The 56,748-nt window shown below is 73.7% G+C and carries 53 protein-coding genes (1 of these 53 only partly in view); 30 read left to right on the top strand and 23 right to left on the bottom strand.

All coding sequences use genetic code 11. The features are described from left to right. Positions 1–54: 54 nt before the first annotated feature. The 8 genes from pknB to QWJ41_RS10635 all read left to right on the top strand — a co-directional run bounded on the left by pknB (position 55) and on the right by QWJ41_RS10635 (position 10,285). Positions 55–2,124, top strand: coding sequence for a Stk1 family PASTA domain-containing Ser/Thr kinase (pknB, locus tag QWJ41_RS10670; RefSeq protein ID WP_302708042.1), 2,070 nt, complete (start codon positions 55–57; stop codon positions 2,122–2,124). A gap of 124 nt (positions 2,125–2,248) precedes the next feature. Further along, complete coding sequence (locus tag QWJ41_RS10665; RefSeq protein WP_302708040.1) at positions 2,249–3,289, top strand: sensor histidine kinase; 1,041 nt, start codon at positions 2,249–2,251, stop codon at positions 3,287–3,289. A 58-nt stretch (positions 3,290–3,347) separates the two neighbouring features. Continuing rightward, complete coding sequence (locus QWJ41_RS10660; RefSeq protein ID WP_302708038.1) at positions 3,348–4,271, top strand: deoxyribonuclease IV; 924 nt, start codon at positions 3,348–3,350, stop codon at positions 4,269–4,271. After that, on the top strand, positions 4,268–5,248 hold the full coding sequence (locus QWJ41_RS10655; RefSeq protein ID WP_302708036.1) for a DMT family transporter: 981 nt from the start codon (positions 4,268–4,270) through the stop codon (positions 5,246–5,248). Before QWJ41_RS10660 ends, QWJ41_RS10655 begins: the two co-directional genes overlap by 4 nt. A gap of 72 nt (positions 5,249–5,320) precedes the next feature. Beyond that, the gene (aroF, locus tag QWJ41_RS10650; RefSeq protein WP_302708034.1) at positions 5,321–6,370 is read left to right on the top strand and encodes a 3-deoxy-7-phosphoheptulonate synthase; all 1,050 of its coding nucleotides are present in this window, start codon (positions 5,321–5,323) and stop codon (positions 6,368–6,370) included. Between the two features lie 70 nt (positions 6,371–6,440). Further along, positions 6,441–7,373: a zinc ribbon domain-containing protein gene (locus QWJ41_RS10645; protein ID WP_302708032.1), complete on the top strand. Its 933-nt coding sequence runs from the start codon at positions 6,441–6,443 to the stop codon at positions 7,371–7,373. A 118-nt stretch (positions 7,374–7,491) separates the two neighbouring features. Next, entirely contained in the window at positions 7,492–8,604 is a 1,113-nt protein-coding gene (locus tag QWJ41_RS10640; RefSeq protein ID WP_302708031.1) for a flavin-containing monooxygenase, read from the top strand. A gap of 34 nt (positions 8,605–8,638) precedes the next feature. Further along, entirely contained in the window at positions 8,639–10,285 is a 1,647-nt protein-coding gene (locus tag QWJ41_RS10635; protein WP_302708029.1) for a LuxR family transcriptional regulator, read from the top strand. Here the strand turns inward: QWJ41_RS10635 and QWJ41_RS10630 are convergent. The 3 genes from QWJ41_RS10630 to QWJ41_RS10620 form a co-directional block, all read right to left on the bottom strand. Then, the gene (locus QWJ41_RS10630) at positions 10,272–11,276 is read right to left on the bottom strand and encodes a threonine aldolase family protein (protein WP_302708027.1); all 1,005 of its coding nucleotides are present in this window, start codon (positions 11,274–11,276) and stop codon (positions 10,272–10,274) included. The two genes, QWJ41_RS10635 and QWJ41_RS10630, sit on opposite strands and share 14 nt — an antisense overlap. 130 nt (positions 11,277–11,406) lie before the next feature. Further along, positions 11,407–12,756 carry a class II 3-deoxy-7-phosphoheptulonate synthase gene (locus QWJ41_RS10625; RefSeq protein ID WP_302708025.1) on the bottom strand — a complete coding sequence of 450 codons (1,350 nt, stop codon included), beginning with the start codon at positions 12,754–12,756 and terminating at the stop codon, positions 11,407–11,409. Positions 12,757–12,863: 107 nt separating this feature from the next. Next, positions 12,864–14,321, bottom strand: a complete 1,458-nt coding sequence (locus QWJ41_RS10620) for an APC family permease (protein ID WP_302708023.1) — start codon at positions 14,319–14,321, stop codon at positions 12,864–12,866. Positions 14,322–14,517: 196 nt separating this feature from the next. Between QWJ41_RS10620 and QWJ41_RS10615 the strand changes: the two genes are divergently transcribed. Both QWJ41_RS10615 and QWJ41_RS10610 read left to right on the top strand, forming a co-directional pair. Continuing rightward, the gene (locus QWJ41_RS10615) at positions 14,518–15,078 is read left to right on the top strand and encodes a TetR/AcrR family transcriptional regulator (protein ID WP_302708022.1); all 561 of its coding nucleotides are present in this window, start codon (positions 14,518–14,520) and stop codon (positions 15,076–15,078) included. Beyond that, a complete protein-coding gene (locus QWJ41_RS10610) occupies positions 15,075–16,622 on the top strand; it encodes an MFS transporter (RefSeq protein WP_302708021.1) in 1,548 nt (515 codons plus the stop codon). The genes QWJ41_RS10615 and QWJ41_RS10610 overlap by 4 nt, the downstream gene beginning before the upstream one ends. A gap of 42 nt (positions 16,623–16,664) precedes the next feature. Here QWJ41_RS10610 and QWJ41_RS10605 read toward each other — a convergent pair whose 3' ends face one another. Together QWJ41_RS10605 and QWJ41_RS10600 are read right to left on the bottom strand one after the other, a co-directional pair. Then, entirely contained in the window at positions 16,665–17,693 is a 1,029-nt protein-coding gene (locus QWJ41_RS10605) for a 6-phosphofructokinase (RefSeq protein WP_302708019.1), read from the bottom strand. Between the two features lie 24 nt (positions 17,694–17,717). Next, positions 17,718–18,962: an MFS transporter gene (locus tag QWJ41_RS10600; RefSeq protein ID WP_302708060.1), complete on the bottom strand. Its 1,245-nt coding sequence runs from the start codon at positions 18,960–18,962 to the stop codon at positions 17,718–17,720. 74 nt (positions 18,963–19,036) lie between these two features. Between QWJ41_RS10600 and QWJ41_RS10595 the strand changes: the two genes are divergently transcribed. Continuing rightward, on the top strand, positions 19,037–19,858 hold the full coding sequence (locus QWJ41_RS10595; protein ID WP_302708017.1) for a DUF1028 domain-containing protein: 822 nt from the start codon (positions 19,037–19,039) through the stop codon (positions 19,856–19,858). After that, a complete protein-coding gene (locus QWJ41_RS10590; RefSeq protein WP_302708015.1) occupies positions 19,855–20,958 on the top strand; it encodes an FGGY family carbohydrate kinase in 1,104 nt (367 codons plus the stop codon). Before QWJ41_RS10595 ends, QWJ41_RS10590 begins: the two co-directional genes overlap by 4 nt. 234 nt (positions 20,959–21,192) lie before the next feature. On the opposite strand, the gene QWJ41_RS10585 is transcribed toward QWJ41_RS10590, so the two are convergent. From QWJ41_RS10585 to QWJ41_RS10565, 5 genes are all read right to left on the bottom strand, one after another. Continuing rightward, entirely contained in the window at positions 21,193–22,104 is a 912-nt protein-coding gene (locus QWJ41_RS10585; protein WP_302708014.1) for a hypothetical protein, read from the bottom strand. After that, positions 22,097–22,798, bottom strand: coding sequence for a response regulator (locus QWJ41_RS10580; protein ID WP_302708013.1), 702 nt, complete (start codon positions 22,796–22,798; stop codon positions 22,097–22,099). The genes QWJ41_RS10585 and QWJ41_RS10580 overlap by 8 nt, the downstream gene beginning before the upstream one ends. Before the next feature lie 10 nt (positions 22,799–22,808). After that, entirely contained in the window at positions 22,809–23,384 is a 576-nt protein-coding gene (locus QWJ41_RS10575) for a flavin reductase family protein (RefSeq protein WP_302708011.1), read from the bottom strand. After that, positions 23,381–24,520 (bottom strand): MacS family sensor histidine kinase, encoded by a 1,140-nt coding sequence (macS, locus tag QWJ41_RS10570; RefSeq protein WP_302708009.1) that lies wholly within the window; start codon positions 24,518–24,520, stop codon positions 23,381–23,383. Before macS ends, QWJ41_RS10575 begins: the two co-directional genes overlap by 4 nt. 68 nt (positions 24,521–24,588) lie before the next feature. Continuing rightward, a complete protein-coding gene (locus QWJ41_RS10565; protein WP_302708058.1) occupies positions 24,589–25,320 on the bottom strand; it encodes a lysophospholipid acyltransferase family protein in 732 nt (243 codons plus the stop codon). An 83-nt stretch (positions 25,321–25,403) separates the two neighbouring features. On the opposite strand from QWJ41_RS10565, the gene QWJ41_RS10560 reads away from it, so the two are divergent. Continuing rightward, a complete protein-coding gene (locus QWJ41_RS10560; protein ID WP_302708007.1) occupies positions 25,404–26,198 on the top strand; it encodes an alpha/beta hydrolase in 795 nt (264 codons plus the stop codon). A 23-nt stretch (positions 26,199–26,221) separates the two neighbouring features. Next, entirely contained in the window at positions 26,222–26,668 is a 447-nt protein-coding gene (locus QWJ41_RS10555) for a hypothetical protein (RefSeq protein WP_302708006.1), read from the top strand. A 16-nt stretch (positions 26,669–26,684) separates the two neighbouring features. Here QWJ41_RS10555 and QWJ41_RS10550 read toward each other — a convergent pair whose 3' ends face one another. Genes QWJ41_RS10550 through QWJ41_RS10530 form a run of 5 tightly spaced genes read right to left on the bottom strand, consistent with a single transcriptional unit; the run spans position 26,685 to position 30,833 of the window. After that, positions 26,685–27,683, bottom strand: a complete 999-nt coding sequence (locus tag QWJ41_RS10550; RefSeq protein ID WP_302708005.1) for an ROK family protein — start codon at positions 27,681–27,683, stop codon at positions 26,685–26,687. Between the two features lie 7 nt (positions 27,684–27,690). Further along, positions 27,691–28,632, bottom strand: coding sequence for an ROK family glucokinase (locus QWJ41_RS10545; RefSeq protein ID WP_302708004.1), 942 nt, complete (start codon positions 28,630–28,632; stop codon positions 27,691–27,693). Further along, complete coding sequence (locus QWJ41_RS10540) at positions 28,629–29,156, bottom strand: hypothetical protein (protein ID WP_302708003.1); 528 nt, start codon at positions 29,154–29,156, stop codon at positions 28,629–28,631. Before QWJ41_RS10540 ends, QWJ41_RS10545 begins: the two co-directional genes overlap by 4 nt. Continuing rightward, positions 29,153–30,370 carry an ArsA family ATPase gene (locus tag QWJ41_RS10535; protein WP_302708001.1) on the bottom strand — a complete coding sequence of 406 codons (1,218 nt, stop codon included), beginning with the start codon at positions 30,368–30,370 and terminating at the stop codon, positions 29,153–29,155. Before QWJ41_RS10535 ends, QWJ41_RS10540 begins: the two co-directional genes overlap by 4 nt. A gap of 13 nt (positions 30,371–30,383) precedes the next feature. Further along, positions 30,384–30,833 (bottom strand): SRPBCC family protein, encoded by a 450-nt coding sequence (locus QWJ41_RS10530; protein WP_302707999.1) that lies wholly within the window; start codon positions 30,831–30,833, stop codon positions 30,384–30,386. A gap of 204 nt (positions 30,834–31,037) precedes the next feature. Here QWJ41_RS10530 and QWJ41_RS10525 point away from each other — a divergent pair, with 204 nt between their 5' ends. The 9 genes from QWJ41_RS10525 (at position 31,038) to QWJ41_RS10485 (ending at position 41,966) form a co-directional block, all read left to right on the top strand. Then, the gene (locus QWJ41_RS10525; protein ID WP_302707997.1) at positions 31,038–32,843 is read left to right on the top strand and encodes an AMP-dependent synthetase/ligase; all 1,806 of its coding nucleotides are present in this window, start codon (positions 31,038–31,040) and stop codon (positions 32,841–32,843) included. A 192-nt stretch (positions 32,844–33,035) separates the two neighbouring features. Then, complete coding sequence (cpaB, locus tag QWJ41_RS10520; protein WP_302707996.1) at positions 33,036–33,782, top strand: Flp pilus assembly protein CpaB; 747 nt, start codon at positions 33,036–33,038, stop codon at positions 33,780–33,782. Positions 33,783–33,844: 62 nt separating this feature from the next. Then, positions 33,845–35,065: a CpaE/TadZ family protein gene (locus tag QWJ41_RS10515; protein WP_302707994.1), complete on the top strand. Its 1,221-nt coding sequence runs from the start codon at positions 33,845–33,847 to the stop codon at positions 35,063–35,065. Continuing rightward, positions 35,062–36,504: a TadA family conjugal transfer-associated ATPase gene (locus tag QWJ41_RS10510; protein ID WP_302707992.1), complete on the top strand. Its 1,443-nt coding sequence runs from the start codon at positions 35,062–35,064 to the stop codon at positions 36,502–36,504. The genes QWJ41_RS10515 and QWJ41_RS10510 overlap by 4 nt, the downstream gene beginning before the upstream one ends. Further along, positions 36,504–38,432, top strand: a complete 1,929-nt coding sequence (locus QWJ41_RS10505; protein WP_302707991.1) for a type II secretion system F family protein — start codon at positions 36,504–36,506, stop codon at positions 38,430–38,432. Before QWJ41_RS10510 ends, QWJ41_RS10505 begins: the two co-directional genes overlap by 1 nt. A gap of 1 nt (position 38,433) precedes the next feature. After that, the gene (locus QWJ41_RS10500) at positions 38,434–39,357 is read left to right on the top strand and encodes a type II secretion system F family protein (RefSeq protein WP_302707990.1); all 924 of its coding nucleotides are present in this window, start codon (positions 38,434–38,436) and stop codon (positions 39,355–39,357) included. 7 nt (positions 39,358–39,364) lie between these two features. After that, positions 39,365–40,975 carry a sensor histidine kinase gene (locus tag QWJ41_RS10495; protein WP_302707988.1) on the top strand — a complete coding sequence of 537 codons (1,611 nt, stop codon included), beginning with the start codon at positions 39,365–39,367 and terminating at the stop codon, positions 40,973–40,975. After that, positions 40,972–41,625, top strand: coding sequence for a response regulator transcription factor (locus QWJ41_RS10490; protein ID WP_302707986.1), 654 nt, complete (start codon positions 40,972–40,974; stop codon positions 41,623–41,625). Before QWJ41_RS10495 ends, QWJ41_RS10490 begins: the two co-directional genes overlap by 4 nt. 146 nt (positions 41,626–41,771) lie before the next feature. Beyond that, positions 41,772–41,966, top strand: a complete 195-nt coding sequence (locus tag QWJ41_RS10485) for a Flp family type IVb pilin (RefSeq protein WP_302707984.1) — start codon at positions 41,772–41,774, stop codon at positions 41,964–41,966. A gap of 4 nt (positions 41,967–41,970) precedes the next feature. Here the strand turns inward: QWJ41_RS10485 and QWJ41_RS10480 are convergent, their stop codons facing one another. The 5 genes from QWJ41_RS10480 to QWJ41_RS10460 all read right to left on the bottom strand — a co-directional run bounded on the left by QWJ41_RS10480 (position 41,971) and on the right by QWJ41_RS10460 (position 47,435). Next, the gene (locus QWJ41_RS10480; RefSeq protein WP_302707982.1) at positions 41,971–43,167 is read right to left on the bottom strand and encodes a M48 family metalloprotease; all 1,197 of its coding nucleotides are present in this window, start codon (positions 43,165–43,167) and stop codon (positions 41,971–41,973) included. Beyond that, entirely contained in the window at positions 43,164–44,432 is a 1,269-nt protein-coding gene (locus QWJ41_RS10475; protein ID WP_302707980.1) for a hypothetical protein, read from the bottom strand. Before QWJ41_RS10475 ends, QWJ41_RS10480 begins: the two co-directional genes overlap by 4 nt. A 50-nt stretch (positions 44,433–44,482) precedes the next feature. Further along, entirely contained in the window at positions 44,483–45,493 is a 1,011-nt protein-coding gene (locus QWJ41_RS10470) for a C40 family peptidase (protein WP_302707979.1), read from the bottom strand. 303 nt (positions 45,494–45,796) lie between these two features. After that, positions 45,797–46,003: a hypothetical protein gene (locus QWJ41_RS10465; RefSeq protein WP_193670430.1), complete on the bottom strand. Its 207-nt coding sequence runs from the start codon at positions 46,001–46,003 to the stop codon at positions 45,797–45,799. Positions 46,004–46,109: 106 nt separating this feature from the next. Further along, a complete protein-coding gene (locus tag QWJ41_RS10460; protein WP_302707976.1) occupies positions 46,110–47,435 on the bottom strand; it encodes an NYN domain-containing protein in 1,326 nt (441 codons plus the stop codon). 103 nt (positions 47,436–47,538) lie between these two features. Here QWJ41_RS10460 and QWJ41_RS10455 point away from each other — a divergent pair, with 103 nt between their 5' ends. The 3 genes from QWJ41_RS10455 to QWJ41_RS10445 are packed head-to-tail and all read left to right on the top strand — an operon-like array spanning position 47,539 to position 50,279. Next, on the top strand, positions 47,539–49,329 hold the full coding sequence (locus QWJ41_RS10455) for a DEDD exonuclease domain-containing protein (RefSeq protein WP_302707974.1): 1,791 nt from the start codon (positions 47,539–47,541) through the stop codon (positions 49,327–49,329). Positions 49,330–49,347: 18 nt separating this feature from the next. Continuing rightward, entirely contained in the window at positions 49,348–49,626 is a 279-nt protein-coding gene (locus tag QWJ41_RS10450) for an Lrp/AsnC family transcriptional regulator (protein ID WP_193670433.1), read from the top strand. Between the two features lie 8 nt (positions 49,627–49,634). Next, positions 49,635–50,279 carry a hypothetical protein gene (locus QWJ41_RS10445; RefSeq protein WP_302707972.1) on the top strand — a complete coding sequence of 215 codons (645 nt, stop codon included), beginning with the start codon at positions 49,635–49,637 and terminating at the stop codon, positions 50,277–50,279. A gap of 220 nt (positions 50,280–50,499) precedes the next feature. Here QWJ41_RS10445 and trpD read toward each other — a convergent pair whose 3' ends face one another. Genes trpD through QWJ41_RS10430 form a run of 3 tightly spaced genes read right to left on the bottom strand, consistent with a single transcriptional unit; the run spans position 50,500 to position 52,881 of the window. After that, positions 50,500–51,522, bottom strand: a complete 1,023-nt coding sequence (gene trpD / locus QWJ41_RS10440; RefSeq protein WP_302707970.1) for an anthranilate phosphoribosyltransferase — start codon at positions 51,520–51,522, stop codon at positions 50,500–50,502. Positions 51,523–51,524: 2 nt separating this feature from the next. Continuing rightward, positions 51,525–51,947 (bottom strand): Rv3143 family two-component system response regulator, encoded by a 423-nt coding sequence (locus QWJ41_RS10435; protein WP_302707968.1) that lies wholly within the window; start codon positions 51,945–51,947, stop codon positions 51,525–51,527. Positions 51,948–51,957: 10 nt separating this feature from the next. After that, complete coding sequence (locus QWJ41_RS10430) at positions 51,958–52,881, bottom strand: cytochrome c oxidase assembly protein (RefSeq protein WP_302708056.1); 924 nt, start codon at positions 52,879–52,881, stop codon at positions 51,958–51,960. A gap of 124 nt (positions 52,882–53,005) precedes the next feature. Here QWJ41_RS10430 and ctaE point away from each other — a divergent pair, with 124 nt between their 5' ends. The 4 genes in view from ctaE to qcrB are tightly spaced (at most 37 nt apart) and all read left to right on the top strand, a layout consistent with a single transcriptional unit that may run on beyond the window. Next, a complete protein-coding gene (gene ctaE, locus QWJ41_RS10425; RefSeq protein ID WP_439117317.1) occupies positions 53,006–53,644 on the top strand; it encodes an aa3-type cytochrome oxidase subunit III in 639 nt (212 codons plus the stop codon). 37 nt (positions 53,645–53,681) lie between these two features. Beyond that, positions 53,682–54,551, top strand: coding sequence for a cytochrome bc1 complex diheme cytochrome c subunit (gene qcrC, locus QWJ41_RS10420; RefSeq protein ID WP_302707966.1), 870 nt, complete (start codon positions 53,682–53,684; stop codon positions 54,549–54,551). Then, a complete protein-coding gene (gene qcrA, locus QWJ41_RS10415) occupies positions 54,548–55,663 on the top strand; it encodes a cytochrome bc1 complex Rieske iron-sulfur subunit (protein ID WP_193670438.1) in 1,116 nt (371 codons plus the stop codon). Before qcrC ends, qcrA begins: the two co-directional genes overlap by 4 nt. 2 nt (positions 55,664–55,665) lie before the next feature. Then, positions 55,666–56,748: the 5' portion of a cytochrome bc1 complex cytochrome b subunit gene (gene qcrB, locus QWJ41_RS10410; protein ID WP_302707962.1), read on the top strand. Its footprint extends 660 nt past the window's final position; 1,083 of the gene's 1,743 nt are visible here — the first part of the coding sequence; its start codon is at positions 55,666–55,668; its stop codon lies off the right edge, out of view.

The raw sequence follows: 56,748 nt of genomic DNA, 5'->3' as shown, positions 1-56,748 counted from the left end.
CGCCTACGATGGAGCGGCCGGAACCTTCCCCGTCCGGCCCCGCAGGAGGTCGCTGTGCCGCCAGACCGGCAGCCGCACGAGGTCGTCCGGCCTGCCCGCCAGGGCACGTCCGGTGGCTCCGCCGACCCCATGACCGGCCGGCTGCTCGACGGCCGCTACCGCATCGGGTCGCGCATCGCGCGCGGCGGCATGGCCAGCGTCTACGAGGCCACCGACCTGCGCCTGGACCGCGTGGTGGCCGTCAAGGTGATGCACGTCGGCCTCGGCGACGACGAGGAGTTCGCCGCGCGCTTCGTGCGCGAGGCGCGGGCCGCGGCCCGGCTCTCGCACCCCAACGTGGTGGCCGTCTTCGACCAGGGCGACGACGACGGCACGGTCTTCCTGGCCATGGAGCTCATCGCCGGCCACACGCTGCGCGACGTCATCGTCAAGGAGGCGCCGATGTCGCCGGCCCGGGCGCTGGCGCTCGTCGAGCCGGTCGTCTCCGCGCTGGCCGCGGCGCACCGCTCGGGCATCGTGCACCGCGACGTGAAGCCCGAGAACGTGCTGATCGCCGACGACGGCCGGGTCAAGGTCGCCGACTTCGGCCTGGCCAAGGCCGTGGGCACCGACACCCAGCACACCGCGACCGGCGGCGTGCTGATCGGCACCGTCTCCTACCTGGCCCCCGAGCTGGTCTCGCAGGGCATCAGCGACGCCCGCGCCGACGTCTACGCCGTGGGCGTGCTGCTCTACGAGCTGCTCACCGGCGCCAAGCCGCACGAGGGCGAGAGCCCGATCCAGGTCGCCTACAAGCACGTGCACGAGGACGTCTCCCCGCCCTCGCTGCTGGAGCCCGGCCTCCCCGGGTACGTCGACGCGCTGGTCGCCCGGGCCACCGCGCGCGACCGCGGGCTGCGCCCCGCCGACGCCGGCGTGCTGCTGCACCACGTACACCGCGTGGCGCACGCGCTCGCGGAGGGCGTGCGCGAGGACCCCGAGCTCACCCAGGACCTGGCGCCGCTGCTGCTGCACCCCGACACCGGCGTGCCCGTCGTCGAGGAGCCCGTCCGCGAGGACACCGGCACGACGGGCCCGGTGCCCGCGGGTGCCGACCACGAGCCGACGTCGCTGCTGCGCGCCGGCGTGCCGGCGGCGGCGTCCGCGTCGGCCGGCCCGTCCGCGCCCCGGGCGAACGGCCAGGACCGGGCTGCCGCGGCGGCACCGGCCCCGCCGTCCCGACCCGGCCGGCGGGGCCGGCGCTGGCGCGGACCGCTGCTGGTGCTGCTCGCCGTGGTGATCGCCACGACCCTCGGCCTGGGCGCCTGGTGGTACGGCTGGGCCCGCTACTCGACCGTGCCCAGCGTCCTGGAGCAGGGCCGCGCCTCGGCGGTCGCCGAGCTCGAGGACGCCGGTTTCGACGTCGTCGTCGGCGAGGCCGTCTACAGCAACCGGGTGCCCGAGGGCCGGGTGGTCAGCGCCGACCCTGGCGCCGGCAGCCGGGCCCTGACGGGCGACGAGGTCACGATCGTGCTGAGCCTGGGGGTCGAGCTGTACCCCGTGCCCGAGATGGCCGGACGCACCCTCGAGGAGGCCGAGGCCGCCCTGGCCGAGGTGGACCTCGAGCTCGGACGGGTGCGCGAGAAGTTCTCCGAGTCGGTGCCCGACGACCAGGTGGTGCGCAGCACCCCGGTCGCCGGCAAGGAGCTGCGTCCCGGCGCGGCCGTCGACCTCGTGGTCAGCAAGGGCCGGCGCCCGATCAACGTCGGCGACTGGGTCGGGGAGCCGGCCGACGAGGCGCAGCGCACGCTCGAGCGCAAGGGCCTGGTCGTCCAGCGCAACGAGGACGTCTTCTCCGACAGCGTGCCCGCCGGTGACGTGGTCTCCCAGGAGCCGGGCAGCGGCACGTTGTTCAAGGGCGACACCGTCACCCTCACCGTCTCGAAGGGCCCCGAGCTGGTCGAGGTGCCCGGCGTGAAGGCCCAGGGCGTCGATGCCGCGCGGGCCGAGCTGGAGTCGCTCGGCTTCGTCGTGCGCGTGGAGAACATCTCCGACTACCTCGGCCTGGGTTTCGTCTTCCGCACCGACCCCGGGGCCGGCGAGATGGTCCCCAAGGGCTCGACGATCACGCTCTACCTCATCTAGTCACTTCTGACCATGCCCAGGTAGCCCCGGTGGGTCATTTTACTTTGACCGATCGGGTAGCACACTCGATGTCGCGGGCTCGGGGTCCGCAACCCCTGGGGAGGGGCAGCACGAGGGGGCGACGATGCGTCGACACGGGAGAGCGAGCACCGCAGCGGGCACCGGGGGGTGGCACGACACGCACACGGTGGTCGCGGTCGGTGGGGTGGCTGCGGCCGTGGCGGTGTCGGTGGGCCTCCTGCCCGAGGCACTGGGCCGTGACCCGCGCCTCGTCGACCCCCTCGTGCTGGGGAGCACCCTGCTGCTGGTGCTGGCCGTCGGTCTGCTCGTGCACGGCGCGGCCGCCCGGATGCTCCGTCTGGTCGACGAGCAGCGTGCCGAGCTCGAGGCGGCCCTCGTCGAGACGGCCAGCGCCGGGGCCCGGCGCGAGGCGCGGGCCGAGGAGGTCGAGCACGACACCCGCAGCGCGCTGGGGGCGCTGCGGTCGGCGCTGTCGACCCTCGACCGGTACGCCGACGAGCTCGACCGCGACCTGGCCCACCGGCTGCAGTCGGCGGCGCTGCGCGAGGTCGACCACCTCGAGCAGCTGCTGCGGCAGCGGGGCTCCGACCAGGGCTCCGACCGGTGCTCCGACTGGGTCGCCTTCGACGTGCGCGAGGTGGTGCGCGACGTCGCCCTGACCCGCCAGGTCGCCGGTCTGCGGGTGCGCACCGACGAGGTCGCCGGACGGGCGCTCGGCTCGCCGGGCGACCTGTCGACGGTGCTGGGCAACCTGCTGGTCAACGCCATGCGGCACGCGCCGGGCGCCGAGGTGCGGGTGTCCACCAGCGTGGTCGGCGACGTCCTCGAGCTGCGGGTCCACGACGACGGCCCCGGCATCAGCCCCGCGCTGGCTCCGACGGTCTTCGAGCGGGGCGTGCACGGCGGGCACGTGCTCAGCACCGGGCTCGGCCTGCACATCTCGCGCGAGCTGGCGCGCGACATGGGAGGCGAGCTGCACCTCGAGCCGACGCCCGTGGGGTGCTGCTTCGTGCTCACCCTGGTGCGGGCCGGAGACGAGTCCGCCCAGCCCACCACCCGGCCCGCCGCAGGGAAGGCCGTGGCCGGGCCCGTGGACCACGCTCCGCAGCGCACCGAGGACGGCCACCCCCTGCACACCGTGTGAGGCCCGGCACGTCGGCGCCGATTGGCAGCGCCCCCGCCGCGCTCCCTAGCGTGCTCGCGTGAGCACCCTCGACGCCGCTGCGCTCGCGCGGCGCAACCCCGTCGGCACCCACGTCCTGGTCGGCAAGGGCCTGGCGGCCGGGGCCCTGGCCGACGCCGAGCGGCTGGGCTGCGAGACCCTGCAGGTCTTCGTGGGCAACCCGCGCGGCTGGGCGCTGAGCCCGGGCCGCCCGGCCGACGACGAGGCCTTCCGCACCGCGACGGCCGAGCGCGGCATCCGCACGTTCATCCACTCCCCCTACCTGGTCAACCTCGGCTCGCCGACGCCGAGCACCTACGACAACAGCGTCGCCGTCGTGGCCCACAACCTGCGCCGCGCCGCCGAGATCGGCGCCGAGGGGGTCGTGGTGCACACCGGCTCGTACGTCGAGCCGCAGGGCGACCCGGCCGGTGCCGCCGAGCGCCACGCGGCAGCCCTGGGCCAGGTGCGCGAGGGGCTGCTGCCGCTGCTGGAGACCCTGGGCGACGACGCCCCCTGGCTGCTGCTCGAGCCGACCGCGGGCCAGGGCCGCTCGCTGTGCGCCGGCGTCGAGGACCTGGCGGCGTACCTCGACGCGCTCGACCACCACCCGCGCGCCGGGATCTGCCTCGACACCTGCCACGTCTTCGCGGCCGGTGCCCCGCTCGACGAGCCGGGCGGGGCCACGGCCACCCTCGACCGTCTCGTCGAGATCGGCGGGCCGGGCCGGCTGCGGCTGGTGCACGCCAACGACTCCAAGGACGTGCGCGGCGCCTTCAAGGACCGCCACGAGCGGATCGGCGAGGGCCACGTCGGCACCGCCGCGTTCAACGAGCTCTTCGCCCACCCGGCGACCGAGGGGGTGCCGTTCGTGCTCGAGACGCCCGGCTCGCGCGACGACGACAACGCCGACATCCCCCTGCTCAAGCGCCTGCGCGCCGAGGCCCACGGCGTGGCACGGTGACCACAGGCACCACGACGGGCACCGGCACGGGCAACGGGACGGCGACCGTCGGGCGTCGTACCTCGGTGCTGGCGACCCTCGCGCTGCTGGCGATGACCGCCAGCTGGGGCAGCACCTTCTTCCTGATCAAGGACCTGCTCGAGCGGGTGCCCACCCTCGACTTCCTGGCGGTGCGCTTCGCCGTGGCGACGGTGGCGATGGTGGTGGTGGCCCCGCGCGCCCTGTCGCGGCTCAGCGCCCGCTCGCGGCGCCACGCCGCGGTGCTCGGCCTCGTCTACGGCCTGGCCCAGATCCTGCAGACCGCCGGGCTGGCGCACACCCCGGCCAGCGTGTCGGGCTTCATCACCGGCATGTACGTCGTCGTCACCCCGCTGCTGGCCGCCGTGCTGCTGCGCACCCGCATCGGGCGCACCACGTGGGCGGCGGTGGCCCTGGCCACAGCGGGCCTGGCGGTGCTGAGCCTCGACGGGTTCTCGGTCGGCTACGGCGAGGCGATCACCTTCGTCTCCGCGCTCCTCTACGCGCTGCACATCGTGGGCCTGGGGGCCTGGTCGGACGCGCGCCAGGCGCTGGGGATGGCGATCCTGCAGATCGGGGTGATCGCGCTGGTCTGCACCCTGGCCACCGCCCCCGACGGCATCGTGCTGCCGAGCAGCCGTGCCGACTGGGCGTCGGTGGTCTACATGGCACTGGTCGCCGGCGCGCTGGCGATGCTGGCCCAGACCTGGGCACAGGCGCACCTGCCGCCCACCCGCACGGCGCTGATCATGAGCATGGAGCCCGTCTTCGCGGCCACGTTCGCGGTGTGGCTGGGCGGCGAGGCGACGACCGCCCGGATGCTGGGCGGTGGCCTGATGGTGCTCACCGCGATGCTGGTCGTCGAGCTGCGCCCACCGCGCAGCCAGCACCCGCCCGGCCCACGTCCCAGCCCCGACGACGGTCCGATCGAGGGCCAGGTCACCCACCTGGCGGTGTAGCCGGCACGTGACGCGGGTCTCGCGGACTGGAAGCCCGGCGCCGGGCCCCGCACCCGCGCCTACCCTCCTCCCATGGTCGTCGTCATGTCCCCCGACGCCACCGACGAGGACGTCGCCCGGGTCGTCGAGAGGGTCGAGGGCGTCGGCGGCGAGGCGTTCGTCAGCAAGGGCGTGCTGCGCACGATCATCGGGCTGGTCGGCGACATCGAGTCCTTCCACCACCTCAACCTGCGCACCCTGCGCGGCGTCGCCGACGTGCACCGCATCTCCGACCCCTACAAGCTGGTCAGCCGCCAGCACCACCCGCACCGCTCGACGGTCTGGGTCGGCCCGCCCGGACGCCAGGTCCCGATCGGCCCCGACACCTTCACGTTCCTGGCCGGGCCGTGCGCCGTCGAGACGCCGGCCCAGACCCTCGAGGCGGCGCAGATGGCCGCCTCCGCGGGCGCCACGATCCTGCGCGGCGGAGCCTTCAAGCCGCGCACGTCGCCGTACGCCTTCCAGGGCCTGGGGGTGCGCGGCCTCGAGATCCTCGCCGACGTCCGCGAGGCCACCGGGATGCCCGTGGTCACCGAGGTCGTCGACGCCCGCGACGTGGCCGTGGTCGCCGAGCACGCCGACATGCTGCAGGTCGGCACCCGCAACATGGCCAACTTCGGGCTGCTGCAGGCCGTCGGCGACGCCGGCAAGCCGGTGCTGCTCAAGCGCGGCATGACCGCGACGATCGAGGAGTGGCTGATGGCGGCCGAGTACGTCGCCCAGCGCGGCAACCTCGACATCGTGCTGTGCGAGCGGGGCATCCGCACCTTCGAGCCGGCCACCCGCAACACCCTGGACATCTCCGCGGTGCCGGTGGTGCAGGCCACCAGCCACCTGCCGGTGATCACCGACCCCTCGCACGCCGCCGGGCGCAAGGACCTGGTGGTGCCGCTGTCGCGGGCCTCCATCGCGGCCGGCGCCGACGGCGTCATCGTCGACGTGCACCCCGACCCCGAGACCGCGCTCTGCGACGGCCCGCAGGCGCTGCTGGGCACCGAGCTGCGCGAGCTCGCGTCGGCGGTGCGCCGCCTGCCGCCGGTGCTGGGCCGCATCGACGCGTCGGAGCGGATCCGCACCACCTGAGCGGCCTGGGGTCGCTGGCTAGGCTGGGTCGCGCCGCACGGGAGGGGCCCGCGGCACCCTGGGGAGGGACGTGACGGCGTACTGCACCGCCTGCGGAGCCGCCCTGCTCGACGTGGGGCGCTACTGCACGAGCTGCGGGCACCGCCGGGCCGACGCCCCCGAGGTGGAGGCGCCGCCGCCTGCCGGACAGCAGCCGGGCCCGGCGCGCTACCCGCTCTACGTCGACCCCGAGCCCACGCCCGAGCCCACGCACGAGCCCACGCACGAGCCCACGCACCGGTCCGCGCACCCGCCGCCCGGCTCGTGGCACCAGCCGACCGAGACGGCTCTGCCGCCCGTGCCCGCGGCTCCCCCGCCGCCACCCGCCCCCGCAGCCCGGCCCCGGCGCCGGGGTCCGCTCCTGGCGCTGGTCCTGCTGCTCGTGGCCCTGCTCGCCGTCGGCGGCGCCGCCTGGCTGGGCGGCCGCGACGGTGGCCCCACGGCGGCCGCGCCCGAGGCCGGCGGGGACGCCGAGCCCCGCTCGCTGCTCGACCTGGCCGAGGCCTTCGCACCCGCCCAGGACGACGACAGCGTCGACATCGCCACCGGCGAGACCACGACGTACGCCCCGGCGAACCTGCTCGACGACGACCCCGCCACCGCCTGGCGGGTGGCCGGCGCAGCGGTCGGCACCGAGCTGGTGCTCCGCTTCGACTCCCCGGTCACGCTGACCTCGGTCGGGCTGGTCAACGGCTACGCGAAGACGTCGGTCGCCGACGGCACCACCTACGACCTCTACACCGGCGGACGCCGGGTCACCGCCGTGACCTGGCTGCTCGGCGACGCTCCCCCGGTGCGCCAGGAGCTGTCGCAGACCCGTGAGCCGCAGGTCATCGACGTCGGCGCCGTCACCACCGACACGGTGCGCCTGCGCGTCGAGTCGGTCACCGAGCCCGGCTCGGGCCCGGCGGCGCGCGACACCACCGCGATCAGCGACGTGGTGCTCGAGGGGCTCCGCGAGTGACGCGTCCGCTCGATGGACAGATGCACCCATCGAGCGTCCGGCGGATGGGTGGTCCGACCGATGCAGGACGCCCGCGAGGACTCGTAGCGTCGGGACTCCTCACACATCGGGAGCAGCCATGACCAGCAACCAGATCGAGACGGTGATCATCGGCGCCGGCCAGTCCGGCCTCGCCACCGCCTACCACCTCCAGCAGCGAGGGCACCGCTGCGTCGTCCTCGATGCCGCCGAGCGCGTGGGCGACGGCTGGCGACACCAGTGGGACTCGCTGCGGCTCTACTCGGCCGCCCAGTACGACGGACTCCCCGGCCTGCCCTTCCCCGCACCGCGGTGGTCCTACCCCACCAAGGACCAGGTGGCCGACTACCTGGAGTCCTACGCGCGGATCTTCGACCTCCCCGTCCGGCTGCGCACCCGCGTGCTGGCGGTCGAGCCCGACGGCGAGGGCTACGCGGTGACCACCGACGCCGGCGAGCACCACTGCGACAACGTGGTCGTGGCCACCGGCACCTTCGGACGCACGCCGTTCCGTCCCGCGATCGCCGACCGGCTGGACCCCCGGATCCTCCAGCTGCACTCCAGCGAGTACCGGCGTCCCAGCCAGCTCCGGGCGGGGCCGGTGCTGGTGGTCGGCGCCAGCCACTCGGGCAGCGACATCGCGTACGAGGTCGCCGAGGACCATCCGACGATCCTGGCCGGACGTGACTGCGGGCAGATCCCGCCCCGTCTGGACTCTCGCGCCATGCACGTGCTCTTCCCGTTGCTGCTGCGGGTGTGGAACCACCTGCTGAACCGGCGTACGCCGATGGGCCGCAAGGCGATGGAGCACGTGCGTCACCACGGCGGGCCGATGCTGCGGGTCAAGCGAGCCGATCTCGCAGCGAGGGGCGTCGAACGGGTGACCTCGCGCGTCGAGGAGGTCCACGACGGCCTGCCCGTGGTCGACGCGACGCCTCGCGAGGTCAGCAACGTCGTCTGGGCGACCGGCTTCGAGCAAGCCTTCGGCTGGATACACCTGCCGGTGATCGGCGAGGACGGATGGCCGCGCGAGGTGCGCGGGGTCTGCCCGGACGCGCCGGGGCTCTTCTTCTGCGGCCTGTCCTTCCAGTTCTCCTTCACCTCGATGCTGCTGGCCGGTGTCGACCGCGACACCGCCTACGTCGCCTCGCGGGTCGCAGCCCGCGACGACGCACTGGCGCACAGCCGCGCAGGGGTCGCCGACGCCGCCTGACCGGTCGTACCCTCGAGAAGGAGGGGTGCCACCGATGGCAGTGACCGGTCTCGAGCAGGCTCGCGCCGCCTACGCGCGCGGCGACTGGGTCACGGCCTTCACGGGGTGGTCGACCGTCGAGCCCACGACCCTGTCGTCCCAGGAGCTCGACGACCTGGCGACCGCCGCCGGACTGCTCGGGCGCCACGTCGAGTGCGTCGCGGCCCTCCAGCACGCCTTCACGCGGGCGCAAGGAGCCGGGGACCTGCCGCACGCCGTGCGCCGGGCGTTCCGCCTGGCTATGACCACCGCGACCCACGGACAGCAGGCCCTCTCGGCCGGGTGGGCAGCGCGCGCCGAGGAGCTCGTCGCGGGCCTCGACGACGACGCGGTCGAGCGCGGCTGGGTGGCCCTGCTGAGGATGTTCGCAGCGCTGGGCGCCGGAGCCGTTCCCGAGGCGGCAGCCTGCGCCGACCGCGCCGCCGCTGCCGGACGCCTGCACCACGACCAGGACCTGCTCGCCATGGCGACCTGCGCCCGAGGCCGGATCGCCATGTACACCGGTCGTGTCCCGCTGGGCCTGGCACTACTCGACGAGGCGATGGTGCGTGTCGTGGCCGAGGAGACCTCACCCGTCTTCGCGGGGCACGTCTACTGCACCGCCATCGAGGGCTGCCAGGAGGTCGGCGACGTGGCTCGCATGGCGGAGTGGACCGCGGCCCTGGAGCAGTGGTGTGCGCGGCAGCCGGGCCTGTTGGCCTTCACCGGGCAGTGTGCGGTGCACCGGGGCCAGCTGATGCGCCTGCGTGGGGACTGGTCCGGGGCGCTCGAGGAGCTCGCGCTGGCGGCGCGCCGCTACGAGCAGGAGCACTCCCCCGACGCCATCGGGCTGGCGGCCTACGAGGCCGGCGAGGTGCGCCGGCTGCGGGGTGAGCACGCCGCCGCGGAGGCAGCCTACGAGCGCGCCGCCGACCACGGCCACGAGCCGCAGCCGGGACTGGCCCTGCTGTGGGTGTCGCTGGGCCGCACCGCTGCGGCCCGCTCGGCCGTGGAACGGCTGCTGGACGAGACGTCGGGCCCGGTGCAGCGCGCACGGCTGCTGCCGTCTGCCGTCGAGGTCCTGCTGGCCTGCGACGAGCAGCCGACGGCCGACGAGCTGGTCGACGAGCTCGACGCTCTCGCCGCCGACTTCGGCTGTGCGGGTCTGCTGGCCGCGGCGGCCGCCGCCCACGGCGCCACCGAGCTGGCCCGCGGCGACCCCGCTGGGGCGCTGCCCTACCTGCGCAAGGCACGCTCGGCCTGGGCCGGCCTGGGCTGCTCCTACGAGGTGGCGCGCGTGCGGGTCCGGCTGGCGCAGGCGCTGGACTCGATGGGCGACCAGGCAACGGCGCGCGCCGAGCTCGAGGCGGCGCGGCGCACCTTCGCCGAGCTCGGGGCGGCCCCGGCACTCCGGGAGGTCGACCGGTTGCTGGGCCCGGGCGTGCTCCCCGCCGGACTGACCGCCCGCGAGGTGGAGGTGCTGCGGCTGGTGGCGGCCGGCCAGAGCAACGCCCGGATCGCGAGCTCGCTCGTGCTCAGCGAGAAGACGGTGGCCCGGCACCTGAGCAACATCTTCGCCAAGCTCGACGTGTCCTCACGCACCGCCGCGGCCGCCTTCGCCTTCGAGCACGAGCTGGTGCAGGAGTCGCCTACGCGGACGTGAGCAGCTTGCCCAGCACCACGGCCGCGCGCTCGGCCGCGTCGCGGTCGACGCCGAGGTGGGTGACCAGGCGCACGGTGCGCGGCCCCACCGCAGAGACGCGTACGCCGGCCTCGGCGGCGCGTGCCACGAAGCCGGGGGCGTCGTCGTGCGGCACCACCACGATGTTGGTGTCGACCCCGGCCGGGTCGACGCCGCAAGCCTCGGCCAGCAGGGCGGCGTGCTCGTGGTCATCGGCCAGGCGGTCGAGGTGGTGGTCCAGCGCGTGCCGACCGGCCGCGGCCAGGATGCCCACCTGGCGCATCCCGCCGCCCATCCGCTTGCGACGCACCCGCGCCTCGGCGATCGCGTCGGCGGAGCCGACCATCAACGAGCCGACCGGTGCGCCGAGGCCCTTCGAGAGGCAGACCGCCATCGTGTCCGCGACCGCGCCGTACTCGGCCAGCGGCGTGCCGGTGGCCACGTGCGTGTTCCACAGCCGGGCGCCGTCGACGTGCACTGCGATCCCGGCGCCGTCGGCGAGCTCGCGCAGGTCGCGCAGGTCGCCGATCGGCAGCACGGTGCCGCCGGCGAAGTTGTGGGTGTTCTCGACCGAGACCGCCGCGGTGCGCACGAAGAAGGGCCCCATGTCGGGGGCCAGCATGTGCTCGACCACGTCGAGGTCGAGCTGGCCGCGCGGGTGCAGCCAGGTGCGCATGGTGACCCCGCTGATCGCGCCGTGGGCGCCGAGCTCGGCGCGCGCGATGTGGGCGGAGGCCTCGCAGAGCACCTCCTGGCCCGGCTCGACCAGGGCCCGCACCGCCAGCACGTTGGCCATCGACCCGGTGGGGGTGAACAGCGCCGCCTCGTGGCCCAGCAGGCCCGCGACGTGCTCCTCGAGGTCGAGCACGGTCGGGTCCTCGCCGTACACGTCGTCGCCGACCTCGGCGCGCGCCATCGCGGCGCGCATCGACTCGGTGGGCTTGGTCAGGGTGTCGGAGCGCAGGTCGATCATGGGTGGAACCTAACGCGCACCGACTGGTGTCTCGACACGCCCGTCGTCCGCGCTCGCAGGCTCGCGCGGACGGGGCTCGCTCGACCCCTTCGGCCCACGCAGCCCGCTCGCGAGCTCGCGGGCTGCTGCCTCAGGCCTTTCTGAGCATCTCCGCGACGAGGAACGCGGTCTCGAGCGACTGCACCCGGTTCAGGCGCGGGTCGCAGACCGACTCGTAGCGGTTGCCGAGGTCGATCTCGGCGAGCTCCTCGCCGCCGCCGACGCACTCGGTGACGTCGTCGCCGGTCAGCTCGATGTGGATGCCGCCGGGCCAGGTGCCCAGCGCGCGGTGCACGTCGAAGAAGCCCTGCAGCTCGTCGATGACGTCCTCGAACTTGCGGGTCTTGTAGCCCGAGGAGGCCTCGAAGGTGTTGCCGTGCATCGGGTCGCAGACCCAGGCGACCTGCAGCCCCGCGGCGGTGACCTTCTCGACCAGGTCGGGCAGGCCCTCGCGGATCTTGCCCGCGCCGAAGCGGGTGATGAAGGTCAGCCGGCCCGGGATGTTGTCGGGGTTGAGCTTGGCGGCCAGCGCGATCGCGTCGTCGGCCGAGGTGGTCGGGCCGAGCTTGACGCCGATCGGGTTGCGGATCTTGCTCAGCAGCTCGACGTGGGCGCCGTCGAGCTGGCGGGTGCGCTCGCCGATCCACACGAAGTGCCCGGAGACGTCGTACGGCGCGTCGGTGCGCGAGTCGATGCGGGTCATCGCGTGCTCGTACTCCAGCACCAGCGCCTCGTGGCTGGAGTGGAAGTCGACGCGGTGGAACTCGTCGGGGTCGGCGCCGATGGCCTTCATGAAGGTCAGCGCGCGCTCGATGTCGGCGGCCATCGACTCGTAGCGCTGCCCGATCGGGCTGGAACGCACGAAGTCGGTGTTCCAGGTGTGCACCTGGCGCAGGTCGGCGTAGCCGCCGGTGACGAAGGCGCGCACCAGGTTGAGCGTGGCCGCGGAGGCGTTGTAGACGTCGACGAGGCGCTGCGGGTCGGGCACCCGCGACTCGGGGGTGAACTCGAAGCCGTTGACCGCGTCGCCGCGGTAGGCCGGCAACGTGACGCTCTGGCCGTCGACGGTGCGGGTCTCGTTGTCGGAGGAGCGCGGCTTGGCGTACTGGCCGGCCAGGCGTCCGACCTTGACCACCGGCACGGAGCCGGCGTAGGTCAGCACGACCGCCATCTGCAGCAGCACGCGCAGCTTGTTGCGCACGTTGTCGGCGGTGACGCCGGCGAAGGTCTCGGCGCAGTCGCCGCCCTGCAGCAGGAACGCCTCGCCGCGGGTGACGGCGGCGATCTTGTCGGTCAGGTCGTCGCACTCACCGGCGAAGACCAGCGGCGGCATGGTGCGCAGCTTGGTCACGGCGGCGTCGACGGCCGCGCGGTCGGGGTAGGACGGCTGCTGGGCCGCTCCGCGGGCGTGCAGGCTCTCGAGGTCGGGGATGGCGCTCACCCGACCAGAGTACGTCCGGCGCGGGTGGGCCTCCGATTCGTCGTCCGCGGGTGGGACGGGGTGTGCCCCAGCCCACGCCGCCGGCCCACGCAGCGGGCGCTGGGGCCCTACTGCTCCTCGAGGCTGTCGATGTCGCGGAACCCGGTGCGCTGGGCGCGGATGCCGCGGTTGGTGGCCCAGGTCAGCACCCACAGGGCCACGCCGATCAGCAGCAGCACACCGGCGATGGAGTACTGGATGTGGTCGTCCTCGTTGCGCGCCCAGGGGCCCACGAGGAACGCCGCGGTGGCGGCACCGACGTACGGCACCCAGGTCGGGGCGCGGAAGACCGGCTCGGTGCGGGTGTCGCGGCGCAGCACCAGGCAGGCGATGTTGACGACCGTGAAGACGGCCAGCAGCAGCAGGCCGGTGGTGCCGGCGAGCGCGACCACCACGTCGCTGTCGGAGCGCAGCCGCACGTAGGTGATCAGGCCCAGCGCGAGGGCGGTGGTGAAGAGGATCGCGGCCCACGGCGAGCGGCGGCCCGGCAGCACCGCCGACAGCGAGCGCGGCAAGACGTCCTGCTTGCCCATGCCGTAGATCAGCCGGCTGGCCATCAGCATGTTGATCAGCGCGGTGTTGGCAACTGCGAAGACGGTGAGGAACGGGAAGATGTCGTCGATCGGCAGGCCCGGGGCGCCGACCCGCACGACGTCGAGCAGGATGCCGGCCTCGGGGTTGACCGGGTCGGTGATGTCGCCCGGTGGGATCACCACCACCACGGTGATGGCCACCAGCACGTAGATGACCGCGCAGATGCCCAGCCCGGTCAGCATCACGCGGGGGAAGGTGCGCCCGGGGTCCTCGACCTCCTCGACCATGTTGACCGAGTCCTCGAAGCCGACCATGGCGAAGAACGCCACGGTGGTGGCGATGGTGATGGCGGCGAAGACGTTCTTCTCCCCCGGCGACTCGAAGACCACGACCCGGCCGACGTCGCCGTCGGTGGCCATCGCCCAGAAGCCGATCGCGATGATGACGCCGAGCGCGAGCACCACGACCGAGGTGAGCACCACGTTGAAGCGCACGCTCTCGCCGACGCCGCGCAGGTTGACCAGCGCGAGCAGCACCATGAAGCCCAGGGCCACCAGCAGCGTCGCGGTGTCGCCGGTGGGCACCCCGCCGACGAGGCCGTCGAGGCCGAGCAGCAGGTTGGAGGCGACCAGGCCCGAGGACGTCGAGGCGCTGGTGATGCCGGAGCAGACCACGGCGAAGGCCACGATGAAGGTCAGGAAGTGCACGTTGAAGGCCTTGTGCACGAAGAGCGCGGCGCCCGCGGCCCGCGGGTGCTTGGTGACCAGCTCGAGGTAGGACAGCGCGGTCAGCGCGGCCACCGCGAAGGCGACCAGGAACGGCACCCAGGCCACACCCCCGACCTCGCCCGCCACGTCGCCGGTGATGGCGAAGACGCCGGCGCCGATGATGTCGCCGACGATGAAGAAGAGCAGCAGCCGGGGGCCGATGGCCCGCTTGAGCTCTCCCTGGTCGCTGTCGTGCACCTGCTCGGTGGTGCTCTGCGTCGCCATGGGTCCTCCGGTCCTCGCTCCTCAGGACCGGTGCGCGACCCCACGGTCGCCGCCCTGGGGGACGCTGCCCTGATGGGGGGAATGTGCCTCCCGCCGGGCCTGCTCAAACCGCGGTGCAGCACCGGGATGTGCCCGCCGATTCGCCGCGTGAGACAGTTGTGTCTCATCTGCGACACGACTGTCTTCTGGAGTGCTCATGACCCCCCGTGACGAGGCCCGCGACGCGGCCCGCCGCCACCTCAACGAGGACCCGACGCTCAGCCTCGGCGACCTCGCCGCCCGGATGGGCATCGCCCGCGCGACGCTGCACCGGCACTTCTCCACCCGCGAGGCGCTCCTGACCGAGATCGGCCGCGCCTCGCTGGACAGCTGGGAGGCCTCCCAGCGTCGTTGTGAGCAGCAGGCGGCCATCGACTCGGGCGACCCGGGCCGCCTGCGGGCCTGCGTCGAGGCCCACCTGCGTGACTGCGTGGTCGACGCCGAGGAGTTCGGCTTCGCCCTCACCGACCACTTCCTGTCCCACTCGGCCGAGCTGGTCGAGCGGGCCGCCGCCCTCGAGCGTCTCGACGTCGCGCTCTACGCGGCCGCGCAGCAGGCCGGCGTGCTGCGCCCCGACCTCCCCGCCGCCTGGCTCAGCCACGCGGTGTGGGGCCTGATGCTCGGCTCGCGCAACGCCCTGCGCGGCGGCGACGTCGCCCGGCGTCAGCTCGAGGACATCGTGGTGTCCACCTTCCTGGACGGGGCGGCCGCGCGATGAGCCACACCCGCACCCCGGCGTCCCCGACGACCGGTCCTCCGCTCTCCCGACGCCGCCGCTGGGCCGGGCTCGCGGTGCTCAGCGCCAGCCTGCTGGTGGTCGTGATGGACATGACCATCCTCAACCTGGCGCTGCCCTCCATCACCCGCGACCTCGAGCCCGGCTCGGTCGAGCTGCTCTGGATGGTCGACGCCTACCCGCTGGCGCTCGCCGGGCTGCTGGTCACCGCCAGCGTGCTCGCCGACCGCTGGGGGCGGCGCCGGATGCTGATGGCCGGCTTCGCCGTCTTCGCCCTGGCCTCGCTGGGCGCTCTCGTGGTGACCGGCCCGCTGGGCCTGATCGCGGTCCGTGCCCTGCTCGGCGTCGGCGGGGCGATGATCATGCCGACGACGCTGTCGCTGGTGCGCACCCTCTTCACCGACCCCCGCGAGCGGGCCACCGCCCTCGGCGTGTGGGGCTCGACCGCGGCCGTGGGCGCCGCCCTGGGCCCGATCGCCGGCGGCGTGCTCCTCGAGCACTGGAGCTGGCCGGCCGCCTTCCTGGTCAACGTCCCCGTCATGGCGCTGGCCCTGGTGGCCGCGGCGCTCCTCCTGCCCGAGAGCCGCTCGGCCGACCCCGGGGTGCTCGACCCGGCTTCGGTCGCCCTCTCGGTGCTGGGCATGGTCGGGTTCGTGTACGCCGTCAAGCAGCTCGCCGAGGACGGGCTCGAGGCGTTGCCGCTCGCGGCGCTCCTGATCGCGCTCGCCCTGCTCGTCCTCTTCGCCCGCCGCAACCTGGTCCTGGCCCACCCGATGCTGGAGGTGCGGCTGCTGGGCCAGCGCAGCTTCAGCGCCGGGGTGCTCACGGCGCTGGTCACCAGCATCGCGATGGCCGCGCTCTTCCTGCTGGTCAGCCAGTGGCTGCAGCTGGTGCAGGGCTGGTCGCCGCTGCGCTCGGGCCTCGCGCTGCTCCCGGCCGCGGTCACCGGGGTGCTGGCCGGCCCCTTCGCACCCGCCGTGGCCGCACGCACCGGCGCCCGCGCGGTGCTCGTGGGCGGGCTGGTCTCGGGCGGCCTCGGCTTCACGCTCATCGGGCTCCTCCCCCAGCCCCTGCCGTACGCCGGCGTCGCCGCCGGACTGGGCCTCGTGGGACTGGGCACCGCCTCGCTCGCGGTCGCCTCGGCGGTGATCATGTCGGCGGCGCCCACCGACCACGTCGGCAGCGCGGCCGCGATCGAGGAGTCCAGCTACGAGCTCGGCGCTGTGCTCGGCGTGGCCGTGCTGGGCAGCCTCGCCGCGGCGGTCTACCGGGCCGGGCTGCCGGCCGGCGGTCTCGACACCCTGTCGCCCGCCGACGCGGCGGCCGCGCGCGAGTCGGTCGGCGGGGCCGCCGAGGTCGCGGCCCGGTCGGGGCCCGACGGCGCCGGGCTGCTCGCCACGGCACAGGAGGCCTTCACCGAGGCGCTGGCCGCCACCGGCCTGGCCGGTGGCGTGCTGATGCTGGTGGCGGCACTCGTCGTGGCGCGGCTCGCGCCCCGCGACCTCGACGTCTCCGCCGGGCACTGACGAGCGGCCCCCATCCGGCGCCCCCGGTCCCGGCACCCGGCCTCAGCCGAAGAAGACCTCGGCCTCGGCGTACTCGGCGGGGCTGACGGTCTTGAGCTCGCCGGTGCCCTCGTGCAGCGGCACCCGGTCGATGCGGGTGCCGCGCAGCGCCATCATGGTGCCGAAGTCGCCGTCGGCGACGGCGTCGGCGGCCTGCAGGCCGAAGCGGGTGGCCAGCCAGCGGTCGAAGGCGGTGGGGGTGCCGCCGCGCTGGATGTGGCCCAGCACGACCGCGCGGGCCTCCTTGCCGGTGCGCTGCTCGATCTCGTGGGCCAGCCGGTCGCCGATGCCCCCGAGGCGCACGTGGCCGAACGAGTCCTTCTCGCCCGACGAGAGCGTCATGTCGCCGCCGTCCTTGGGCACCGCGCCCTCGGAGACCACGATGATCGGGGCGTACTCGCTGCCGAAGCGGGTCTGCACGTGGTCGCAGACCGCGTCGATGTCGAAGGGCTGCTCGGGGATCAGGATGGCGCTGGCGCCGCCGGCCATGCCGGAGTGCAGGGCGATCCAGCCGGCGTGGCGGCCCATCACCTCGACGACCAGCACCCGGTGGTGCGACTCCGCGGTGGTGTGCAGCCGGTCGATGGCCTCGGTGGCGATGTTGACGGCCGTGTCGAAGCCGAACGTGAAGTCGGTGCCCGACAGGTCGTTGTCGATGGTCTTGGGCACGCCCACCACCGAGACGCCCGCGTCGGCGAGCTTGGTGGCGACCCCCAGGGTGTCCTCGCCGCCGATCGCGACGAGCGCGTCGACGCCGTCGGCGGCCAGGTTGGCCCGGATCCGCTCCACCCCGTCGTCGATCGCGAACGGGTTGGTGCGCGAGGAGCCCAGGATCGTGCCGCCCCGGGGCAGGATGCCGCGGCACTCCTCGATGCCCAGCGGCATGGTCAGGCCCTCGAGCGGCCCCTTCCACCCGTCGCGGTAGCCGATCAGCTCGAACCCGTGGTCACGCACCCCACGGCGCACGACGGCGCGGATCACGGCGTTGAGGCCGGGGCAGTCCCCGCCTCCGGTCAGGACTCCGACTCGCATGCCTCGACCCTAGTCGCGCCGGGCTCAGGCGGCCATCACCTCGCTGCGGTTGGTCACCCGGGCCGCCGCCAGCGGCAGCACCCGGCCCAGCCGCAGCGCCACCAGGGCACCCACCAGGGCGACCCCCGCGAGGACGGTCCAGATCGGCCAGGCGCCCCGGTCGAGCAGCCAGGCGAAGCCGACCGGCGCGACGGTGCCGGCCACGTTCCAGGTCAGCTGCACCAACGAGAGGTAGCGACCGCGCAGGTGCTCCGGGGCGGCCTCCGCCGACAGGGCGGCGTGCACCGGGCCGCCGAGCAGCTCGCCGCCGGTGAAGACCACCGAGCCCAGCAGCAGCGCGACCACCGCCAGACCCACCGGCAGCGCGCCGGCCAGCAGCATCGCGGCGTACGACGCGGCGAAGGTGCAGTGCGCCAGCAGCAGCACCCGCCACCGTCGGGCGCCGGTCATCGACCGCACCACCAGGCCCTGCCCCAGGCCGACCAGCACGGTGTTGAGGGTGAAGACGGTGCCGGTGACCCAGCCCGGCAGCCCCAGCACCGTCGTCGCGTAGACGGGCAGCGCGACGTTGAGCACCATCATCGACAGGGCGTAGGCCAGCTGGCCGACCAGCAGCAGCCGGTAGGGCCGGTCGCGCAGCACGGTGCCCCACGAGCCGGGCTCGGGGCGGTGCCCGCTCGAGGCCGTCGCCGGCACCGAGAGCAGCAGCGCGAAGGCCACGGCGTACGACGCGGCGTTGACCACGACGATCGCGGCGTACGCCCTCGGGGTGCCGACGGTGATGGCGAGCCCCGCCGCCAGGCCTCCGAGGGCGAAGCCCACGTTGCGCAGCGCCCCCAGGAAGCCGAACCACCGCTCCCGCTCCCCCGGCCGCGAGATCGCCGCCACGATGGTGCCGTAGGAGCCCCAGAAGGCGGTGCGGCCCAGCGTCACCACGACCGTCCAGACGACGACCGCGGCGAAGGACTCGGTGAGCAGGTAGGCCAGGAAGCCCAGGCCCTGCAGGGCGTTGCCGGCCAGCAGCACGCTCTTGGCACCGAACCGGTCGACCACCCCGCCCAGCAGCGGCCCGACGGGCAGCGCGACGAGGGCCGCCAGCGACAGGGCGGCCCCGACCTCGACGAGGTCGAGCGGCGTGGTGGCCAGGAAGTAGAGGAGCGAGACCGGCATGAAGACCCCGCTGCCGACCGCGTCGATCCCGATGGCTGTCACGAAGCGGCGGTGGTCCCCGAGAGAGGGCCAGCCCAGGCGCTCGGCCCAGGTGGTCATGTGTGGCACGCGAGGCATCCTCACAGCCCGGTCCGGCCACCGTCGACCTGTCCCCGGATCGCTAGAGTCCCGGCATGACCTTCTCGATCGTGGCCCGCTCCGCCGACGGTGAGTCCTGGGGGGTGGCGGTGGCCTCGAAGTTCCTGGCCGTCGGCAGCGCCGTCCCGGCCGCCGTGGCGCAGGTGGGCGCCATCGCCACCCAGGCCGACGCCAACGTGGCGTTCAAGGGACTGGCCCTCGCGCACCTCGACGAGGGCGCCACCGCCCCCGTCGCCCTCGACCGGCTGCTCGAGGAGGACGAGGGTCGCGACCACCGCCAGGTCGGCATCGTCGACGTCGACGGCGGCGCAGCCACCTTCACCGGCCCGGCCTGCCTCGACTGGGCGGGCGGGCGCAGCGGCGAGGGCTACGCGCTGCAGGGCAACGTGCTGGCCGGCGAGCAGGTGCTCGAGGCGATGGAGCAGGCCTTCCTCGGCAGCGACCCCGACGCCCCGCTCGGCACCCGGCTGCTCGCGGCCCTGCACGCCGGCGACCGCGCCGGGGGCGACCGCCGCGGACGCCAGTCGGCGGCCCTGCTGGTGGTGCGCGACGAGGCCGGCTACGGCGGGCTCGACGACATCGAGGTCGACCTGCGCGTCGACGACCACACCGACCCCGTGGTCGAGCTCGCCCGGCTGCTCGAGCTCAACGAGCTCTACCTGACCGCCTCCACCGACGAGGAGAAGGTGCCGGTCACCCCCGACCTCGAGGCCGAGCTCGAGCGGTTCGCCGCCGACGCCGGCCACCGCGACTTCCACGCCTGGGTCGGCACCGAGAACTACGAGATGCGGGTCGCCCCCGACCTGTCCTGGATCGACCGGCGCATCCTGGCGGTGGTGCGCGGCGGCGCCGCGTGACGACCTGCGTGCTGGCGGTCCACGCCGCCACCACCGGCGTCACGGCGGCCGCCGTCGACGCCACCGGCGCCGTCCGGGCGCGGGGCCACCGCGAGCTGGCGCAGCACCGACCCGCCCCGGGGCAGGTCGAGCACGCCCCCGAGGAGATCTGGCAGGCCGTGCTGGGCGCGGTCCGCGAGGTGCTCGACCGGGTCCAGGCCGGCGAGCTGGCCTCGGTCGCGATCACCAACCAGCGCGACACGGTGCTGCTGTGGGACCGCGAGACGCTGGGCTCGCCGCGGCGGGCGGTCGCCGGGCAGGACCGGCGTACGGGTGAGGTGTGCGAGCGGCTGCGTGCCGCAGGTCACGAGGCCCGCGTCGCCGAGCTGACCAGCCGGGGCCTCTCCCCCGGCGCCCCCGGCCCCACCCTGGCCTGGCTGGCCGAGCACGAGCCACGCACCTGGGCGCTGGTCGAGGAGGGCCGGTACGCCGTCGGCACGCTCGACTCCTACCTGGTGGCGCGGATGACCCGCGGGCTCGAGCACGTCACCGACGTCTCCAACGCCTCGCGCACGCTGCTGCACGACCTGGGCTCCGGCGACTGGTCCGCCGAGCTGTGCGGCGTCTTCGGCGTGCCGCTCGACGCGCTGCCGGAGGTCGTCCCGAGCGGGGGCGAGGTCGCCCGCACCGACCCGCGCGTGTTCCTCGGCCTGGCGCTGCCGGTCGCCGGCCTCGTCGCCGACCGGTCCGCGACGCACCTCGGCCTGGCCGGCCTCGGCGCCGGTGACGCCTCGTGGGACGACACCGCCTCGAGCCTCCTGGTCACCACCGGCCGCCGGCTGGTGCGCTCCGCGGGAGCGCTCACCACCGCGGTGTGGCGCTCCCCCGACGGCACCGACACCTTCGCCCTGGAGGTCACGACCGGCGCCGACCGCTCGTCGGAGTCATGGTCCGGCCTGCGCGACGCGGCCCCCGACCTCGTCTCGCTGCGCGTCGAGCACGACGCCGACGAACGGCTCTGCCAGGACCTGGGCCACCGGCTGGGTCTCGACGTGCACCGCGCCGGTTCGCCCGACGCCGCCGCCCTGCGCGGCGCCGCCCTCCTCGCCCGCACCCCCTGACCCGGCCTGAACTTCGCGCTGACCCGTCCCGAATCCCCCGCTGACCCGGCCCGAACTTCGCGCTGAGCCGGCCCGGATCTCACCTTTAGCCGCACCCAACACCGGGTGGGTCCATGCGATGCGTACCGATGCGGGTTCGGGCCGGGTGGGCGGGAAGTTCAGGCCGGGTCGGCGGGAAGTTCAGGCCGGGTGGGCGGGAAGTTCGGGCCGGGTGGGCGGGAAGTTCGGGCCGGGTCAGCGGGGGTCGAGGGCGGTGAGGGCGGCCGCGGCGCGGTCGCGCTCGGCCTGGGCGTCCTCGAGGGCGGCCTGGGCCTCGTCCCGCTCCTCCTCCGCCCCGCCGAGCTCGTCGTCGACCTCGTCGCTGGCCTCCTCGAGCTCCGCGAGGCGCCGGCGCAGCTCGTCGATCTCCGACTGCACCTGCAGGCTGCGCGCCTCCAGCTCCTCCACCCGCTGCCCGGCCTCCTCGCGAGCCTCCCGCGCCGCGGCCAGCTCCTCGTCGGCGGCGTCGAGCTCGTCCTGGGCGGCGGCGCGGGCCTTCGCCTCCGCCTCCGGGTCCGGTACGACGCGCAGCTCGGGTCGCGGGGGCGCCTCGGGCGGGGCGGCGGCCGGGGCCTCGAAGCCGAGCGCCTGCGGCAGCGCGAGCGCCCCGGCGACGTCGACGTCGTCCATGCCCGTGGTCTCCAGCGGGGCCACCAGCAGGCCGCTGCGCACGGCCCGGGCGCACTCGGCGTCGACCATCGCGGCGGTGAGGGTGGCCTGCACCTGCTCGGCCACGGCCTCGGTGACCCGCAGCCCGTGCTCGCGCGCCAGGCCCCGCGCGGTGGTGGTGACCGCCGCGGTCAGCTGGCGGCGCTGCCGGGTCAGGCTGCGCAGCTCGTCGGCCGACATCGACTCCTGGGCCTCGCGCAGCGCGGCGCCCACCGAGAGCACCTGCTCGACCTGCTCGGTCTCGTGGCGCACCAGCAGGTCGACGACCCACGCCGCGGTGGTGGGCTTGCGCAGGGCCTTGAGGTCGCGGGCCAGGTCGGTGCCGCGGTGCTGCTTGACCAGCGCGTCGCGGGCGGCGGTGAACTCGCCCAGCGGCAGCGAGTAGAGCTGCTCGGCGAGGTCGAGCAGCCCCGGCTCGTCGCCGGTCTCGTCACTCATCGTCGTCGAGGCCGCGCTCGATCGCCCACCGGGTGAGCTCGACGCGGTTGTGCATCTGCAGCTTGCGCAGCGTGTTCTGCACGTGGTTCTGCACAGTGCGGTGCGAGAGCACCAGCCGCTCGGCGATCTGCTTGTAGGACCAACCCTTCGCGACCATCCGCAGCACCTCGGTCTCGCGCTCGGTCAGCTCGGGGTGCCCGTCGCCCGGGTCGTCGGCGGGGGTGTCGGAGAGGCGGCGGTACTCCCCCAGCACCAGCCCGGCCAGGCCGGGGGTGAAGACGGGGTCGCCGGCGGCGACGGCGGCGACCGCGGCCAGCAGCTCGGTCCGTGAGGCCGACTTGACCAGGTAGCCGGTGGCGCCGGCCTTCACCGCGGCCAGCACGTCGGCCTGCTCGCCCGAGGCGGAGAGGATCAGCACCCGGGCCGAGGGGTCGACGCGCAGCACCTCGGCGGCGACCTCGACGCCCGAGGGCCCGGGGATCTGCAGGTCGAGGACCACCACCTCGGGTCGGGCGGCCGGGAACCGCGCCAGTGCCTCGTCGCCGGTGGCCGCCACCGCGACCACGTCGTGGCCGGCGGCGGCGAGGTCACGCTCGACCGCGTCGCGCCACATCGGGTGGTCGTCGACGACCATCACGCGCAGGGCGGTGGTGGACCCGGTGGGCTCAGCGTCGGACGGTGTGACCTCGGTCATGGCGCCGACCCTATTCGGATCCCTGGGCCGACCCCTGGGCGGATCCCTGGCCAGATCCCTGGCCAGGCCCGGCGCCGAGCCGCAGGTAGCGCCCCCGTCGGTGACCCAGCGCCCCGCCGGGCCCGTCGTCGTCGCCGACCTCCACGTGCGCGAGGCGGCAGGTGACCTCGAGCGACCAGCCGACCTCGCGCCGGCCCACCAGCTCGACGCCGGCCCAGGTCGGCGCCGAGAGCAGCCGCGGCCCCCACTCGGTCTGCTCGAAGTCGGCCAGCCGGAACGGCCCGCCAGGCGCCGGGGCGGTGCCGGCGAAGGCGTCGGCCAGGTAGCGGTGCTCCCAGGCCAGCAGCGAGACCACCGCGCGCCCGGTGTCGAGCAGGGTGTCGGTGAGGTCGGCGTCGGGGTCGAGCAGCGCGAGCAGGCTGGGCTCCTCGCCGTGCGCGAGCATCTGCGAGGTCACGGTCAGCCCGTCGCGCAGCGCGCCCTCGCCCGCGGCCCACAGGCTGACGGCGCCGCCGAGCCGGCCGCGGAGGCGGCGTACGGGGTCGGGATCGGGGTCGGCGAAGGGGTGCGAGTCGTGGATGGTCATCGCGGCACCACCAGCTCCCACTCGGTGCCGAAGCCGCCGGTGCTCAGGGTCGCGGTGCCGCCGAGGTCGTCGAGGCGACCGCGCACCGAGCCGCTGACGCCGAGCCGCCCCTCGCCGACGGCCTCGTCGAGGCGCCCCTCGGGTATGCCGGGCCCCTCGTCGCGCACCGACACCTCGACCCGGTCGGGCAGCGCCTCGAGCAGCACCCACGAGCGCGGGGGCGCGCCGTCGTCGCCGACCGGCACGTGCCGCGCCACGTTGTCGAGGCACGCACCGACCGCGGCGACGAGCTCACCGGTCGTGTGCGCGTCGAGGAGCACCGGCTCGGCCGGCACCGCCACCTCGACCCCGGGACGACGTCCGAGCGCGGCCAGCTCGGAGGCCAGGTCGAGCAGCACCGGGCCTCCAGGACCCCCGGGACCCCCAGCACCGCCGGTCGCCCCGGCCGCGTCCTGGCTCCGGATCAGCCCGCGCAGCACGTCCTCCTGCTCACCGGCCAGCCGCGCCAGCTCCTCGCCCTGCCCGCCCAGCTCGTGCCCGCGGCGCTGCACCAGCGCCAGGACCTGCAGCACGCCGTCGTGCACCGCGCGGGCCAGCCGGGTGCGCTCGGCCGCGGTGGCGGCGGCCCGCTCGGCGCGGTCGCGCTCGACGGCCATCTGCTGCAGCGACCCGGCCATGTAGCCGACCACGGGGCCGCCGATGAGCAGCAGGAAGATGTTGCCGTAGACCGACTGGCTGACGTCCTGGCGCACGGCCAGGTCGGTGCCGGCCAGCACCAGCCCGGCGACCAGCCCGCCCTGCCAGCGCAGGTGCACCGCCCAGGCCAGCAGCGCCGTCATCACCCAGAAGCCGGGCACCGAGGCGTTGAAGTCGGGACCCTTGACCAGCGGGCTGCTGACCAGCGCCACGACGGCGATGCCCAGGTCGGTGCCCAACAGTGCCCAGCCGCGCCGGGCGTGGTCGGCGTAGAGGTGCCAGGCCAGCACGGTCCAGACCACGAGCGCCGCGACCACGCCCAGGCCGAGCACGGGGCGGTCGAAGTTGTCGTAGCGGTAGACGTTGAGCGCCACCGTGTTGGCCAGCACGACCCAGCGCAGCCAGGCCAGGGCCTGGAAGAGCCGGTCCTCGACGGCCACGGCCGCCGGGTGGTCGGGGTCGGCCGTGCCGGGCCGGGTGCGGCCGGGCAGTGCCAGGCTCAGCCGGGTCAGGACGCCTTCTTCTGCTCGCCGGCGGCCTGCGCCGCGGCGGCGGCGTCGGCCTTCTTCGACTCCTCCTTGGCGCGGGCGGCGTACATGTCGACGTACTCCTGGCCCGAGAGCCGCATGATCTCGTACATGATCTCGTCGGTGATCGAGCGCAGGATGTAGCGGTCGTTCTCGAGGCCCTCGTAGCGCGAGAAGTCCAGGGGCTTGCCGAAGCGCACCACGGGCCGGGTGAAGGCGCCGAACTTCTTGCCCGGCGGGGCCACCACGTCGGTGCCCACGACGGCCACCGGGACCACCGGCACGCCCGTCTCGAGCGCGAGGCGCGCCACGCCGGTCTTGCCGCGGTAGAGCTTGCCGTCGTGGGAGCGGGTGCCCTCGGGGTAGATGCCGAAGAGGCCGCCCTCGCCCAGCACCCGCTTGGCCGAGAGCAGCGCGCCGGCCGCGGCGTCGGCGCCGGAGCGGTCGATCGGCACCTGGCCGGAGCCGGAGAAGAACGTCTTCTGCAGCCAGCCCTTCAGGCCGGTGCCGGTGAAGTACTCCGCCTTGGCCACGAAGGTGACGCGGCGCGAGAGCGTGAGCGGCATGAAGAGCCAGTCGGCGTACGAGAGGTGGTTGCTGGCCAGGATCGCCGGTCCCTCCTCGGGCACGTGCTCGGCGCCCTCGACCTGGGGACGGAAGACCACGCGCAGCAGAGGCCCGATGGCCACCCACTTGAGGAACCAGTAGAACACCGAGACGACCCTCCCCGACCACGTACGACGACTGCCGCTGGGGACTCCTGCGGCGCGCACCAGCCTAGGGCATGATCTCGCGCATGACTCCTGCGTCGGCCCCGCCCGTGCACCCGCTGGCCACCCCGCTCGCCACCGACCCCGACCCGTCGCTGACCGGCGGCCGACGCGTGGGGGTGCTGGTCTGCCACGGCTTCACCGGGCAGCCGGCGTCGGTGAAGCCGTGGGCGCAGGAGCTGGCCGAGCGCGGGTACGCCGTCGAGGTGCCGCGCCTGCCCGGGCACGGCACGACCTGGCAGGACCTCAACGGCTACCGCTGGGAGGACTGGTACGCCGAGGTCCGCGCGGCGCACCGCCGGCTGCTGGAGCGCTGCGACGTCGTGGCGCTCGCCGGGCTGTCGATGGGCGGCGCGCTGGTGCTGCGCCTGGCCGCCGACGTGGAGTCGTCGAGCCAGGTCGCCGGCGTCGTGGTGGTCAACCCGGCCGTGGCCACCAAGCGTCTCGACGTCAAGCTGCTGCCGGTGCTCAAGCACGTGGTGAAGTCCTTCCCCGGCATCACCGACGACATCAAGAAGCCCGGCGTCACCGAGCACGGCTACCCGCGGGCGCCCCTGAAGGCGGTGCACTCGATGATGCGGGCCTGGCCGGTGCTGGTCGCCGACCTGCCGCAGGTCACCGCGCCCGTGCTCTACGCCCGCTCGGCGGTCGACCACGTCGTCGACGAGTCGTCGGAGCCGTTGATCACCTCACGGGTCTCCTCGCGCGACGTGACGGTGCTGCGGCTGCCCGAGAGCTACCACGTGGCCACCCTCGACAACGACCTGCCGCTGCTCGTGGAGGAGACGGCGGCCTTCGTCGCCCGGGTGACCTCGGGCTGAGGCCCACCGCCTACGCTCGAAGGGTGCATCGCGAGGAGGACGACGAGGCCTGGCGCGCGATCGTGGAGAACTTCGGCGAGCGCGCCGAGCTCGACGACGCCGAGCCGGCCCCGGAGACGAGGACGGACCCCGAGCCCGGCCCTGCCCCGGAGCTCGGTCCCGCCCCGGAACCCGCGCCGGAACCGGCCCCGGCTCCCCCGCCGGCACCCGCGCCCCCGGTCGACGACGAGGACCGCTTCGTGCCGCCCGAGCCAGGCCCGTTGCCGGTGCCGGCCCCCGACCGCGGCATCGCCTGGATGGGCGTCTTCGGCGCCCCGGTGGTGCTGCTGGTCTCGCTGCTGGCCGGCATCGACCTGCCGCGCTGGGTCGGGTGGCTGATGGTGGCCTGGTTCGTGGGCGGCTTCGTCTACCTGGTGCACCAGATGCCCCGCGAGCCGCGCGACCCCTGGGACGACGGCTCCCGGGTCTGACCCCGGCAGAGCCGGTTCAGCCGCGCGGTCGCGCGTGCCGGCCCAGGCCCTCGCGCACCAGGTCGGCGGCGCCGACCACCCCGGCCTCGGGGCCGTAGCGCGCCCGCAGCAGCGGCGGCACGACCCGGTGCTGGGCGCCGACGAGCGAGCGGCCCAGCGCCTCCCGCGCCGGCTCGAGCAGCAGGTCGCCCGCGGCCGAGACCCCGCCGCCGACGACCACGACGCTGGGGTCGAGGCCCGCGACGAGGTTGGCCACCCCGAGGCCCAGCCACTCCCCGATCTCGGCGTACGCCGCCAGCGCGGCGGGGTCGCCGGCGCGGGCGGCGTCGGTGACCATCGGGCCGGTCAGCGCGGCCGGGTCGCCGCCGCAGGCCGCCGCCAGCGGACCGTCGGGGCCGAGCCCGGCGCGGGCGGCGCGCACCAGCGCGTTGCCGCTGCAGTACTGCTCCCAGCAGCCGCGCCCGCCGCACTCGCAGTCGCGGCCCCCGGGCACGACCCGGGTGTGGCCGAACTCGCCGGCCATGCCGTTGCGGCCGCGGTGCAGCACCCCACCGACCACGACCGCGCCACCGATGCCGGTGCCCAGCGTCAGCACCACCGCGTCGGCGGCGCCCATCGCCGAGCCGTGCGCCGACTCGGCGCGGGCCACGCAGTTGGCGTCGTTGTCGAGGAAGACCGGCACGCCCCACCGGTCGGTGAGCCGGGCGCGGACCTGGTGGCCGCGCCAGGGCAGGTGCGGCGCGAAGGCCACCCGCTCGCCGGCGGCGTCGACGAAGCCGGCGGCGGCCAGGCCGACGCCGGCCACGCGGCGACCGTCGGCGACCTCGTGCACGGCCTCGCTCAGCGCGTCCTCGAGCAGCGCGACGTCGACGCGGCGCCCGGGGGTGGCCCGGTGGGCGACCCGCGAGACGCTGCCGTCGATGGCCACCTCGGCGGCCATCACCTTGGTGCCGCCGACGTCGACGCCGATCACGACGGGGCGCAGGGCGCCCGAGCCCGCCTGCAGGAGCGACACGACCGGCTCAGACGCGGGCGAGGTCGGCCGCGCCGATGAGGCCGGCGCGGTTGCCCAGGCGGGCCTTGCGGACCTCGAGGCTGGGCCGGTGGCCGCGACCGGTGAGCTGGGCGGCGAACGCGGCGCGGATCGGGTTGAGCAGCAGGTCGCCGGCTTCGCTGACTCCCCCGCCGATCACCACGGCGGCCGGGTCGAGCACGGCGGTCAGCGACGCGATGCCCTCGCCGAGCCAGCGGCCGAGGTCGGCGAGCTGCTCGACGGCGAACGGGTCTCCGGCGCGGGCGGCCTGGGTGATGAGGGGGCCGGTGATGGCCTCGGGGTCGCCGCCGGCGAGGTCGAGCACCTCGCGGGCCAGGAGCGAGCCGCCGGCCGCGGCCGCGCGGGCCTCGCGCACCAGCGCCGAGCCGGAGCCGTACTGCTCGAAGCAGCCCCGGTTGCCGCAGCCGCACAGGATCCCGTTGGGCACGACGCGCATGTGGCCGATCTCGGCACCGACGCCGAAGGCGCCGCGGTGCAGCGCGCCGTCGAGCACGATGCCGCCGCCGACGCCCGTGCCGACGGTGACCAGCAGCAGGTCCTCGACGTCGTGGCCGGCGCCGAAGCGGAACTCGCCCCAGGCGGCGGCGTTGGCGTCGTTCTCGATGACCACCGGCAGGTCGAGGCGGCGCTCCAGGTCGGCGCGCATCTCCACGTCGCGCCAGGCGATGTTGGGCGCGAACATGACCACCGAGCGCGAGCGGTCGACGTACCCGGCCGCCCCCACGCCCACGGCGCGCACGTCGTGGCGCGAGCGCAGCTCGCGCACCAGGCCGGCGACGGCCTCCTCGATCGCCTCCTCCGAGCTGGCCGGCGAGACCACGCGCAGCTCCTCGAGGATGGTGCCCTCCTCGTCGACGACACCGCCGGCGATCTTGGTGCCGCCGATGTCGATGCCGCAGGTCAGGCTCATGGGAGGTCTCCGGGGTCGGTGCGGGGCTCGGGCTCGTGGTCGGGTTCGGGCTCGTCGTCGTCGAGGTCGATCGTCTCGACGTCGCGTCCGCGCCCCGACGGCGGGGTGGTCGCCATCAGCGCCGCGGCCGCCTGCACCAGCGACGAGGCGGCGGCGCCGAGGTGCGCGCGGACCTCGGGGCTGACCTGGCGCACGGCGTGCACGCCCCGGCAGACCGGGCACCAGCGGCACTCGGGCGCGCCGGTGGCGAGGTTGTCGTCGAGGGCGCCGGCCAGGTGGTCCTGCACCTGTGCAGCGGCCTCGGCGGCGTGCCCGGCCAGCCCGGTGAGGTGGGAGCCGAGGTCGTGCAGGTCGCCCTGCGCCGCCCTGGCCCCGGCCGCGCCGAGGTCGCCGAGGTCGCCGGCCTGGTCCTGGGCCCAGTCGGTGAGGGCGCCGAAGAGCTTGGCGGCCTCCTCCGCGAGGGAGCCGACGTCCTCGCCGCTCCGGTCACGGGCGTCGCCGCCGGTGGCCTGCTCGTCGCTCACCGCGCCGCCTCCTGTCGTACGCCGCCCGCGGCGGCCTGCTGCTCGGGCTCGACGAAGCGCACCCGCAGGCCACCGGCCTCGACCCGCGCCCCGGCCACGCGCAGGCGGGCCAGCCCGGCGGGCAGGGTCAGCAGCCGGCGGTAGGACCCGACGGTGACCACGAGCTCGTCGCCGTTGCGGGCCAGGTCGACCTCGGCGCGGGTCACCAGCGGCAGCGCGAGGCGCAGCAGCGCCCCACCTGCGGTGCGCTCGACGCTGAAGGGTCCCGGCCCGGTGGGCACGGCCAGCGGGTCGGCACCGGCGTACACCTGCTCGGCGAGCCGGCGCAGCGCCTCGACGCCGACCGGCTCCTCGGCGCGGTACTCGGAGCGCCACACGGGCAGCCCGGCGAAGGACTGGTCGACCTCCTCGAGCACCGCCGCCTGCGAGGCCACCCAGCCGGCGCGCCAGTCGTCGCCCTCGGCGCTGGGGAAGACGCGGTTGGCCACGACGCCGTCGACGCGGTAGCCGAAGAGCGAGAGGTGGGTCCAGCTGCGGCGGGCCTCGGCGAGCACGACCTTCTCGGGGGTGAGCACCACCCGCACGCTGGCCTCGGGGCCCGAGAGCAGGGTGCGGACCTCGTCGAGCTCGGCGTGCAGCCGCTCGATCGCGTCGAAGACGCCGTCGCCGGGCATCGGCACCCCCACGCTGCGGGTCAGCACCGGCTTGAGGGCCTTGATGATGCGCCGCTCGGCGGGGAAGACGCGTTGCATGTACCAGCCCAGCGCCTCGGGCAGCGCGAGCAGGCGCAGCGTCTCGGCGGTGGGGGCGCAGTCGACGACCACGACGTCCCAGCGCCCCGACAGCGCCTGCTGGCGCAGCTCGAGCAGGGCCAGCACCTCCTCGGCGCCCGGCAGCACGGTGAGCTCCTCGGCGGCGACCGGGTCGACGCCGGCGGCGTCGAGCACCGACAGCAGGTAGTGCTGCACCTCGGTCCAGGACTGCTGCAGCTTGCGCTGGGCGTCGACCTGCTGCACGTACAGGTGGGGGGCCACCTCGGTGGGCTCGGCGGGCTCGGGCCCGGCGCTCACGCCGAAGGCGTCGGCCAGGGAGTGCGCGGCGTCGGTGGACAGCACCAGCGTGCGGTGCCCGGCGGCCGCGGCGAGCGCCGCGGTGCCCGCGGCGACGGTCGACTTGCCGACCCCGCCCTTGCCGGTGAACAGCAGGATGCGCACGCAGCGGCCCCGCTCAGCCGAGCTGCTCGACGCGCTTCTTCAAGCCCTTCAGCGCCGTGTCGATGAGGATCTTCTCGCCCTTGCGCTTGAGCATGCCGATCAGCGGGATCGACACGTCGAGGGCCAGGCGGTAGGTCACCTCGGTGGCGCCGTCGCGCTCGCGCAGCACGTAGGCGCCGTCGAGCATCCGCAGCATCTTGCCCTCGACGAGGGTCCAGGTGACCTGGCGGTCGCCGTCCCACTCGTAGGCCAGCGTGTACTCGTCCTTGATCGGGGAGACGTCGAGGGAGAAGAAGACCTCGCGGGCGCGGCCGGCCTCGGGGCCCTCGTCGATGGTGGAGCGGACCTCGGCGGTCTTCACGCCCTTGGCCCAGGCGGGGTACGCCGGGAAGTCGGCGATCACGTCCATGACCTGCGCGGCTGTGGCGTCGATCACGATCGACGAGGTGGTCTGCTCGGCCATGTGGCTGCCCCCTGTCCCTCCCGGTGGTGACCCGGGTCTCTCCCCCGAGTGCGCGGCGACTGTACCGGATGGGCCGGCGCCCCCCAGCGGCGGTAACGTGCCGTGCGCGTCCCGCCCCGAGCCGCGGCGGGCGTGCCCGCAGGTGCGGGCATGACCGCGAGCCCGACCGGGCCGGACCGTGAGCAGAGCATGAAGGAGACAGACGTGCGTGAGTTCTCCACGCCCCTGACCATCGAGGTCCCCGCGACCGGCAACCTGACCGACGACGTCGTCGCCAACGCCGAGCAGGCGCCCGACGCGGTGGTCTTCAGCCGTCCGGGCCCCGACGGTGGCGAGTGGCGCGACGTCACGGCCGCGGAGTTCCTCGCGGAGGTGCGCGGGGTGGCCAAGGGCCTGGTCGCGGCCGGCGTCGAGGTGGGCGACCGGGTCGCGCTGATCTCCAAGACCCGCTACGAGTGGACGCTGCTCGACTACGCCATCTGGTTCGCCGGCGCGGTCACCGTGCCGGTCTACGAGACCTCCTCGCAGGAGCAGGTCGGCTGGATCCTCAGCGACTCGGGGGCGCGTGCGGTCGTCGCCGAGGGGGCCGAGCACGTCGCCCGGGTCACTGCCGTGCGCTCCGAGCTCAGCGAGCTCAACCACCTGTGGTCCTTCGCCGACAACGCGGTCGAGGTGCTGACCAGCCTGGGCGCCGACATCGACGACGCCGAGCTGGAGAAGCGGCGTACGAGCGCGACCCCGCTCGACCTGGCGACGCTGATCTACACCTCGGGCACCACCGGGCGCCCCAAGGGCTGCATGCTCACCCACGGCAGCTTCATGTTCGAGCTGACCGTGGCCACCGACGAGCTCGACGCCCTCTTCGAGTCCGAGGGCGCGGCGACGCTGCTCTTCCTGCCGCTGGCCCACGTCTTCGCCCGGATCATCCAGGTCGGCGCGGTCAAGAAGCGGGTCCGCCTGGGCCACAGCTCCGACATCAAGAACCTGCTCGCCGACCTCCAGGTCTTCCGGCCCACCTTCATCCTGGCGGTGCCGCGGGTCTTCGAGAAGGTCTTCAACACCGCCTCGCAGAAGGCGGCGGCCGAGGGCCGGGGCGCCATCTTCGACAAGGCCGCCGAGACCGCGATCGCTTGGTCGCGCGCGCAGGACAAGGGCCGGGTGCCGCTGCGGGTGCGCGCGGCGCACGCGGTCTTCTCGCGGCTGGTCTACGCCAAGCTGCGCGACGCGCTGGGTGGCAGCTGCGAGTTCGCCGTCTCGGGCGGGGCTCCGCTGGGCGAGCGCCTGGGCCACTTCTACCGCGGCATCGGCCTGAGCATCCTCGAGGGCTACGGCCTGACCGAGACGACGGCCGCGCTGTGCGTGAACACCCCCGAGTCGACCCGCATCGGCACCGTGGGGCGCCCGATGCCCGGCACCGCCGTGCGCGTGGCCGACGACGGCGAGCTGCTGTTCCGCGGCGGCCAGGTCTTCGCCGGCTACTGGGGCAACGAGCAGGCCACCGCCGAGTGCCTCGAGGCCGACGGCTGGTTCCACAGCGGCGACGTGGGCGAGGTCGACGACGAGGGCTTCGTGCGCATCACCGGGCGCAAGAAGGAGATCCTGGTGACCGCCGGCGGCAAGAACGTCGCCCCCGCGGTGCTCGAGGACCGCCTGCGCGCGCACGCCCTGGTCGACCAGTGCGTCGTCGTCGGCGACGGCCAGCCCTACATCGCCGCGCTGGTCACCCTCGACCGCGAGGTGCTGCCCGGGTGGGCGCAGGCGCACGGCAAGCCGGCCGACGCCGCAGCGCTCGTCGACGACGCAGACCTGCGCGCCGAGATCGAGAAGGCGGTCGAGGACGCCAACAAGGCGGTCTCGAAGGCCGAGTCGATCCGCAAGTTCGTGCTGCTGCCCGACGAGTGGACCGAGGAGGGCGGCCAGCTCACCCCGAGCCTCAAGCTCAAGCGCTCGGTCGTGATGCGCGAGCAGCGCACCCGCGTCGAGGAGCTGTACGCCGCTCCCCCGGCCTGACCGATCGGCCCCCCGGGGTCTAGTCACACCCGCTCAGTCTTTACCCGTCTGGACCAGTCGTTTCGACCACGCCGTCCACTCGTCGTACCTAGCATGGGGTACGGAGGAGGGCGCACCTGTGTGCGCCCGGGTCGATGGGCGGAGCATGGGGACCTCGCGTCAGTGCGGCCGCCCACGGGAGGAAGAGCACTGATGGATCGTCGACGAGTACTGCTGATCGCCGCTGCGGTGGTCGCAGCCCTGGGCACCGTGCTGGTGCTGGTCTACGTGCAGGGCGCCGACAACCGCGCCCGCGACGCCTACGAGACCACCGAGGTGCTGGTCGCGACCCAGCAGATCGAGCGCGGCGAGACGGTCGCGGCTGCCGCCGCCGGCGGCAAGCTGGCCCTCGCGCCGGTGGCCCGCGGGCAGATCCTGCCCGGCGCCCTGACCACCACCGAGGGCGTCGAGCAGGACGTCGCGATGACCGACATCTTCCCCGGCGAGCAGGTGGTGCCGCAGAAGCTGGGTGCCAGCGCCGTCGAGGAGACCCGCCTGCAGATCCCCGACAAGGGCGACATGGCGATGTCGATCAACCTCACCGACCCCGCCCGGGTGGCCGGCTTCGTCAACCCCGGCTCCGAGGTCGCGATCTTCGTCAACGGCACCGACACCACCACCGGCCAGGCTTACAGCCGGGTGCTGCTGACCCGGGTGACCGTGATCGCGGTCGGCTCGACCACGCCGATCACCACCACCACGACCACCGAGGGCCAGGGCGGCGAGCAGGTCGCCGAGACCCTGCCCCGCACCCTGATCACGCTCTCGGTCAGCCAGCCGCAGATGCAGAAGGTGCTGCTGGGCCAGAGCCAGGGCGAGCTGTCGTTCGCGCTGCTCACCGAGGACTCGAAGGTGAAGCTGACCCCGGCCACCACCCCGCAGAACCTCTTCCAGGGCTGAGCCGCACCCGGCCCCCGCCCGGCTCCCCTCTCCCCCCAGACGCACCGAAGGAGGCAGCACCGATGCCCGTCGTCACCGACACCGAGGACGCAGTGGTCACCGCCCTGCTCGACGCGCTGCCGTCCGGCAGCCAGGGCGTCGACTCCGCCGAGCGCATGCGCGCCTGGCTCGACCTGCACCCCGACGAGTACGCCGTCGTGCTCGGCCCGCACCTCGACCTCGACGACGCCCTGAAGGCCTGCGAGGACCTGCGCACCACCCGGCCCACCGTCAGCGTGGTGCTGGTGCGCACCGAGGTCGACGCCGCCGTGCTGACCCGGGCGATGCAGGCCGGTGCCCGCGACGTCGTCCCTCACGGCGACACCGCCGGCGTGGCCGCGGCCGTCTCCCGTGCCCACGAGCTGCACGTCGCGCTGCGCGGGCCCAGCGGGGCCCACCAGCTCGGTCGCGTGGTCACCGTCTTCTCGCCCAAGGGCGGGGTCGGCAAGACCACCATGGCGGTCAACCTGGCGCTGGCGCTGGCCGACGGCGGGGCCCGGCGGGTCTGCCTGGTCGACCTCGACCTGGCCTTCGGCGACGTCGCGATCACCATGCAGCTCTTCCCCACCCACTCGATCGAGCACGCCATCGGCTCCGAGCACGACCTCGACGTCGACCAGCTCGACGACCTGCTGACCCGCCACGACAAGTCCCTGATGGTGCTGGCCGCCCCGGCGCACCCCGACGCCCGCGAGCGGGTCACCCCGGCCCTGGTCACCCGGGTGCTGCGCACCCTGCGCGAGTCGTTCGACCACGTGGTCGTCGACACCGCGCCGGCCTTCGACGAGCAGGTGCTGACCGCCCTCGACGAGACCGACGAGTGCATCATCGTGGCCACCCTCGACGTGCCCACCCTCAAGAACGTCAAGGTGGCCCTCGAGACCCTCGACATGCTCGACATCGCCCGGGGCCACCGGCACCTGCTGCTCAACCGGGCCGACGACGCGGTGGGGATCGGCCCCGAGAAGGTCGAGGCGATCCTGGGCATGCCGATCGCCACCCAGGTCGGCTCGTCGATCGCCATCGCGGCCTCGACGAACTCCGGGGTCCCGCTCGTCGTCGACTCCCCCGACCACCCCGGCAGCACCGCCCTGCGCGCCCTGGCCGCGTCGCTGGCCGGAGACAGCGTGCCGGCCCCGGCCGGGACCGGCAGCACCCCCGAGGGCGAGCAGGCCGGCGCCCAGGAGTCCCAGAACGGCACCAGCCGCGGCAAGGCCCGCTTCCGGATGAGGAGAGAAGGATGAGCAGCCTGTCCGACCGGCTCGCCGCGGCCCGCCGCGCCGGGGCCGACCCCGGCGCCGAGCCCGAGGACCCCACCATGCTGGGGCCCGCCGGCCCGACCGACGCAGCCGTCGTACCGGCGCCGGCGGCGGCTTCCGGGCCCCGGCGCTCGCTGGGCGGTCGTGAGGACGACCGCATCGAGCAGCTCAAGGCCAGCGTGCACGTCGAGCTGGTCAAGCAGCTGGGCCCGCACCTCTACGACGCCGACATGGACACCGACGAGCTCGACCAGCGGGTGCGCTCCGTGCTCGCCGACGTGCTCGGCAAGCAGGACCGGCCGCTCTCGAGCAGCGATCGGCAGCGGGTCTCGCTGGAGATCACCGACGACATCCTCGGCTACGGCCCGATCGAGCCGTTCCTGCGCGACCCCGACGTCTCCGAGGTGATGGTCAACGGCCACGACTCGATCTGGCTCGAGAAGAGCGGGCGGCTGGTGCCCGTCACGGCCAAGTTCGCCGACGAGGACCACCTGCGCCGCACCATCGACAAGATCGTCTCGCGCATCGGCCGCCGCGTCGACGAGTCCTCGCCGATGGTCGACGCCCGCCTGCCCGACGGCAGCCGCGTCAACGCGGTGGTGCCGCCGCTGGCCGTCGACGGCTCGGCGCTGACCATCCGCAAGTTCGCCGCCGACCCGCTGACCGTGGCCGACCTGATCCGCTTCGGCTCGCTCTCCGACCAGACCGCCGGCTTCCTCGACGCGTGCGTGCGCGGTCGGCTCAACGTGATCGTCTCGGGCTCGACCGGCGCCGGCAAGACGACCACCCTCAACGTGCTGAGCTCGTTCATCCCCGACGACGAGCGGATCGTGACGATCGAGGACGCCGCCGAGCTGCAGCTCAAGCAGGACCACGTGGTGCGCCTGGAGTCGCGCCCGGCCAACATCGAGGGCAAGGGCGCGGTCTCGATCCGCGACCTGGTCAAGAACAGCCTGCGGATGCGCCCCGACCGGATCATCGTCGGCGAGGTCCGCGACGCCTCCGCGCTCGACATGCTGCAGGCGATGAACACCGGCCACGACGGCTCCATCTGCACCCTGCACTCCAACGGCCCCCGCGACACGCTCTCGCGGATGGAGACGATGGTGCTGATGGCCGGCATGGACCTGCCGGTGCGCGCGATCCGCGAGCAGGTGGCCTCCGCGGTCGACCTGGTCGTGCACCAGACCCGCTTCAAGGACGGCACCCGCCGCATCACCCACATCACCGAGGTGGAGCGGATGGAGGGCGACGTCATCACGCTGCAGGACATCTTCGTCTTCGACAGCTCGCTGGGCTTCGACCGCGAGGGACGCTCGCTCGGACGGCTGCGCGCCACCGGACTGCGCCCGAAGTTCCTGGAGAAGATGGCCTACGCCAACGTCACCGTCGACCCGCTGATCTTCGCCACGGACCGGATCTGATGCGCAACCGGTCCCTGTCCCTCCTGCTGCTGCCGCTGCTCGGCTGGCTGGCGCCCGTGCTGCTGGGCGTCGCTCCGGCGGCCGCGACGGGCACCGCCGGTGACGGCGCGAGCATCTCGTACGCCGAGCCCACCGCCGACGGCGTCTCGCTGCTGGTCTCGGTGCCCGCCGACGCCGACGTCGACCCGGGCTCGGTGGCGGTGCGCATCGGCGGCGCGAGCGTGCCGGCGCAGGCGGAGCCCGCCGGCTCCTCGGGCACGGTCCAGCGCAGCGCGGTGCTCGCCATCGACACCAGCAACTCGATGTCGGGCGAGCGGTTCGAGGCGGCGCAGCAGGCCGCCCGCGACTTCCTCGCCCTGGTCCCCGACGACGTGCTGGTCGGTGTGGTCACCTTCGCCGGCGACGTGGCCACCCCCCAGGTGCTCACCGCCGACCGCGACGCCGCGCGCGCCGTCGTCGACTCGCTGACGCTGAGCCGTGGCACCGCCCTGCACGACGCCGTGCTGGCCGCGGTCGACTTGGCCGGCAGCGAGGGCCAGCGCACCGTGCTGGTGCTCTCCGACGGCGCCGACACCACCTCCACCCCGCTGGCGGAGGCGACCGCGGCCGTGACCGCCTCGGGCATCGGCCTCGACGTCATCTCGCTGCAGGGCGCCAAGCCGACGCTGCGCGAGCTCGCCGTGGCCGGCGACGGCCGCGTCGTGCCCGCGACCAGCCGGGCGCTGGCGGCCGCCTTCGCCGCCGAGGCCGACGCCCTCGACCGCCAGCTGCTGGTCACCGCCGGTGTGCCCGCCGACCTCGGCGCCACCGAGCAGACCGTGCGCGTCACCCTCGACTCCCCCGCCGGACCGGTCGTCGCCGAGGCGTTCGTGCCGGTGGCCGAGTCCGTCGCCGGCGGCACCGGCGTCGACGAGCTGGTGCGCAGCGACAACGGCTGGAGCGCGCCGGGCTGGACGATGTGGGTGGGGGTGCTGGGCCTGGGCGCCGGACTGGTCGCCCTCGCCGTGCTGCTCGTGCCGCGCCGCCAGGTCGCCGCCGACCCCGCCGAGCGCGTCGAGCAGTACGCCGCCGCCACCGGCCGCCCCGGATCGCCGGCCGCCGCTCCGGCACGGGTCGACCCCGAGCAGGCGCTGGCCCAGGCCAAGGAGGCCGCCGGCCAGGTGCTGCGGCGCAACCGCGGCCTCGAGGCACGCATCGCCGCCCGCCTCGAGAGCGCCGGCAGCGAGCTCAAGGCGCCCGAGTGGCTGCTGGTGCACGTCGGCATCGTCGTGGGCGCCGGGCTGCTCGGCCTGCTGCTCGGCGGTGGCAGCCTCGTCGTCGCGCTGCTGCTGATCGTGCTCGGCGTGCTCGGGCCGTGGCTCTACCTGGGGATCCGGAGCTCGCGGCGCCGCAAGAAGTTCAACGAGCTGCTGCCCGAGACGCTGGGCCTGATCTCGGGGTCGCTGTCGGCCGGGCTGTCGCTGAGCCAGTCGGTCGACACCGTGGTCCGCGAGGGCCAGGAGCCGATCGCCGGCGAGTTCCGCCGGGTGCTCGCCGAGACCCGCCTCGGTGTCACCCTCGAGGAGGCCCTCGAGGGGGTCGCCGAGCGCTTCGACAGCAAGGACTTCGAGTGGGTGGTGATGGCGATCCGCATCCAGCGCCAGGTCGGTGGCAACCTCGCCGAGCTGCTCGACACCGTCGCCGGGACCATGCGCGAGCGGGCCTACATCCGCCGGCAGGTCTCCACGCTCGCCGCCGAGGGCAAGCTCTCGGCGTACGTGCTGGGCGGCTTGCCGCCGCTCTTCTTGCTCTTCCTCTTTATGTCACAGCGCGAGTACGTCATGGTCCTTTTCAGTGACCCGCGAGGACTGGTCATGCTCGGCGGCGCCGCCTTGTGGCTGGCCGTAGGAGCGTTCTGGATGAGCAAGCTCGTCAAGGTGGAGGTCTGAGATGCTGGTGCTGCTGATGTTGGGCGTCCTGATGATCGCCGCGGCGCTGGTGCTGCTGGCCGCCGCGACCACCACTGACGCCGAAGCCAGCGGTGTCGGCAGGTCGTTGGCGGTGCTGCGGGCGATGACCGACGCGCCCAAGGAGCTGACCACCGAGGTCGACCGTCCGTTCTCGGAGCGGGTGCTCGAACCGCTGCAGGCCCGCGCGCTCGGTCTCGGCCGCCGGCTCAGCGGCGCTGACTCCGCCGACCGGATCCGTCGCAAGCTCGACCTGGCCGGCAACCCGCGCGGCTGGGATATCGACCGAGTCGTCTCCGGCAAGGTCGTCGGCGCCGTTGTCGGCCTTGTCGTGGGCGTTGTGCTGGCCGCGCTCCTCGGGCTCTCGACGTCCACCTCCGTCGTTACCGTGGTCGCGGGACTGCTGCTCGGCTTCCTCGCCCCTGGGCTGTACCTGTACCAGAAGGCCTACGACCGCACCCAGCAGATCACCCGCGACCTGCCGGACGCCATCGACCTGATGACGATCAGCGTCGAGTCGGGCCTCGGCTTCGACGCCGCGGTGCAGCAGGTCGCCCGCAACACCGAGGGCCCGGTGGCTGAGGAGTTCGCCCGGGTGCTGCGCGAGATGCAGATCGGCCAGGGCCGATCTGAAGCATTACGGTCGATGGCCGAGCGCACTAACGTGGATGACCTCAAGTCGTTCGTCAGCGCGATGGTGCAGGCTGACTCGTTCGGCGTCCCCATCGCCCAGGTGCTGCGCATCCAGGCCCGAGAGATGCGGGTCAAGCGCAGGCAGCGGGCCGAAGCGAAGGCGCAGCAGGTGCCGGTGAAGATCACGGTGCCGCTGATCTTCTTCATCCTGCCTTCGCTCTTCGTGGCGGTGATGGGCCCGGCGGTCATCGGAATGATGGACGGTCTGGGATGATCCCTCCGTGCTCCTAGCCCACCGCCAGGCCCTGCGCATCAATGCAGCCGCACGCGCCTTCGTGCTGCTGGCCATCGGCGGTCCCCTGCTGTGGAGCCGCGACCACAATGGGCTCGTCGGTCTGCTGGTGTTGGCAGCGCTGTGGGTAGTCCTGCTGCTGGTCGAGCGCCGAACCCAGACACACCCGATCGCCCTCACTTTCGTTGAGTCCGCGGCGGTGACCGTCACGTGCCTCCTCGCGCTAGGTGACTCACCTGCCATCCTGGGTGCCCTCGCAGCGCCGCCTTTCGTGGCCGGCCTGCGCTGCGGCGCGCGGGGCGTCCTCACCGCACTCGGCACGGTCGTGCCAACCGCGACGGTGGTCCTCGGATTAGGTGAAGCCGCCCTCAACGCCGACGAGCTGCTGGCCGCCTTCACCTGGCTCACTATGGGTCTCGGGCTAGGCATGGTTGCCTCGTTCTTGCGCTCAGCGTTGAGCGCGCCCGACCCACTGTTGCCCTATCGCCACGCCAGCTCGCTGCTGCACGAGCTCAACCAGCTCTCCGAAGGGCTCAGCTCGGGACTGGAGCCGCGCAGCCTCGGCGGCGCGATCCTCAGTGCGGTGCGTGACGAGCTGCCCACCGCCGACCTGGTGCTCTACGTCGGCGACGACGACCTCACCCCACTGCTGAGCCGCACCCTCGACGACTCGGGCTCCACGCACACCGCCCTGCTGGCCCGGCTGGCGCAACGCTCGGGCAGGCTCGAGACCGACGGTCAGACGTTCGCCTTCCCGCTGCGTCCTGAGTCGGGACAGCCCGGCATCGTCGCGGGCGTTTTCTCCGACCGGCTCGATCCCGGTGCGCTCGACCTGCCGCGGACGGTACGACGGCTGACCCGCCAGCTCGAGGTCAGCACCGTGCACCTCGAGACCGCGTTGCTCTTCACCGCCTTCCGCGACGCGGCCACCGCCGACGAGCGGCGCCGGCTCTCGCGCGAGATGCACGACGGTGTCGCGCAGGAGATCGCCTCGCTCGGCTACCTCGTCGACGCCCTGGCCGCCACCCCGGCCTCCGACGAGCAGGCCGCGCGCTTCCTGATGCTGCGCGAGCGGGTCAGCGAGGTGGTGGCCGAGGTGCGGCGATCGGTCGTCACGCTGCGCACCACCGTGGGCGAGAGCGAGAGCCTGGGCGCGGCGATCGGCTCGCTGGCGCGCAACCTCAGCCAGCTCTCCGGCGTCGCGATCGAGGTGACGCTCGACGAGAAGTCGCAGCGGCTGCGCGGCGAGATCGAGGCCGAGCTCTTCCGGATCACCCAGGAGGCGCTCAACAACGCCGTCAAGCACGCCCAGTGCACGCTGATCCGGGTGCACTGCCACGTCGACGCCCCCGCCGCCACGATCTCCGTGATCGACAACGGTCGGGGTCTGGGTGACATCGGGCTGCCGCTGGATGCCCGGGCCGACTCCTACGGCCTGGGCATCATGCGCGAGCGCGCTGCCCTGATCGGCGCCCACCTCGACATCGAGGAGCCCCCTGGAGGCGGGCTCCGGGTCGCCGTCGCGGTATCGTCCGGGCACCCGGCGACCCCCACCGGTCGAGCGAGCGAGTCCCCCCGAGAGATCCAGGTGTCCAGATGAACGAGTCCCAGACGAGGGTGATGCTGGTCGACGACCACCAGCTGATCCGGGACGGCCTCGGCGGCGTCTTCGAGATGCACGCCGACATGAGCGTGGTCGGCACCGCAGCCTCCGTCACCGAGGCCCTCGACCTCTTCGCCGAGAAGCGTCCCGAGGTCGTCGTCACCGACCTGCAGCTGCAGGACGGCACCGGCCTCGACATCGTCCGCGCGCTGCGCCGCGACCACCCCGAGGTCGGTCTGGTGGTGCTGACCATGCACTCCGGCGACGACCAGATCTTCGCCGCCATGGAGGCCGGTGCCTCGGGCTTCGTCGGCAAGGACGCCCCCTCCGACGAGGTGGTCAAGGCCGCCCGGCACGCGAAGGTCTCGCCCCGCTCCTTCGTCTGCTCGGGCCTGGTCGGCGCGATGATGCGCCGCGGCGCGGCCGAGTCGACGCGCCTCACCGATCGCGAGCACGAGGTGCTGGTGCTGCTGGCCGACGGCCTGGGCGCCTCGGCGATCGGTGACAAGCTCTACATGAGCGAGTCGACCGCCAAGTCGCACATCGCGAAGATCTACCAGAAGCTGGGCGCCGCCAACCGGGCGCAGGCCCTGGTGACTGCCATGCGCGTGGGGCTGCTGTCCTCGGTTCAGCGCAACCCCAGCTAGCGGTGACCGCCCGGGAGCCGGTCTAGTCCGAACGGACTACCCCGACGGCGAACCTTCTCCCGATCCGCGGTGGGGTGCTGCGTTGGCATGCTGGTGACATCCGGTCCCACCCCCCTGTCCGGGACCACGTCTTGAGGGAGACCACCATGCTGCAGTTTCTGATCACCATGATCAACGGCCAGAAGGCCAAGATGGACGAGCGCGGCGCCTCCGCCGTCGAGTACGGCCTGCTGATCGCTGGCATCGCCGCCGCGGTCATCCTGGCGCTGACTTTTCTGACCCCGGTGGTCGGGGCGATGTTCACCGAGACCTCGAAGGACATCACCAACGGCACCAAGTAGGCGATCAGTCAGCCAGTGCGAGACGACTCAGCACGCCGGGGTGGCTAGCGAACCACCAGTCCCACCCATCCCGAGCACCCAAGTCGCTGAGCGACCGCACCGCCAGCTGACGTTGCAGCTCGACGAAGCCCTCCGGGTCCCCTGTGGCCCGGAGGGCTTCGACGTCGGCGCGTGTTTCGACCGTCCGGCTGAGCCCGTTCTGGATAGGCAGGGCCAGCACGGTCCCCACGGCCAGCATCGCCAGCACCAGCGGCACCGTGCCGGCGCGGCGTACGTCGTGACGGCGCAGCAGCACCCCGGCCAGGCCCACCGCGGCGGCCACCCCCACGGCTCCGAGCAGCGAGCCGACCAGCACGTCGTCGTGCTGGGCGTGCACCAGCTCGTGGGCGACCACCGAGAGCGCCTGGTCCTTCGGCAGGTCGCGCACCAGCGTGTCGTAGAGCACCACCCGGCGGGTCCCGCCGAAGCCGGAGACGTAGGCGTTCAGCGTCGTCGTACGACGCGACGCGTCGGCCACCAACACCTCGTCGACGTCGACCCCCTGGGCGTCGGCCAGCTCGAGCACGCCGGTGCGCAGCGCCCCGGCCTCGAGCGGCTCGAAGTCGTTGAAGAGCGGCTCGACCACCAGCGGGTAGACGAACGACCCGAGCAGCACCAGCAGGCCGAGCACTCCCCCGGCGACGGCCGGCCAGCGGCGCGGGAAACGCCGGGCGCAGAGCATCAGCGCGAGCAGGCCGACCGAGGTCACCACCACGGTCAGGCCCTCGCGCACCGCCAGGTCGCGGGCGAAGCCCCACCACGACTGAGTGGAGAGCCCCTCCTCGAGCACGCGCCGGCGCACCAGCACGGCGAAGGGCAGCGTGATCGTGCGCCGGAGGACCTCCAGCAGCGCGACCACCAGCACCACCTGCGCCCACCACGGCCCGGGCAGCCGGGCCACGAGGCGGCGGCCCAGCGAGGTGAAGCCGACCACGCACGCCACCAGCAGCGAGACGCCCAGCGAGCTCAGGCTCCAGGTCCGCACCCAGGTGGAGAAGGACTCGGCGCGGGCGATGTGCGCGGCGGTGAAGTAGTCCTCCGGATCCACCGGCTCGGGCCGACCGCCCGGCACCGGGTCCCACGGCACCAGCCACCACGCCAGCAGCGCGAAGGCGGCCCCGGCGACCAGCAGCACCGCCCAGGCGGTGCGGGTGTGCGTCACGCCGCCCCCGCCCCGTCGGCCAGCGAGCGCAGCTCGTCGCGCCAGCGCCGGGTCAGCTCGGTCGGGTCGATCCCGACCACGTCGCGCACCGCGACCTCGAAGTCCTCGCCCGCCCCGACGACCCGGTAGAGCTCGACCAGGGCGTCCTGCCCGCCGGCGCGCGCCAGCTCACGGGTGGCCAGCCACGCCGCCTCGTACGCCGCGCCGAGGTACGGCGCGCCCACCCCGAGGTCGGTGGGCCCCGGCAGCGCGGCGGGCACCCCGCTATCGCGCACCTGGGCCACCACCTGCGAGGCCAGCGTGGTGTCGGGCAGGTCGACGTCGCGCAGCGCCACGTAGTCGGCGAAGCCCTCCACCAGCCACAACGGGGCGCGGCTGGTGGGCGCCTCGGTGAGCGCGTGCACGGCCTCGTGGCTCATCACGACCTGCGCGCCGACCGGCTCGAGCCGATCCATCTCGGCGGGGTTGACCAGCACGTGCAGCGGACCGCCGTCGACGACCTCGCCGTCCGGGCTGGTCGTCACGGCCGCGACCTCGGCGTAGGTGCCCTCGTCGACGCCCAGCGCGGCGTCGAGGCCGGCGGCGGTGCGCGGCACCTCGACCACCAGCCCGCGCCCGATGCCGGGCAGCACCCTGCGCACCACGGGGACGGCCCGCTTGGCGAGGCGGTCGTAGCGGGCCAGGTCGCGGGCCGAGCCGGCCACCGCCACCACCCGCGAGTCCGTACGCCGCACCCGCAGGTCGTCGGTGAGCCAGAGCGGCGCCCGGCCGCCGGCGACCCCGGCCGCCGTCACGGTCACCCGCTCGCTGCTGCCCTCGGTCCCGTTGGTCCCGTCGCTTCCGCCGGTGACGTTGCGCAGGGCGAAGACGACCTCGCTGCGCGCCGGGGCGGGGTCGAAGCCCGCGACCTGCCAGGTCACGTCGACCACGGCGCGCCAGGCTCCCTGCGGGTCGGTCCCGCCCTCCTGGTCGACGTAGCGCAGTGTCACGCCCTCGAGCCCAAGGTCCGCAGCGTTCTCGACGACATCACGGAGCCGGCGCCCGGCCGCGGGGTCGTCGTCGGGGGCCAGCGCCGCGGCCGCCTCCGCGTCGCCGCTCGAGATCGCGGCCTCGAGGTCGGCCAGGGCGGCGGCCGCCTGCCCGGGCCGCGCGGTCGGTGCCGCCCCGGGCTCGGCGCCCGGCGTGGCGACGTACGGGTCGTCGAGGGCGCGCCAGACGACGAGCCCGAGCACCACCAGCAGCAGGGACAGCGAGAGGCCGGCCACCCACGAGCGTGGGCGACCGGCCTCTCGACGTGCGGTGCTGGCCAGCGTGATCAGCCGGGTCGGGTGGCCCCGACGAGGGGCATCGAGTCGACGCTGGTGATCCGGACACCGGTGCTCGGGTTCGCGGCGTCGACGATCTGGCCGTTGCCGATGTAGATGCCGACGTGGCTGATCGGGCTGTAGTAGTAGACCAGGTCGCCCGGCTGCAGCGCCGAGGTCGAGACCTTGGTGCCGCCGCCGTACTGGGCGCTCGACGAGTGCGGCAGCGAGACGCCGGCCTGGCGCCAGGCCATCATCGTCAGGCCGGAGCAGTCGAAGCCGCTCGGGCCGGCCGCGCCCCACACGTAGCTCTTGCCGACCTGGGCCAGGGCGTACTGCACCGCGGCAGCCGCACGACCCGAGGCGGGCGCCGCCACCGGGGCGGTCTCGGTGCGCTGGGCGTCGCGCGAGACGACCGCCTCACGTGCCTCGAGGGCCTCGCGCTCCTCGGTCTTGAGGCGCGAGAGCAGTGCCTCGGCCTCCTCGACCTTCTCGTCGATGGTCGCCTGCTCCTCTGCGAGCTCCTCCTCGACGTCGGCGAGCTCGGCGGCCTGGGCCGCGGTGGCCTGGCGCCGGATGTCGAGCGCCTCGACCTCGAGGGAGTAGGTGTCGAAGAGCTGGTCCTGCAGGCCGTCGTAGGCGCTGAGGGTCGACATCTGAGCAAGGAAGGCGCTGGGGTCGTCGGCGACGACGACCTGGCCGACGGCGGAGAGGCTCTGGCCCTGGTAGGTGCGCACGATCGAGTCGCGCACCTGCTCGCGGACCGAGCTCATCTGCTCGTCCTGGCGCTGCTGGTCGGCGCGCACGGCGTCGAGCTCGCGCTGCAGCTCCTCCAGCTCGATGCGGGCGTCGTTGTGACGCTCCGAGGCCTGCTCGGCCTCGTGGTAGAGCTTGTCGACGCGGGCCTGCACGTCGTCGATGTCGGGCTCGGCCTGGGCCGGGCTGGTGGGCACGAAGGCCACTGCGCCCACGAGCAGGGCTCCGGCGAAGGCCGTGGTCAGGCGCTTGTGACCGTGAAGCACGAGTGGGCGGTCTCCCTCAGCTATCGACGTCTGCCGGGTGAGCAGGAGGGTGCGACCCCACGACCGATGGTTCCCCGGCTCCCGAGCGCGTGCGCTCCGGACTCGACGCGGTGTCCGCGCGGACCAGGACGATCCACTCCCACGGACACCAGCCACGGACGTTAGTCGCTGGCCGGCGCCGAGACCAATCATCCGCCGCGCGTCGCCATCGAATTTGCGGACGTCGCAGCCCCAGGAGCCACCCGTGTCACACAGGTCACATGCACCACAGGTTGCCTGGACCGGCGGCCGGGTCTCGCCCGGTCAGGCCGACTCGGCCTCGGGGCCGCTGACCGGCTCGACCAGCCGCAGCGGAGGCACCAGCCCGCCCGCGGCCAGCGCGTCGAGCGCCGCCCTCTCGTCGTCGTCGATGGTCAGCTCGGGCGGCGGCCCCAGCAGCACGGAGACCACGCAGTCGTGGCAGGCCAGTCCCCGGACCACACAGGTGTCGCAGTCGATTCTCGTCGTCATGCAGGTGAGGCTGGCAGGGGCCACCGACAACGGCGCCGCGGCGACACACCGACGGCGTGTCCCGGCGTGTCGCGACGGGCTGCCGGCGGGCTGTCCGCGGGTGCGCTCAGCGCGCCAGCAGGTCCAGCAGCACCCGCGACGACACGTGCCGCACGCCCCGCGCACGCGTCCGGGCCCGCAGCTCCTGGTCGTCGGTGACGACGACCACCACGCGGCCCTCGGGCTCGGCGGCGACGAGGTCCTCGATGACCCGGTCGGCGATGACGCCGTACGGGCTGAAGAGCACCTTGACGCCGCGCGGCGCGGTGACGCCGGGGCGCACGTCGACCTCGGCGGCGTCGAAGACCACGGTCGTCTCCGCGCGCGTGCGCGCGACCAGCGGCGCCAGCAGGGCCAGCAGCCGGGAGCGCTGGGTCTCCAGCGAGGTCGACGACCACACGGTCTTGGTGACGTTGTAGCCGTCGACGACCAGCCGGGCCTGCGGCAGCGCCAGGTGCTGCTCGAGCACCGAGGCCGTGATCGGTGCGCTCACCGCACGGGCGCCGTCCCGGGCGGCGTCGTCCTCCAGCCGCTGCTCCACCGACTCCCCCGGCGCCGTCGAGCCCGCCGGAAGGCCGAGCTCACGGCGCAGCCCAGCGGCGGCGTCGACGAGCGTCTCGAGCAGCACCCGGGCTCGGGCGGTGGCGTCGTCGCGCTCGGTGCGGTCCGCGCGGCGCTGCGCCTGGCTCTGGGCCTGGGCCTGCGCCTCGAGCGTCTCGACCCGGGCCCGCAGCCGCCGCAGCTCCTTCTCCTGTGCCGCCAGCGCCGCCTGCTCCCGCGCCTGGGCGCCCTCGACCTCGGCGCGCGCCTGCTCCAGCTCCTCGCGCACCGCACGCTCGGCGGCCCGCGTCTCGCCGAGCCGGCGACGCAGCGTCGCGTTCTCCGACTTCTGCTCGTCCAGCTGGGCGCGGTGGCTCGCGCGCGCCTCGCGCACCGCCTGCTCGGCCTGCTCGGCCCGCTCGGTCAGCCGCGCCTCGCGGGAGCGCTCGGCGCTCTCCTCGCGTGCCGCCACCGTGCTGACCGCGTCGTCGAGGCGCCGGGTCCAGCCGCGGGGGCGCAGCAGCCACCCGAGCGCCGCGTCCTCCAGCGCGTCGCCCGACCCGCCCTCGCGCAGCGCCGCGACCTCCGTGGCACGGGCCGTGGCGACCTGGTGGGCGGCCCGCTCGCGCAGGTCGGGGTCGGCCAGGGCGGCCGCGATCGCCGTACCTCCCAGGCGCGCCCGGCGGGCCGGCGCGAAGCCGGCCACCCGCCGCAGCGCGGGCGGCAGCCCGGTGACCTCCGGCAGCACCGAGGCGACCACGGCGACGACCCGCGTGCGCACCGCGACCGGCAGGTCCTCCAGCGCGACCTCGGCATCGCCGTCGGCGCCGGCAGCGTGCTCGTGCTCCGCCACCCCGCCTCCTCACTGCTCGACACCGGTCCTCGACCGCACCTGTGCCCACCCTAGGGCGCGCGCCTACCGCGCACTGTCGGTGCCGGCGCCTAGCGTCGCCACCATGAGCAGGGCCCGTGCGCAGACCGTCACCAGCACCCCGCCGCGGGAGGCGCAGCTGAGCTTCGACGAGCTGGGCCGTCCGCTGCGCGACCTCACCTTCTGCGTGGTCGACCTCGAGACGACCGGCGGCTCGGCGGCGCACGGGGCGATGATCACCGAGATCGGCGCGGTCAAGGTGCGCGGCGGCGAGGTGCTCGGGGAGTTCCAGACCCTGGTCAACCCGCACACCACCATCCCGCCGTTCATCTCGGTGCTCACCGGCATCACCAACACGATGGTCGCCGACTCCCCCGGCATCGAGTCCGCACTGCCCGCCTTCCTCGAGTTCGCCGCCGGCTGCGTGCTGGTGGCCCACAACGCGCCCTTCGACGTCGGCTTCCTGCAGCACTTCGCCGCCGAGCAGCAACGCCCCTGGCCGCGCTTCGAGGTGGTCGACACCGCCAAGGTCGCGCGCCGGGTCATCACCCGCGACGACGCCCCCAACTGCAAGCTCTCCTCCCTGGCCCGTCTCTTCGGCGCCGAGACCACGCCCAACCACCGCGCGCTCGCCGACGCCCGCGCCACCGTCGACGTGCTGCACGGGCTCTTCGCCCGCCTGGGCAGCGTCGGTGTGCAGACCCTCGAGGAGCTGCAGACCTTCTCCGCGCGCGTCAGCGCCGCCCAGCGCAAGAAGCGCCACCTCGCCGAGCAGCTGCCGCACGCGCCGGGCGTCTACCTCTTCCGCGACGACCACGAGCGGGTGCTCTACGTCGGCACCTCCCGCGACCTGCGCACCCGTGTCCGCTCCTACTTCACTGCCTCCGAGACCCGCTCGCGCATGGGCGAGATGGTGCGGCTGGCCGACCGTGTCGACCACGTCGAGTGCGCGACCCCTCTCGAGGCGCAGGTGCGCGAGCTGCGCCTGATCGCCGAGCACAAGCCGCGCTACAACCGGCGCTCCCGCTTCCCCGAGAAGATGCACTTCCTCAAGCTCACCCGCGAGCCGTGGCCGCGGCTCTCGCTGGTCACCCGGGTCCTCGAGGACGACGCCGACTACCTCGGCCCGTTCTCCTCCAAGCGCGCCGCCGAGAGCTGCCTGTCGGCGCTGCACGAGACGTTCCCGGTGCGCCAGTGCACCGACCGGCTGGCACGCCGACCCTCGCGCAGCGCCTGCGTGCTCGCCGAGATGGGCAAGTGCCTGGCGCCCTGCGACGGCAGCGTCGACGAGCTGTCGTACGCCGCCCTCGTGCGCCAGCTGCGCGACGCGCTGCTGCGCCGTCCCGACGACGTCGTGGAGACCATCAACCACCGCATGAGCCTGCTGGCCGCCGACGAGCGCTTCGAGGAGGCCGGCTCCCACCGCGACCGGCTCGCCTCCTTCGTGCGCGCCGCGGCCCGCACCCAGCGGCTCAGCGCGCTGACCGGCTGCCCCGAGGTGGTGGCCGCACGCCGCGAGGACGACGGCCGCTGGGCGGTGCACGTGGTGCGCCACGGCCGGCTCGCCGCCGCCGGGGTGATCCCGGCCGGTGCCGACGCCCACGCCTACGTCGACCAGCTGCGCGCCGCGGCCGAGACCGTGCGCGACGCCCCCGGCCCGGTGCCGGCCGCCAGCGCCGAGGAGACCGAGAAGATCCTGCGCTGGCTCGAGCTCGACCAGGTGCGCCTGGTCGAGGTCACGGGCGAGTGGGCCTGCCCGGTGGCCGGGGCGACCCGCCACCTCGCGGTGCACGACGCGGTCGCCGAGTCGCGGCGCCGGCTGGTGCCCGACGACGAGCGCCGCCCGCTCGCCACCGCCCACCGTCCCGCGCGCTGAGGCGCTACGGTGACCTGCGTGATCACCGCCATCGTCTTCGTCAAGGCCGACGTCGCCCGCATCCCCGAGGTGGCCGAGCAGATCGCCGCCCTCGAGGGGGTCTCCGAGGTCTACTCCGTCACCGGGCAGATCGACCTGATCGCCCTGGTCCGGGTCCGTGACCACGACGAGGTCGCCAGCGTCGTGGCCGACACCCTCAACAAGGTCCCCGGCGTGACGTCGACCGAGACCCACATCGCGTTCCGCGCCTACTCCCGCCACGACCTCGAGAGCGCCTTCTCCCTCGGGCTCGACTGAGACCGCCCGTGGACCTCCTGGCCGACTACTGGCTCGACGTACTCGGCTGGGGCGGCAGCGCCCTGCTGGTCTTCTCGCTGATGCAGCAGCGGGTGCTGCGCTTCCGGGTGCTCAACCTCGCCGCCGGGGTCGCGCTCCTGGTCTTCAACGCCATCATCGAGGTCTGGCCGATGGTCGGCCTCAACGCGGTCACCAGCGCCATCAACGTCTGGTTCCTGGTCAAGCTGCTCGGCCACCGCCACGACGACCACGTCTTCGAGGTCCTCGAGGTCCGCGCCGACGACGTCTACCTGCACCACGTGCTGCGCACCCACCGGGCCGACATCGCCCGCTTCCAGCCCGACTTCGACGGCCGGCCCGACCCCCACGACGACCACGCCTTCCTGGTCCAGCGCGGCGACGAAACCGTCGGGGTCGTGGTGGTGCGGCGCGAGGGCGACCTGGGCGACGTGGCCCAGGTGCGCCTCGACTACGTCACCCCGCGCTTCCGCGACTTCACGCCCGGCGAGTTCGTCTGGCGGCGCAGCGACGCGCTGCGCGAGCTCGGCTTCCGCCGCGTGGTCACCGCCCCCGGCATGGTCGGCGCCTACTACGACCACCTGGGCTTCCACCGCGAGGGCGAGGCCTACGTGCTCGACCTCGCCCCCGCCTGACCGCCGACCCGGCCCAAACTTCACGCTGACCCGGCCCGAACTTCGCGTCGAGCCGGCCTGAATCTCCCGACGAGTCGGCCCTCTCCAGCACCCCCCGGGGTCCCGACCAGCCCGCGCGAAGTTCAGGCCGGGTCGGGGCGAAGTCCGGGCCGACTCGGGGGGAAGTTCAGGCCGACTCGGGGGGAAGTTCAGGCCGGGTGGGCGGGATATTCAGGCCGGGTCAGCGGGAGACCTCGACCCAGCGCTGCAGGGTCGAGGCGGCGGCGCCGGAGTCGACGGCGCGGGCGGCGCGCTCGATGCCGGCGGCCAGGGCCGGCAGCGGGTCGGCGGCGGGCTCGTCGTGCACGGCCAGGGCCGCGCCGGCGTTGAGCAGCACCGCCTCGCGCACGGGCCCGCGCTCCCCCGCGAGCACGCGTCGTACGACGTCGGCGTTGTGGGCCGCGTCGCCGCCGCGCAGGTCGTCGGTGGTCGCCGGGGCGAGGCCCAGCGCCGCCGGGTCGACCGTGGCGGTGCGGACCTCGCCGTCGTGGACCACCCACAGCGACGAGGTGGTGGTCGTGGTCAGCTCGTCGAGGCCGTCGTCGCCGCGGAAGACCCAGGCGTCGACGCCGCGGCGGGCGAAGACCCCGGCCATCAGCGGCGGCTTGCCGGCGTAGGCGCAGCCGATGGCCTGGGCGGCCGGGCGCGAGGGGTTGGCCAGCGGGCCGAGCAGGTTGAAGGTGGTGCCGATGCCGAGCTCGCGCCGCGGCACGGCCGCGTGGCGCAGCGCGGGGTGGAAGGCGGAGGCGAAGCAGAAGGTGATGCCGGCCTCCTCAGCGACCTCGGCCACCCGGGCGGCCGGCAGGTCGAGGCGGACCCCGAGCACCTCGAGCACGTCGGCGGTGCCGGAGGTCGAGGAGGCCGAGCGGTTGCCGTGCTTGACCACCCGCGCGCCCGCACCGGCGGCGACGATCGCGGCCATGGTCGAGATGTTCACCGACATCGACCGGTCACCACCGGTGCCGACGACGTCGAGGGTGCGCCCCGGCACGCTCAGCGGCGTGGCGACGTCGTACATCGCCTCGACCAGGCCGAGCACCTCCTCGATGCTCTCGCCCTTGGCGCGCAGCGCGACGGCGAAGCCGGCGATCTGGGCCTCGGTGGCCTGGCCGGCGAGGATCTCGCCCATCGCCCACCCGGTCTGGGCGGCGCTCAGGTCCTCCCCCGCGACCAGCGCGCCCAGGACCTCGGGCCAGGCGCCCACGCTCAGGCGGTGGTGGCGGGCACGCGGGCGCGCAGCAGCGCGACCACGGCCTCGGCCAGCTGGAGGGGGTCGATCGGGTGCGGCACGGCCGCCTCCGCGCGCGACCAGGTGGCCAGCCAGGCGTCCTGGGGGCGGCCGGTGAGGACGACCACCGGCGGGCACTGGTGGATCTCGTCCTTGAGCTGCTTGGCGATGCCCATGCCGCCGGCGGGCACGGCCTCGCCGTCGAGGATCGCGAGCGAGATGTGGCCGGCGTCCATGTTCTGGATGACGACCGGCTCGGTGGCGACCTCGACGTACTCCAGCTCGGGCAGGTCCGGGTGCGGGCGTCGGCCCAGCGCCAGGATGACCTGCTTGCGGGTGTTGACGTCGTCGCTGTAGACGAGCACCTTCAACGGCGTGCGGGAGGCAGTGGTGTCGCTCACGCCGGCGATGCTACCCGTCGCCGGTGCGGGCGGACGCCGCGGCCTGCTCGCGCGCCTCCAGCCTGTCCAGGCGCCGGTCCTCGCGCTTGGCCTCGGCCATCGAGGAGCGCACCCACTGGGTGAAGAGCACCGCGAAGAACGTCAGGGCGATCAGGTCGCCCGAGCCCCACAGGATGCCGCCGGCCAGCTCCTGGTCGTCGTAGGGGTCGGGCAGCCACGAGCCCATCGACCCCTCGCGCAGGCGCGGGTAGTAGTCGCCGCCCAGCAGGGTGGACTGGCCCATGATCGTGACGCCCAGGAAGGCGTGGAAGGGCAGCGTGAGCACCGTGAGCAGCATCCGGAAGGGGTAGCCGTGGCGACCGGGCAGCGGGTCGATGCCCACCAGCGGCCAGAAGAACAGCGCGCCCACCGCCACGAGGTGCACGTGCATCATCTCGTGCACGAGGACCGACTCCAGCGAGGCGCGGTACCAGTCGGTGAAGTAGAGCGCCCACGGCGAGACGATGTAGAGCAGGAACGCCAACGGCGCGAAGGAGAGCACCTTGGCCAGGCGCGAGTGCAACAGCGCCAACAGCCAGCCGCGCGGGCGCCGCGGCAGCGTGCGCAGCGCGAGGGTCACCGGGGCGCCCAGCGCCAGCGCGAGCGGCACCAGCATCGACAGGGTCATGTGCTGGACCATGTGCACGCTCAGCAGCGTCGTGTCGTACGCCGCCAGCCCCGAGGCCGTCGCGAAGTAGAACGAGCCCATCCCCCCGCACACGAAGGCGACGGTGCGCCCGACCGGCCAGTTGTCCCCGCGGGCGCGCAGACGCTGCACGCCCAGCAGGTAGAGGCCCACCACCCAGGCGGTCGCGACCGTGGGCACGGGGGCCAGCGACCACTGCCCGAGGACCTCTCCCAGGGAGAAGGCGGGCAGGTCGGCCCCGACGGTCATCGCGAGCACGGCGAGACCTCCTGCGAGGGGGCTGGAGCGGGGAACGGCACGTTGTGAACTTTATGACCCGGCGCTAACCGGGGGTCGGGGTGACCTCGTTCAGATCGCAGGACATAATGCTCCTGTGGCGACAGCGGCAACCCTCCCAGCATCCCGTCTGCACGGGCACCACGACCGACCCAGCATGGTCAGTGTCGGGACCATCATCTGGCTCTCGAGCGAGCTGATGTTCTTCGCGGCGCTCTTCGCGGCGTACTTCACGATCCGCTCGGTCAGTCCGGACCTGTGGGAGCAGAACACCCAGCTCCTCGACGTGCCCTTCGCACTGGCCAACACCACGATCCTGGTGCTGTCATCGTTGACCTGCCAGCTCGGCGTCTTCGCCGCCGAGCGCGGCCAGGCGGGGCGCACCGGCTCGCTGCTGCAGTTCAAGCTGTGGGGCCTGCGGGAGTGGTTCATCCTGACCTACCTGATGGGCTCGGTCTTCGTGGCCGGCCAGGCCGTCGAGTACGCCAACCTCGTGCAGGAGGGCGTCACGATGCAGGACTCGGCCTACGGCTCGATGTTCTACCTGACCACCGGCTTCCACGGCATCCACGTGGCGGGTGGCCTGATCGCCTTCCTCCTCGTGCTGGGGCGCACCTACCTGGCCCGCAAGTTCACCCACGAGCAGGCCGTCAGCGCGATCGTCGTCTCGTACTACTGGCACTTCGTCGACGTCGTCTGGATCGGACTTTTCGCCACGATCTACCTTGTCAAGTAACTCCTGAGTCGCTGCACCCCGAACCCAAGGACCCCCAGTGCGCTTCGTGAACCGCTCCGCCGGTCGCCTCTCCCGTCACCGTCGCGGCCCGTTGGCCGGACTCGTCCTGCTGCTGGTCGGCCTGGTGACCGCCGGTGGTCTCTACACCGCGCTGGCCCCCGCCCAGGCGCAGGACTCCGACACCCTGGCCATCGAGGTCGAGAAGGGCCGCGAGCTGTTCCTCGTGGGCTGCTCGAGCTGCCACGGCCTCAACGGCGAGGGCGTCAGCACCCTCGACGGCAACAACCTCGGCCCCTCGCTCGTCGGCGTCGGCGCCGCGGCGGTCGACTTCCAGGTCGGCACCGGCCGGATGCCGATGGCCCAGCCCGGCGCCCAGGCTCCCCGCAAGCCGGTCACCTACTCGGAGGAGGAGACCGCCCAGCTCGCGGCGTACGTCGCCTCGCTGGGCCCCGGCCCCGCCATCCCCGACGAGTCCGACTACTCGATCGAGGGTCTCGACGACGACGCCAAGGAGGCGGCGGTCGTCCGTGGTGGCCAGATCTTCCTGACCAACTGCACCGCCTGCCACAACTTCGAGGGCTCGGGTGGCGCCATGCCCCGCGGCGGCTATGCGCCGTCTCTCGACGGCGTGGAGTCCAAGTACATCTACGAGGCCCTGCTGACCGGACCGCAGAACATGCCCAGCTTCAGCAACGGCAACCTCGCGCCCGAGGAGAAGCGCGACGTCATCGCCTACCTGAAGTCGCTCGAGGAGCAGCCCGGGTACGGCGGCTTCGGCATGGGCGGCCTCGGCCCCGTGACCGACGGCGTCTTCGCGTGGCTGGTCGGTATCGGCGGTCTGGTCGCCTTCGCGATCTGGATCGCTGCGCACACCACCCGATCGAAGAAGAAGAAGGTGACTTCGTGACGGACATCCAGCACGGCGAGCAGGCCGGCAAGCACCTGCCCGCGACGACCGAGGAGCCGATCGCCAACCCGGGCCTCCCCGAGCACACCTGGCGACCCACCGACGTCGACGACGACGCGGCACGACGAGCCGAGCGCCAGGTCGCGACGATGTTCGGTCTCGCCTCGGTCTTCGCGGTCCTCTTCGTGGTGGCCTACTTCTCCTTCGACGTCGGCGACAGCTGGGAGACGGTGCTGGGCCTCGGCGCCTCGAACATCGCCCTGGGCACCACGCTGGGCATGGCCCTGCTGCTCATCGGCGTCGGGATCATCCAGTGGGCCCGCAAGCTGATGGCCGACCACGAGATGGTCGAGATGCGCCACCCGGCCCGTTCCTCCGACGAGGACCGCGCCGCGACGCTGGCTGCCCTCGACGCCGGGCTCGAGGAGTCCGGCATCGCGCGTCGCCCGCTGGTGCGCAACTCGCTGATCGCCTCGATCACCCTGCTGCTCGCGCCGGCCGTGGTGCTGTTCCGCGACCTGGGCCCCACACCCAGCCAGGCAGCAGCCAGCGGCCCCGACGCGGGCCTCGAGAACACCATCTGGAAGCCCGACATGCGTGTTGTGCGCGATGTCATCGGCACCCCGATCCGCGCCGCCGACCTCGAGGTCGGCGACCTGGTCAACGCCGAGCCCGAGGCCATCTTCCCGACCGAGGAGAACGGCTACCCCGAGATCGAGGGCGTCGAGCTGTACGTGGCGAAGTCGAAGGCCGCGGTCGTCGTGGTCCGGATGGACCCCGACGACGTGATCCCCGGCGAGGGGCGCGACAACTGGTCGGTCGACGGGATCGTCTGCTACTCCAAGATCTGCACCCACGTCGGGTGCCCGATCTCGCTCTACGAGCGCACCACGCACCACCTGCTGTGCCCCTGCCACCAGTCCACCTTCGACCTCGCCGACTCCGGGCGTGTCGTCTTCGGTCCCGCCGGACGGCATCTTCCCCAGCTCCCGCTGGCGGTCGATGCCGAGGGCTTCCTGGTCGCGCAGAGCGACTTCACCGAGCCGGTGGGGCCCAGCTACTGGGAACGTGACCACAAGGACATCGGCGAGCAGGGTGAGGCAGAGCTGTGAGCATGGACACCAGCAAGGTCGCGACGAGCAACAGCTCGGCCGCGACAGCCAAGAAGCCCGGCAAGGCAGGAGTCGTGGCCAACTGGGCCGACGAGCGCCTGGGCCTGGGCACGGCCATGAAGAAGAACCTGCGCAAGGTCTTCCCCGACCACTGGTCCTTCATGCTCGGCGAAATTGCTCTGTGGAGCTTCGTCGTGCTGCTGCTGACCGGTGTCTTCCTGACGTTCTGGTACCGGCCGAGCATGGCCGAGGTGACCTACATGGGCTCCTACGACCAGCTGCGCGGGCTGCACATGTCCGAGGCGATGGCCTCGACCCTCAACATCAGCTTCGACGTCCGCGGCGGCCTGCTGATGCGCCAGATGCACCACTGGGCAGCCAACATCTTCATCGCCTCGATGATGATCCACCTGCTGCGCGTCTACTTCACCGGTGCGTTCCGCAAGCCGCGAGAGCTCAACTGGGTCATCGGCTCGCTGCTGCTGCTGCTGGGCACCCTCGAGGGCTTCACCGGCTACTCGCTGCCCGACGACCTGCTCTCCGGCACCGGCATCCGCGCCGCCGACGGCTTCATGAAGTCGATCCCGGTCGTGGGCACCTACATGTCGTTCTTCCTCTTCGGTGGCGAGTTCCCGGGTGACTCGATCATCCCGCGCCTCTACACCATCCACGTCCTGCTGATCCCCGGCCTGCTGCTGGGGCTGATCGCGGCCCACATGCTGCTGCTCGTCTACCACAAGCACACGCAGTGGCCTGGTCCCGGCCGCACCGAGGAGAACGTCGTCGGCTTCCCGATGCTCCCCGTGTACGCCGCCAAGGCCGGTGGCTTCTTCTTCATCGTCTTCGGTGTCACCGCCATGATGGGTGCGCTGCTCAACATCAACCCCGTCTGGAAGCTCGGCCCCTACGACCCGACCAAGGTGACGGCAGGTTCGCAGCCCGACTGGTACATGGGCTGGCCCGACGGCGCGCTGCGCATCATGCCGGGCTGGGAGACCCACCTGTTCGGCTACACGATCGCCTGGAACGTCTTCCTGCCTGTCATCGTGCTGCCCGGCCTGATGTTCACGATCCTGCTGATGCTG

Source organism: Nocardioides cremeus, from assembly GCF_030518195.1.
Lineage (GTDB): Bacteria > Actinomycetota > Actinomycetes > Propionibacteriales > Nocardioidaceae > Nocardioides > Nocardioides cremeus.
The sequence above is the reverse complement of the archived record's forward strand: the minus strand, read 5'-3'. Positions and strand labels throughout refer to the sequence as shown.

Bases quoted from the DNA above. Each gene is read 5' to 3' on its own strand.
- QWJ41_RS10620 (WP_302708023.1), bottom strand. From the start codon at position 14,321: ATGGCGACGCAGAGCACCACCGAGCAGGTGCACGACAGCGACCAGGGA.
- aroF (WP_302708034.1), top strand. From the start codon at position 5,321: ATGGTCGTCGTCATGTCCCCCGACGCCACCGACGAGGACGTCGCCCGG.
- QWJ41_RS10630 (WP_302708027.1), bottom strand. From the start codon at position 11,276: ATGATCGACCTGCGCTCCGACACCCTGACCAAGCCCACCGAGTCGATG.
- QWJ41_RS10585 (WP_302708014.1), bottom strand. From the start codon at position 22,104: ATGAGTGACGAGACCGGCGACGAGCCGGGGCTGCTCGACCTCGCCGAG.
- QWJ41_RS10485 (WP_302707984.1), top strand. From the start codon at position 41,772: ATGCTGCAGTTTCTGATCACCATGATCAACGGCCAGAAGGCCAAGATG.
- QWJ41_RS10545 (WP_302708004.1), bottom strand. From the start codon at position 28,632: ATGAGCCTGACCTGCGGCATCGACATCGGCGGCACCAAGATCGCCGGC.
- QWJ41_RS10635 (WP_302708029.1), top strand. From the start codon at position 8,639: ATGGCAGTGACCGGTCTCGAGCAGGCTCGCGCCGCCTACGCGCGCGGC.
- QWJ41_RS10510 (WP_302707992.1), top strand. From the start codon at position 35,062: ATGAGCAGCCTGTCCGACCGGCTCGCCGCGGCCCGCCGCGCCGGGGCC.
- QWJ41_RS10615 (WP_302708022.1), top strand. From the start codon at position 14,518: ATGACCCCCCGTGACGAGGCCCGCGACGCGGCCCGCCGCCACCTCAAC.
- QWJ41_RS10640 (WP_302708031.1), top strand. From the start codon at position 7,492: ATGACCAGCAACCAGATCGAGACGGTGATCATCGGCGCCGGCCAGTCC.
- QWJ41_RS10580 (WP_302708013.1), bottom strand. From the start codon at position 22,798: ATGACCGAGGTCACACCGTCCGACGCTGAGCCCACCGGGTCCACCACC.
- QWJ41_RS10500 (WP_302707990.1), top strand. From the start codon at position 38,434: ATGCTGGTGCTGCTGATGTTGGGCGTCCTGATGATCGCCGCGGCGCTG.
- QWJ41_RS10605 (WP_302708019.1), bottom strand. From the start codon at position 17,693: ATGCGAGTCGGAGTCCTGACCGGAGGCGGGGACTGCCCCGGCCTCAAC.
- QWJ41_RS10610 (WP_302708021.1), top strand. From the start codon at position 15,075: ATGAGCCACACCCGCACCCCGGCGTCCCCGACGACCGGTCCTCCGCTC.
- QWJ41_RS10490 (WP_302707986.1), top strand. From the start codon at position 40,972: ATGAACGAGTCCCAGACGAGGGTGATGCTGGTCGACGACCACCAGCTG.
- QWJ41_RS10430 (WP_302708056.1), bottom strand. From the start codon at position 52,881: ATGACCGTCGGGGCCGACCTGCCCGCCTTCTCCCTGGGAGAGGTCCTC.
- QWJ41_RS10465 (WP_193670430.1), bottom strand. From the start codon at position 46,003: ATGACGACGAGAATCGACTGCGACACCTGTGTGGTCCGGGGACTGGCC.
- QWJ41_RS10575 (WP_302708011.1), bottom strand. From the start codon at position 23,384: ATGACCATCCACGACTCGCACCCCTTCGCCGACCCCGATCCCGACCCC.
- cpaB (WP_302707996.1), top strand. From the start codon at position 33,036: ATGGATCGTCGACGAGTACTGCTGATCGCCGCTGCGGTGGTCGCAGCC.
- QWJ41_RS10530 (WP_302707999.1), bottom strand. From the start codon at position 30,833: ATGGCCGAGCAGACCACCTCGTCGATCGTGATCGACGCCACAGCCGCG.
- QWJ41_RS10505 (WP_302707991.1), top strand. From the start codon at position 36,504: ATGCGCAACCGGTCCCTGTCCCTCCTGCTGCTGCCGCTGCTCGGCTGG.
- QWJ41_RS10560 (WP_302708007.1), top strand. From the start codon at position 25,404: ATGACTCCTGCGTCGGCCCCGCCCGTGCACCCGCTGGCCACCCCGCTC.
- QWJ41_RS10600 (WP_302708060.1), bottom strand. From the start codon at position 18,962: ATGACCACCTGGGCCGAGCGCCTGGGCTGGCCCTCTCTCGGGGACCAC.
- QWJ41_RS10595 (WP_302708017.1), top strand. From the start codon at position 19,037: ATGACCTTCTCGATCGTGGCCCGCTCCGCCGACGGTGAGTCCTGGGGG.
- QWJ41_RS10455 (WP_302707974.1), top strand. From the start codon at position 47,539: ATGAGCAGGGCCCGTGCGCAGACCGTCACCAGCACCCCGCCGCGGGAG.
- QWJ41_RS10665 (WP_302708040.1), top strand. From the start codon at position 2,249: ATGCGTCGACACGGGAGAGCGAGCACCGCAGCGGGCACCGGGGGGTGG.
- QWJ41_RS10515 (WP_302707994.1), top strand. From the start codon at position 33,845: ATGCCCGTCGTCACCGACACCGAGGACGCAGTGGTCACCGCCCTGCTC.